Genomic DNA, 57,671 nt, shown 5'->3' on the forward strand with positions numbered 1-57,671 from the left:
TCGGGCGTTAATAGCGGTCTTTGACTACCGTTTCACCGCTGGCAGGGGGCGACCGGGCGTTATTAGCGGTCTTTGACTACCGTTTCACCGCTGGAAGGGGGCGATCGGGCGTTATTAGCGGTCTTTGACTACCGTTTCACCGCTGGAAGGGGGCGATCGGGCGTTATTAGCGGTCTTTGACTACCGTTTCACCGCTGGCAGGGGGCGACCGGGCGTTATTAGCGGTCTTTGACTACCGTTTCACCGTTGGCAGGGGGCGATCGGGCGTTATTAGCGGTCTTTGACTACCGTTTCACCGTTGGCAGGGGGCGATCGGGCGTTATTAGCGGTCTTTGACTACCGTTTCACCGCTGGCAACGCTCAAACGGTAGTCAAAAAGGTAACCCGAAGTGTTCCTTAGTGCCCACCCTAAGGCAAGCTTAAACAGAAAATCTATGTGTCGCTCTTTGACATAAAGATTTTCTGGCTTTAGTATTACTCGGACAGATTTGGCTTAAACAATTCGACTAACACTAGTGCCACTGCACCAAGGGATGTAGCATGTTCTCCTAGTCTAGAGAACACTACTTCTGTCTCTTTTGCCCTGTCCGTAAGCGCTCGTTTGCGAATGGTTTGTCTAATAGGTTCGAGTAAAAATGCTTCTGCATTAGCTACTCCTCCCCCGATAATTATTTTGCAAGGATTTATTATATGGATAAGGTTAGTTAAGCCAATACCGATAAACCCGCCTACTTCTTCAAAAATTGATAGGGCTAGTTGATCATGTTTTAAAGCAGCTTGATATACGAATTCCCCCGTCATTTCAGATAAATCTCCCTCAACCAATTCAAACAAGACACTTGAATCCCTGCTCTTTGCAGCTTGTCTAGCTCTTTCTGCGATAGCCGGCCCTGAAATGATTGTTTGCAGGCATCCGTAATTTCCACACTCACACTTTTGACCGTTAATATCAATCGTCATGTGGCCGACTTCACCAGCAATATCATATTCCCCGTGATAAAGCTTACCATCAATCACGAGGCCCGCACCAACACCGGTACCAATATTGATGACCATCATGTTCGCTTCTTCCTCATGACCCCCGAACCACGCTTCACCTAAAGCCATTGATCTTGCGTCATTTTCAACCTTCACGACATAGTCAAACGTATTTTCGAGCTCCTCTTTAATTGGCACATGTCTCAAATTTAAATTTGGCGCATACAACGACATACCCGCTTCCACATCGACCACACCATGCATCGCGACACCAATTCCAATGATTTTATCTTTTAGTTTTATAAATTGATTGATTAGTTCATTAATTCCTGCTTTTAATAGCTCTAGAAACTGCTGATTAGTTACATGATGTAACACAGGTTTTACTAGTACTTCCTTTATATCGCCAACCAAATCAGTGAGGATAAATTCAACAGTTTGTGGCCCAACATCTATTCCAATCACATAAAATTCGCTATGGTTAATCATCAGCATCGTTGGTTTACGCCCACCTTGTGATTGGCCTAGTTCACTTTCTTTTACGATTGTCTGTTCGATTAACTCTTTGACAATACTTCCCACAGTTGGAGGGGTTAATTTCGTTTCTTTCGCTATTTGCGCACGTGAAATTGGCCCCGATATCCTAATTTTATTTAAAATAATCGATTTATTTAATGATTTCATCCACTGAAAACTACCACGTTGCATGATACCCATCCTATCTGTTTTTATACAGGTTATTTAGTAAATTAATTTAATTAACTTACTTAATCATACATTAAAAGATAAAAAAAGTTTACCAAATAAGAACTATTCGGTAAACTTTTTTCTGGGTTTAATATGGTCCACGAATATGATCGTGGATTTCTGCTTGGTAAAAGTCTTCAAGTTTCTTCATTTCGGCTGCACTGAAATCTTTCACTTCTAATGCACCAAGATTATCCTCTACTTGCTTGACTGTTTTAAAGCCGGGAATAACAGTAGAAACGGCTTCATGCTCTAGAATCCACTTTAAGGCTGCACGCGTCATGTTGCCACGACCTTCAGCTACCCATTCCAACTGTTTGCTTAATTCGACACCTTTATTAAATTCAATACCACCAAACGTCTCACCGACATTAAATGCTGCACCGTCTTTGTTAAAATTACGGTGATCATCTTCTTCAAACTGATGATTGACTGAGAATTTCCCTGTTAATAGTCCACTTGCTAACGGAACACGCGCAAGGATACCCACCTGTTTTTCTAATGCTTTAGGGAATAGTTCTTCCGCTGGCTTCTGTCTCATCATGTTAAAAATCACTTGAAGCGTGCTAACATTTGGCTGTTCTAAACAAAACAAGCCCTCTTCGACTGTTTCGACACTGACACCGTAGTAACGAATTTTACCTTGCGCTTTAAGCTTATCGAGCACTTCAAACACTCGTCCGTCTTTTAAGATTTCAAACGGCGGACAGTGGATTTGATACAAATCGAGTGCTTCTCTATTTAAACGTTTAAGCGTTGCCTCTAAATACTTGGTTACAGATTCCTCGGAATACGTATGTGGATCCTCGATATCACCAGCCCGACAAAACTTTGATGCAATGTAAATTTCTGATTCCTTGCCCTTTGTTGCTTTTGCTAGTAACTCTTCAGCGTGTCCACCACCATAAACGTCAGCTGTGTCGAAAAAGTTAACACCTGCATCCATTGCTCTCGCTAAGCCATTTAATGATTCCTCATCATTCGTTTTCCCCCAAGAACCACCAATGGCCCACGTACCAAAACTTAGCTCACTTATTTCCATATCCGTGTTACCGAGCTTTCGATATTTCATTGTTTACTCACCATCCTATTACAGCTTTTTAACTTCATCTCTCCAGTTATATTTCGGCTCCCAGTCTAATAATTCCTTCGCCTTTTTATTACTTAATAATGATTCATATCCCTCTAGCGGCTCACGGAAATCCGTCACCTCTGGGAAACATTCTTTCATCAGATCACGACTCTTAATGTCCATGCTTGAGTTATCAGCAGCAACATTAAGAATTGCTGTACCTAGGCCATCTTTCTCAATCGATAGACGATAGACTATTGCTGCGTCTCTTGCATCAATATAACTCCATAAAATCGGCTTTCTTTCTTCCGGATTATGGATAAAACCAGGGAAATTTTTATACATATGTGGTGCGATGACATTACCGATTCGTAGTGAAACCACTTGCATACCAAAGCGATTATTCATCATTTCCGCAGTCTTTTCATTAACTATTTTAGATAAAGCATAAGGATCTTCTGGTACCTGTGGGTGATTCTCGTCCATCGGTACGTATTGTGGTCCTAAATCACTTTTCGCAAAACAGATACCATAGGAAGATTCACTAGACGTAATGACTGCCTTTTTTATTCCTAGAGTCCCAGCTGCCTCTAAGATGTTATAAGTAGTCATTGAATTTGTTCTAAATGTTTCATCGTTTGTAACTATGTATGGTCTTGGATAAGCTGCAAGGTGAACAACTGCATCAGCACCCGCAAGTACATCATAGGCTTGTCCTAATTGAGTTAAATCAGCGATTCTCGTTTCACAAAGCGGGTTTTCAGGTAATCTAGTATCAACGTTAAGGACAGCATAGCCATGGTCTAGAAATTCTTGAATGACAGATGGTCCTAACAATCCACTTCCACCGGTAACTACTACTTTTTTCATTACTAACACCCCATCAAATTTGTTTGCGTTTTCAAGTAGTATTATACTACTTTGTTCGTCGGATGGAAAAAGATACGCATGTGATTTGTTCCTATAGTCTTTCTAAAGTGTGATTACCTGACCGTATTCAGACTCGATGTGAATAAGAAAAGCGTAAGCGCCTTGCTAGACTTATGACCTCAGGCGGGCTAGGCGCTGAAGCTAGACAGCTCTTGGATTCTTTTATACTTTCTTATCTTGCAAAAAGGCTAGGTCACTTTTATCCCTAGCCCTAGATACAAATTTAATTTAAATCTGGTATTTTCTAGTTAAATAATCGGAAACCCCATCCTGATCGCATGTTTTTTCAGTTACTTCCTTAGCGAGGGCCTTAATTGTATCGGTCCCATTTTTCATTACTACCGGGTAACCAACAAACTTGAGCATGGGGATATCGTTATCACTGTCGCCAATCGCAAGAATATCCTCAGGCTCTAGTTGAAAATGATCTAGTAAATGCTCGATGCCGGTTGCTTTGTTTACATTGGCGACCATCAATTCAACATTATGATTCGTTGAGCTCGACGTGGTAAAGTCAACCTCTTTTTTCAGTTGGTCTAATCGAGTCATCCAACGATTTATTTTCTCTTCAGTTCGAGCAAAGAAATAGAACTTTGCATAGCTCTTATCAGGCAGCTCTTCCACCCAGTGAATATCTTTAGCAATTGCAGCCTTACGCGATAACCACTCATTAATGCCGACACTGTCAGGTTTTGGTTCTTCTATTTCTTGTTCCATAAACGCTCGGTCCCGAATGAAAGAGACACATGGACCATCGTTTGGATGCACTTCATAGTAGACCTGGTCGTCTCTTGCCATTTCAACAATCCTTTTAACTAATGATAAGTCTAGTGAATTTTCTTTAATCTTGTCTTCTGCGATATATACATCCATTCCATTTGCACTAATGATACCATCGACCTCTATATCCGGTGCTACTTGATTAATCTCATTATAAGACCTTCCCGTTGCAATGCAGACAAGAAAACCTTTGTCTCGGAGCTTCTTGATTGTTTCTCTCGTCTGGTCTGTCACTTGATTATGATGGTTAAGGATTGTCCCGTCCATATCCAATACAATCATTTTTGTATTCAAAATCTTTTATCCCCCTATTTTTTTGTCCATTATATCGCGTTGCCATTAATACGTGTGACTAACAACTTAAAGCAAGGTTTGACCACCATCAATATATACTTCTGTACCTGTAATGTGGCTAGCCGCATCTGACATCAAGAAGTGAACAAGGTCGGCAACTTGTTCCGGCTCACCTGGCTTATGCTCTAACGGCTGATTTCCTTCTGGATATTTTACCGGAATTTGAACTTTCTTTAGTTCCCCTTTTTCCTTAAAGGTGTTTTTTCCAATATTGGTGTTAATTGCTCCAGGACAAATGATATTGACACGAATCCCGTAGTTAGACAGCTCCAATGCCGCCATTTTCCCAAATGCCATTTGACCTGCTTTACTTGAACTATATGCAGACATACCGATATTTTTAAATTCCCTGTTACCATTAATAGAGCTAGTAATGACAATACTGCCACCGTTTTTCTTCATATGAGGAATCGCATATTTGGTTGTTAAAAATGTACTTTTTAAGTTCGTTGTCAGTGTTTGGTCCCATTCCTCTGGTGTCATTTCTTCAATCGAAGTTACTTTGCCATTAATTCCTGCATTTGCAAAAACATAATCCAGTCCACCAAATGCTTGGACAACTTGATTAATACTATCCTCGACGCGTTTTGGATCAGAAACATCGGTATCGGTAATAACTGCTTCCCCACCAATGTTCTCAATCACTTGTTTCGTCTTTTCTGCGTTCTCTTCTTTCAGGTCAACTAAACCTATCTTCACGCCCGCTTGCGCTAATTTAATAGCAGTTGCTTTTCCTATCCCAGAGCTTGCTCCGGTAATAATTGCCACTTTCCCTGTCATTGCTCCTATCATACAATCTCCTCCTTTAGTCGTTATTAATGTGAGTTTTTTGGAAGAGAGATATACGATATAAATGGAAAGTTTTTGAGTTATATGATTAGGATTGTTGGGTAGGCAACAGTTGGAAATGTTACTTTGATTAGGAATTGCTAATTACAATTTGTATCTAGTCGCGTTAAATTTGCCTCAATTTGCATACGTTTATCTTCCAAAAACGGTGGTAGCGCAAGTTTTTCACCTAAATGCTCCACATCTTCATCGGTTGCAAACCCTGGCCCATCGGTGGCAAGTTCAAACAAAATCCCATTCGGCTCACGAAAATAAAGGGATTGGAAATAATAGCGATCAACTAAGCCCGAGTTCGGCATTCGGGCTTTTTTAACCTTGTCGTGCCATGCTGCTAATTCTTCTTCATCGTTAACCCGAAATGCTACGTGGTGCACGCTCCCACGACCTGGGCGTTCCTTTGGGATATCGGTCCGATGTTCGATATGCACCTCAGCACCTGTTCCACCTTCCCCTGTCTCATAAACCTCCATTTCTGGTTGCCCAACAAGTGGCGATGGATAACTATCCACATATCTAAATCCCAACACATCTGTTATCACTTTTACCGTTGGTGATGGATCCGGAACAGTAAGCTTAACTGGTCCAAGTCCTGTAATTCCTTTGGCGGTTGGTACAGGACTTTTCGCCCAAGGTACTCCTGCCTTTACACCATTGTTTGTTTGATCAGACACTAAAGCAAGTCGTTGTCCCTCTGGGTCTCTAAAATGCAAAATGGACCTGCCGAATTGCTGCTTTATTTCATCATGGTCCACCCCATATTGCTCCAATCTTTTTTTCCAATAAACTAATGCATCATCATCACTGACCCGTAACGATGTTAACGAGATGCTATTGTTGCCCTCGTACGTATGTCCGGCCCGTACAATTTCAAAAAAAGTTAAATCGGTCCCAGGATTACCAATCTCATCGGCATAAAACAAGTGATACATACATGCATCATCTTGATTAACCGATTTTTTGACTAACCTCATACCGAGTATCTCCGTGTAGAACTGATAGTTATTTTTAGCATTGGCGGTAATCGCAGATACGTGGTGAATTCCTTTTAATTCCATTTAAAATCAACCCCTCTAGCTGGTTCTATTTTAGTTTACCCTCATTCTTACTCTTACTATAATCAACAATCTCCGCGAATCCAAATTATTTGTCATGTGCATTCTAAAAACGTGGGTCGAAAGAGTGTGTGCCCTTGGTTCACGTGTTTCGTGCCGATTTTAGAATGCAGTAGTCTATTTGGGGCTCGTAAATTCTTTTATCTTACCAACAAGATGGGGAAAGAACCTGTGAGGGTAACATAAGAATCTTTACGTAACCGAACAATGCCCTTTTCAGTTGGTAATGGTAAGATAAATTGATTTATATTACCATTTCTCGTTGCCAACTGTCTTTTCGGGTTACATAAAACTGTTTATGTTACCGCTTTTCAATTTCACAAATTGTTTTGGTTCCATAAAGCATTTATGTGACCAACTCTAAAACAAATGAACACTTATTGGGCACATAAGGACTTTTTGTTGCGTAGTACGTGTCCATCAACTGCTATGACAAAAGCACAAACGACAGAAAACGAGCCAACAAAAAATCCGCCAACGACGTGAATTACGTTGTTGACGGATAAGTTCATTCTTTATGCTTCTTGTTCTTTCTTACTAGCTTTTTTCGTACCCCTAGCCGGTACCTCGGAGGTAATCCCTTGTTCTACTGCCATTTTGCGAGCTACTTGAACAGCACCCCAAAGGGTTGGCAGCATGATGATTGATACTGGTACAGCCGTCACTACGATCGAGTTTTGAATAGCAGAAACACTGTTTTCACCAATAGCTAAAAGTATGGCAGATACAATACCAAACATAATTACCCAAAATACTCGAATAAATCGGTTTGGTTCATCATCACCCGTTAAGGATACAGCAACCGTATAGGAAATGGAATCAACTGTTGTGGATACAAATACTAGCGTTACTATTAGGAATCCAATCGCTAGTAAAAATCCTAACGGGAGTTGGTCCATGATCGACATAACCGCTGCCGGCATTCCATTCTCATTAAGCGGTCCTGAAATAGCACCAGGGTTATCTAATTCGATTTTAATACCCGTTCCACCAACTACAGTAAACCAAAAATTCGTAACTATTGGAGCAACAATCGAAACGGCAATGATAAGCTCACGTATTGTTCTTCCTCTTGATATTCTGGCGATGAAAATAGCCATCATTGGGGCATACCCTAAAAACCAACCCCAGAAAAAGACTGTCCACCAGCCTAGCCACGCTTGGTCACCTTGATAAAGCGCCATGGTAAACATGTTCTGTAGCTGAAAACCTGATGCGGACACAAACTTATTAATAATAAACATCGTCGGACCTAAAATTAATATGCTAATTGCTAAAAACACAGTCAGTCCAACGTTTACTCTACTTAAAAATTGAATCCCACGATCGACTCCTGTTGCAACAGAAATAGCTGCAATCACAACTAGGGCACCAACAATAATAATATTTGTTACTAGTGTGTTTGGAATACCAAACAGCCAGTTTAATCCATAGCCAAGCTGAAGACCTAAGAAACCAATAGGACCCATAGTTCCAGCAGCAACCGCCACAATCGAAACAATATCAGCAGTACTTCCAATCACACTTTTATGGAATATTTTTTCACCAAAAACTGGATACAAAAATGCTCTTGGTTTCATTGGTAATCCCTTATGATAGTGCGTGTACATTAACAAAATGGTTGCCAACGTTCCTAGAATAGCCCACGCTAGGAAACCCCAATCAAAAAAAGATTGAGCTAAAGCAGGTTCAACACCAGCTAATGTTGAGGAATTATCATCAAATAATGGGGGATTTGATATAAAATGCATCATCGGTTCTGAGGCAGCCCAGAAAACTCCACCACTAGCAAGTAGTGTACATAGAATCATCGCTATCCATCTGTAATACCCATTTTCTGGTTTTTCCTTTTTCCCTAAGCGAACCTTACCATACTTTGAAATTGCTAAGCCAATTCCGATGACAAAGTTTGCTAAAAGCAAAAGTTCCCAATATGCACCAAAATACTTTGCTGAAAAAGCAAATGAAGTATTAATCCATGTTTCAACCATGCCTAAATCAATGATGGAGAAGATAACAAACAGTGTTAATAATCCTCCACTAACCAATAAAACCGTCTTATCTGTCGTTGTCTTTGTTGTCATACTATCTTCTTTGCGCACTTTTTTCCTCCTAAGTTTTAGAAGCAAGTGCCTACAATAACTGTTCCCTCTCTATATCTGTCATTGCAGACCATTGGATGGGAAAATTATTCAGTTAATAACTATTAATTAGAACAAAACATAAAAAATTGAATAATTTACACTTGACTTGCACCTGAGTAGAAACCATCGGCTTGCTTACATTATTTTTAGCTGACACTTTCTTTTTTATGATTACTTTTATTTTATGCTAGCAAAAACCACTTCACCCCTTTTTGAAAACTACGCAGTATAACATAGTATTACATTATAGGTTTATGACACATTTTTGTCAATTATGATAGAGCAACCAAAGCTTAATCATAAGGGTTAATTCAGTTTCGATTGGAATAAGACAACTAACCATTACCTAGTAGATGATCGGGAACAATTATTAGTTTATCATAGTTAAATTTAATAACCCTTTACCCTAAATCGAATATTGTTAAACCACCTTTTTCAGATTCAACAACCCCCGCAAAAAGCAACTACCTAAGCAGTTCGGTCTTAGTTTGCTCAAACCCTATAGAAACGCGTCCAAAAAAGCAACAGAGTTACCTGTTGCTTTTTTGGATCGCATGGACCTTATAGTGTTTAAACTTATCTTTACTTATTTGTTCAATAAATGGACTTGGTTGACCGAGTGAGAACATAGAAAGATCATGCATCGCCCTTGTACAGGCAGTGTAAAATAAATTACGTTCCAACTCTTTGTTGTAGTGACTTTTTGATGCATTGTGAATGATGACTGCATCAAATTCAATCCCTTTCGCCAAGTAAGCAGGGATAATCAACAATCCCTTCTGAAAGGTATGTGCCGCTTCATCCATAATCTTGACCTCGAGCCGGTTACTTAACCACTGGTAGACAAACTTTGCTTCTTTCATCGTTTTCGTAATAATTGCAATTGTTTCGTAACCTGTTTCTTGATATTCATTGATTTGTTGGACAATTTTTTCATTTAATATTTCCGTACTTTCCACTTCAACGAGCTGAGGTTTTTCCCCCTCCCGGTTAAATGGCTCAATTAAATGTCCGTGCTCCATAAACGATTTCGTAAATTCCACAATTGGTTTCGTTGACCGATAACTTCTCGTTAAGGTAATCCGCTCATGTTTTTCCTTCATCTTATCAGACAAAAGCGTTTCCTCATGGATGGCGTGTGCATAAATCGCTTGATTGATATCACCGAGCAGCGTAACCCGGCTACTTGGAAACATTTTTCGTAAAAAAGCAAACTGCAACGGAGAATAGTCTTGTGCCTCATCAATGAATAAATGTTGAATTAACCGATTTGCGTTAAATCCCAGCATAAGTTTTTTGAAATATAAAAATGGAGTGGCATCTTCCCATGTTAAATATTTATCTTGCAAATTGATGACGGTTTGTTTACAAATGTTATCCCAATTACTCGGAACCTGATGGACTTTTTTAGGCGCAAACCTTTTTTCCACGTATAACTTCGTGTACGTTTTTTTAATATCAACAAAGAATAGCCGCTTTACTTTTTGTTTAAGTGGTTTAAGCTTTTTCGAAACCACTCGTTTTCTTAGCAAATATTCTTCCCTTAAAAAATCATCAAACGTATCCTCTGTAAACATATTTTCATCTTGTAATTGTTGATGGATATCAAGATATTCGTCTTTTCCGAGTAACTCTGTTTCTTCTAATACCCAATCCTTGTTTTGTTCAGCTTGTTCCATTTCTTTTAGCCTACCGAGCAACCATTTCGATACTAATTCCATTCGATTTGGTATCGAAAGATTGTCATCTAAACGATAAAAGTAATTCTCTATTTCAATTTTCGTAATGATCCGTTTCCCTCGAAAAGTTAAGTTACGAAACTGAATACCCTTTTCGCCGAGTTGGCTAACGAAATCCTCTAACAACCGTTTGAAATCTAAACCGGCTTTATAACCAATCCCTTGCACTCGGTCAGCATACGTGTCACCAGATCCATTTAAATAAAATTCCATTTGTTCAAACGGTGTTTCAATCGTAAACTGTTTACCAAGTTCGCTATCAAGATACTGATGAAATGTCGTTTGTTTCATGTTCTCTTCGCCGAGTTCTGGTAGTACAGTAGCAACATAGCTATTGAATAATGGATTCGGTGAAAACAGTACGATATTGTCAGCCGTTAGCATTTCACGATAACGATAAAGTAAGTATGCAACTCGCTGTAGGGCTGCAGACGTTTTTCCACTTCCAGCAACACCTTGGACAACTAACAAATCACTTTTTTCGTTACGAATGATTTGATTCTGCTCACGTTGAATCGTTGCAACGATGCTTTTCATTTGCGTGTTCGCGTTATTTCCTAAGACTGATTGAAGAAGGTGGTCACCGATTGTAAGTCCGGTATCAAACATCCCTTTGATTTTGGCATTACGGATTATGTATTGTCGCTTCACTTCAATTTCACCATGAATTGTTTGGTCAACCGCCTCAAATTGGGCTTTGCCTGGTGGATAATCATAGTAAAGGCTTGAAATAGGTGCACGCCAGTCGTAAATAAGGAAATCATCTTCGTTTTTGTCCATTAACGATGAAATCCCAATATAGATGGATTCGGTATCCTTTTCGCCTTCTTCTTTGAAGTCAATTCGACCAAAATACGGTGAATCTTCCAGTCGCTCAAGTGTTTTTAATTGTTCACTTAGTTGGCCATGGCTACGCTCTCTCTCCGATAAAAACTCTGCTTGTTGCTTTAAACTTGCCTGCGTCTCAATAATGTCATCAGGCTCGTCTAAGTTAACCGTGACGTCTTCCCAAAAGTTTTTCCTTATATCAATGACACGATCCTTTATTTTAGCAGTTCGTTCGCTTAACTTGACGATTTTATTTTTTACTTCTTCAACAACCTTATTAACACGGTCTTGCTCGCTAATCCATTCCTTGTCGTTTGGATCCATCAAGCACACCCCCAACTTATCTCTAACCTAACATTTGAATGAATCTTACCACTATGGCATCTATATTATCAAGTAATCCCCACTATGATAACTTTCTAAACGGTTAGCTTGCACCAAGTGACCCTTCCCCGTCGCGGGTAGTCAGTAAATCGTAGTAATACCCTTTCTTTTTCATTAATTCATGATGGGTACCATGCTCAATTAATTTACCCGTATCAAAAACTAAAATTAAATCGGCATTACGAATCGTATTTAAACGATGAGCAATGACAAAGCTCGTTCGTTTTCTCATTAAACGTTGAAATGCATCAATAATCTTTATTTCTGTAATCGTATCAATGCTACTCGTTGCTTCATCCAAAATAAGGATGGCTGGGTCTGCTAAAACAGCTCTTGCAATAGAAATAAGTTGACGTTGGCCATGACTAATCTCTTTTCCATTCGAGTCAAGAATTGTATCATAACCGTTTGGCAGCTGGGCGATAAATGAATGTGCGTTGGCTGCCTTGGCTGCTGCAATTACTTCTTCATCTTCAGCATCTAGTTTGCCGTACCGAATATTCTCTTTAATCGTCGTGTCAAACAAATAGGAATCTTGCAACACAATCCCCATTTGCTCGCGAATACTAGCTCGTGAATAGTGGGCTGTATCTTGGTGATCAATCATTATTTTTCCCTTATTAACATCGTAAAACCGAGCTAATAGAGAGATAATCGTTGTTTTACCAGCACCCGTTGGACCAACTAGTGCAACCGTATCCCCTGCCTTAGCACGGAAGGAGATATCCTTTAGCGTTTCCACACCAGCTTCATAGGAGAATGAAACCGATTGAAAAGTTACCTCTCCCCGTTTAATTGTTAAATCTGGTAACTTCTTAGTGGAATCTTCTTCTTCTGCCTCGTCAATAATCGCAAATACCCGCTCTGCACCAGCGACAGCGGACAGAATAACATTATACTGATTTGCTAGGTCATTTAACGGTCGGGTGAACTGCCTCGAATACGTAGTAAATGTGACAATCGTCCCAATTGTGATCATATCGTTTAACACGAAAAGTGCACCGATACCAACAATAATCGTAAAGCTTAAGTTATTTAAACTGTTCATTAATTTTGGGATAAAGCCGGAATACACTTGGGCCCAGTAGCCTTCGTGTTTTAGCTCTTTGTTTTTTTGGTCAAACACTTCAATGACTTCATTCTCTTTAGAAAACAACTTAATCATCTTATGACCTGACAATGTTTCCTCAATAAAGCCATTGATATCTCCAAGCTGTTGTTGCTGTTTCTTAAAGTGGACACTAGTTCGTTTCGTAATCCAATTCATTCCTAAAAACATTAAAGGAACAATCGTTAACGTAAGAAGCGTTAACAGCGGACTGAGCACAACCATCATCACCACTGTCCCAACTAATGTCAGAATACTCGTTATTAGTTGGATTACTGCTGTGTTTAATGTCCTGCTAACGTTTTCGACATCGTTCGTTAATCGACTCATCAAGTCCCCGCTTTGTCGTTTTTGAAAAAAGAGTAACGGTAATGTTAGGACGTGAGAAAATAAATGCTTTCGCATAGAAAAAATAGTATTTTGCGCAACCGTAATCATCCAGTAATTTTGCAACCAAGTGGTAATCGACTGTAAGACAAAAATGACTAGTAACAGAATAATCATCTGAACGAGGTATGTGCCATCTAAATTCTTAATTAAATCATCTACGGCAGCTCCAAGAAAGTACGGACCAAGCAAGGATAATACCGAGCTAATAATTACCATCAAAATAACAACGAAAAATAGTTTTTTATAATCGGACATGTATTGAACGACTCGGAATATTGTTCCGGATAAGTTCTGTATCGTTGGTCTCGTTTTGTTTACGGCTTGATGCCTAGCCATGACTGATCACATCCTCGTTCATCTGAGATTGATAGATTTGTCGGTACATTGTGTTGTCTGCTAGCAAATCGGCATGACTACCTATTCCAACAACCTTACCATGCTGTAAAATAACAATTTGGTCTGCATCAATAACCGAGCTAACCTTTTGGGCAACAATCACTGTTGTACACTTTCTATCCTTAATAGCTTGTAAGACTTTCCTTTCTGTCTTTGCATCAAGGGCACTGGTACTATCATCTAACAGAAGAATGCTCGGATTTTTAATTAATGCACGCGCAATCGAGACACGCTGCTTTTGACCACCAGATAAATTAACCCCGCGTTGACCAATTTTAGTTTCGTAGCCTTCTTCTAATTGATTGATAAAGTCATGAATGTTTGCATCCTTTGCCGCCTGAACAATTTCTTCCATTGTTGCGTGTTTATTTCCCCAAGCAATGTTTTCTTTGATTGTGCCGGAAAAAAGCTGTACTTCTTGAGGCACAAGTGATACATGATCACGGATAAGGCCTTGTTTCTCCCCGACCGATTTCCCATCAATCAATAGCCTGCCAGCCGTGACTGGATAAAGCAACGGGATCAACTGTAGTAGGGTTGATTTCCCTGACCCTGTCTCACCTAGCACACCAACCTTCTCCCAAGCTTTAATGTCGAGAGAAATGTTATCTAACGCTTTCTCCACCGAATTAGGGTAGGTGAAAGAGACATGTTGAAGCTGAATATCTCCTTTAATCGAGCCTTTTAACTGGTTTAATTCCGTAATTGGCTCTTCTTCTTTTTCCTGGAGTACTTCTGTAATTCTCGCACTTGATGCTCGACCTCTCGATAGATTCATAATAATAAAGGAAAAAACACCAAAGGATGCTAGCATTCTTGTTGCATAATTTAAAATAGCAACAATTTGCCCCGGTTGCGCTCCTCCTTGTGCAGTTTCTTTGTAGCCATACCATAAAATGACGACAATACTACCGTTAATAACAAGCATTAATATCGGCATGGTCACTTCCATTAACCATAATGCCTTTTTATTAAATTCGACGAGTACCTGATTGACTTTGAAGAAACGTTCCTTTTCATGATTGATACGATGATAGGCTTTCACTAAACGAATGCCGAGCAAGTTTTCGCGAAAAGCACGATTGACATCATCAAGTTTTGTTTGAACCGAGCTAAATAAAGTCAACCCTTGCGTCATGATCCAGTACATGACAACGACTAAAACTGGAATAACGAGCACGAGAATGAGTGCTAATTTGGCATGAATGGATAACGCGGCAACAAGGCCAAACAAAATGAACAACGGGGCACGTAAACCAATTCGCATAAACATAAATAATAGCCCTTGAATTTGTGTAATATCTGCTGTCATCCTCGTTATTAAGGATGGTGTAGAAAATCGTTGCATTTGTAACGCTGAAAACGATTGAACACGCCGAAATAAGTCTCTGCGGAGGTCATGCGAGACCCCTTGACTAGATTCTGACGCATAAAAAGAACTAACAATTCCAGCTACAAATGCTACCACTGTTAATCCTAATAACACACCACTCCATATCATCACTGTATCAAATTCTCGTTTTGCTATCCCTTCATCAATAATAGTTGCCATAATCATCGGCTGGACAAGCTCGACAATTAACTCGGTAACCATTAATGCCAAGGCAATAATGGTTGCCTTTTTATAAGTGCCTACGTATTTTAAAATCTGACTCATCACTTTTCCCCCGTAATTAATCGGATGTTTCCATTATATAGGAAAGCCTTTACATTATGTAGTCAAATTGTATGTGAAGATAGTTTTTTTCTTGCCGGTCATACGATAGTTGTCAACAGTCTACTATTTCTCCACCTTTAGACTGGGCCTCCACAATTGCTCAAGTAAAATAATTAAACCTGTTCCTACTAAAAGACCGTTACTTGCAAGGTTTTGAATAATTGAGGGCATATCACTAAATACCTGTGATGGTAAAAACATAATTCCTATACCAAAAAGGTAACTAACCCCAACCATTGTTCCCCTCCTTTGATCTAGCGGTTCAACTGTCACATTACGGATTGCAAGACCAACGAGTTGGACAAACGTTGCAAGTAAAGCTGCATTTGCAATCGGAGACGGTATTCCAGAAATTAATGTGACAATAGGAGGAAAAAAGGCAATTACAGTAAGTACGACAGAAGCATACACAAACGGCATTTTCATCTTCTGACCAGTTAAGCTAATAAACCCTGCCGACGTGGCAAGTGGTACATTGGCTACTGAGGCAAAGATTCCTGCTAAGCCATGGTTAATCCCTAAAAAAGCTGTCCCTTTATTCATTTGTTCACTTTTATACGTCGGTTTTCCGTAAATCGACTGGCTTGCTGCAACTACCGATGCTACGACATTAGATAACAGGATAACAGCTGTAATAAAGGCAATTGGTACAATGCTCCAGTCAAAAGTTGGCGGCCCAAATGCAAATACTTCCGGAATAGCAAAAGAGCTTACGTCTTCGTTCGTTTCTGTGCCCCCAACTACTACTAGGTAAGAAATCCATCCTATAATAATCCCTATTAATACCGCATAGCTACTTAACCAGCCTCGAGCAAAAGCAGATAAACCTAACACAATGAAAAAGGTAATTAAGGCAAGAATGGCTTGATCGCCTTGAATCGATTCTGCACCTTGTTGAAGGCCTAGCATCCCTTCTAAAAAAGTTCCACTTAGCTGAACGGTTAATAAAAAGAAGAACGTCCCTGTCACTAGTGGTGTGAAGACAGGTAATATTTTCTCTATGACTCGAAACACTCCAAATAACAATAAGAAAACACCTGTTAATATCATTGTCATTTCTAGTGACTGAAGCGAGCCTTCAAGACTTACGCCATTTTGTGTACCAGTTATCGCCATCACTGAAAAAATACTAATCCAAATGCCGGCTGGACCTTCCATAATTGGCAAGCGATGGCCGAATAAGCCTTGAAGCAACGAAGCAATCCCAACAACAAAAAAGGTACGTTGCATCAAGCCTGCAATTTCCCCAAAGTCCATTTGATATATCGCACCAATGACTATTGGCATTGCAACAGAGCTTGCTAGTAAAAATATAAACCATTGTGCAGTCTCCATTACAGTCTGTGTTCTATTTTTTTCCATAAAAAACTCTCCTTTAAGAAAAGCGCAAGTCGGGCCGGGGCTTGCCAATAAGAAAAAGCGACGATTCAGTCGCTTTTTCTTATTCTTTGGGAACGTATTTTAACCGTTATTACCTTTTAGCAATAACATCCATTTCCACACTAACATCTTTAGGCAAACGGCTAACTTCCACACATGCCCGTGCAGGATATGGTTCCTTTAGAAAAGTAGCATAGATTTCGTTCACTTTAGCAAAGTCTTCCATATTTGCTAAGTAAATAGTAAACTTAACAACATTAGCAAAGTCAAGATTTGCTTCTGTTAAAATAGCTTGTAAATTTTTCAATACTTGTGCTGTTTGATTTTCAATTCCTTCAACAATTTCACCAGTTTCAGGATTAATCGGAATTTGTCCAGATACAAAAACTAAGTCACCAAGGTCAATTGCTTGTGAATATGGACCAATTGCTTGTGGAGCATTGTTAGTATGAATTGCTTTTACCATTTTTTCTTCCCCCTAAATAGATATGTTAATTAGATACTACCACAATTAGCCCCATCAATGTCCAATTGTAGATGCTGATTTCGACCTAAGGGTTGCTTCCTGACACTTAATATAGTTGACTATAAGATAGAGACTAGTTGGAGGATGATTTGATGGAAAATACGTTCTATTTAAAAACAGACAGACGAGACCAAATGATTGAGGTCACCTCAGAAGTTCAGGCATGGATTGATGAAAATGGAATTCGGGATGGAATAATTATCGTTTCTTCGCTACATACAACAGCAGGGATTACTGTTAACGAAAATGCTGACCCAGATGTAAAAACAGATTTTTTAATGCGGCTTGATGAGGTCTATCCTTGGGAACATCCGAAAGATAGGCATATCGAAGGGAATACGGCTGCCCATCTAAAAACAAGTACAGTAGGACATGCCCAAACTTTAGTGATTACTGATGGTCGTCTCGTACTAGGTACATGGCAAGGAATTTATTTTTGTGAATTTGATGGGCCAAGACAGCGAAAGTTTCTCGTCAAGGTGGTTAATGGTTGATCGGTTTATGCTTTCTTATCTTTTAAAGTAAGAATTGGCACAGATGTTGCTGTAGCCAATTCTTATGTCAGTTATTGAAAACATCTCCTTAATTGGAATCGTTTAAGGGGCAACGATTTAAATTGGATATGGAATCTCTTCCTTTTTCAATTGATTAATGATATATAATCCCGTGCAACGCTCGCGCAATTTAAACGCTTCATTCAGACTCATTCTTACAAGCGCAACGTCAATATCCAACTCTTCTGGCGTTGTTGGTCCACCGACTAACTTGAGTAACCCGCGCAACTCCTCGACACTCGGCAATGCATCTATCTCTTGTTTTATTTCCTCAAAATGCGTACGGAAAAGTTTAACCAATTCAGAGCCATTACTAGTATCGACAGCAAGACTTGGCAGCATTTTACGATATAAATCCGAAATGATAGTAGTAGTTACGCCTACCTTAGCCCCGTGTAGCAGTTGATGAGCATCTTTATCTAGCAAATCCATTTCCCAATAGTGTGATAGATGGTGCTCTCCACCGGAAGCTGGTCTTGAGAAATCTAGCACTAGCATGACTAAGCCAGATTCAATTAAGGAATGAATTAGAATTTCAATTCCCTCGTCATCTGCATTGGCGATTTTTTCAGCATTGTTGACGCACTTTTCTAATGAAGCTCTTGTCATATCTGCTGCAAGTTGATAGTATGGTTCTTTCCCTATCAAATCCGAAATTTTCCAATCTAGTAAAGACGTATATTTGCCTAATATATCGCCAAAGCCTGCAGCAGTCATTTCTTTTGGTGCCGCCTTCAAAATATCAATATCGGCAAAAAGCGCCATTGGTGAGGCTGTCTGAATTGTTTGTTTAACTCCTCTGAGGATTAACGGAGCGCCTTTTGAAGTGAATCCATCCACAGATGCAGCTGTCGGTATGGAAATAAACGGAATATCCATTTTATATCCAGCAAACCTTACGATATCATGGATCGTACCCGAACCAACAGCCAAAAATACATCTGTATCATGAGGCGTTTCGATCATTAATTGGACCATCGCTTGTTCATCAGCAATGACTTGCCCATGATTATTTGGTTGTAAGTTAACAATCGTCGTTTCAAAAACATCCGTTAACAAACTAGCTAAATGATCCCCTGCCACTTTTTTCGTATGATAGTCAACGACTAAGACAATACGCTCATAACCTTGCTTTGTTAAATAAGGAGGAACTAGTTCAATCGCTTTGTTCTGCACGGTTATTTCAGGAAAATTTACATCTGTCACATTTAATTCTTTACAAAGCTGCTCTAACTGTTTCCTAACATCCATTCTAAACAGATCCTTTCCAATCCATTATTTTAAACCGTTCTATTCGATAAAAATTGTCGGGAGGACCGTCCCCCCGACAATTTTCAAATTATTACTCTGCGATAGAAATAACAACAACAGACTTCGCTGGTAATTCGACTTTAAGCGTGTTTCCGTCAGCTTTGAAGCCAGTAAAATCAACTGGTTTTACGTTTTCTGGATTTTCAAACGTGTTATGCGCATTCATTTCTTGAGCTGTTATCATTCGTCCAGTTACATCTTTTAAATCTGCTCCACGTAAATCTAGATCAAGCGTAGCACTCTTTTCTTTATCCATATTACACAAAGAAACATTGATTCGGCCGTTTTTCTTAGAAGCAGATCCATTAACTTGTTCGTATGAAATATCTCCGTAAGTTACTTCTTCTACTTCAAGGTCTAACGCAACTCTCTCGGCATCTTGGTGTACTTTGTACATCTCAAACACATGATACGTTGGAGTTAAAATCATTTTTTCATTTTCTGTTAAAATCATTGCTTGAATAACGTTGATCATTTGAGCAATATTCGCCATCCGTACTCGGTCGTTGTGGTTATTAAAAATGTTTAGGGAAGCACCGGCAACTAGTGCATCACGAACCGTATTTTGCTGGTAAAGGAAGCCTGGGTTTGTACCAGGTTCCACATCGTACCAAGCACCCCACTCATCAATGATCATGTCAATACGCTTTTCAGGATCGTATTTGTCCATAATCGTACCATGGCGTTCAATTAACTCCTCAATATATAACGTCTTTTTCATCGTGATATCCCAGTCGGCTTCAGAAAAGTTAGTTGCGGAACCTTTGTTTTCAAATCCACCCGGGTGGACATAATAGTGGACACTTAATCCATCCATGAAGCGCGCAGCTTCACGCATTAATACTTCTGTCCAGTTGTAGTCGGCCACGTTCGGTCCACCAGCAATTTTGAAAATTTTATTATCGCCATAGTTACGTACATATGTTTGGAAACGACGATATAGATCAGAGTAGTATTGCGGTCTCATGTTACCACCACAACCCCAGTTTTCATTTCCCACACCAAAATACTTTAATTTCCATGGCTCTTCTTGACCATTTTCTTGGCGCCAGTTAGCCATTGGTGACTCCCCGTCAAATGTCATGTATTCGACCCATTCTGACATTTCTTGAACTGTACCACTACCAACATTACCGTTAATGTATGGCTCTGCACCTAACATATCACAAAGCATCATGAATTCATGTGTCCCGAAGTGGTTGTTTTCGATAACGCCGCCCCAGTGCGTATTAACCATCCGCTTACGACTTTCACGTGGGCCAATCCCATCTTTCCAGTGGTATTCATCAGCAAAACAGCCCCCAGGCCAACGAAGAACCGGAACTTCGATGTTCTTTAAAGCTTCTAATACATCGTTACGGATACCGTTTGTGTTCGGAATCGAAGAATCTTCCCCAACCCAGATACCTTCATAAATACATCTTCCTAAGTGTTCTGCAAAGTGACCATAAATATTTTTGTTGATTATACCTCTATTTACATCTGCATTTAAAACAGCTTTATTTGCCATTAGTATTCCTCCTATTAATCATTTGTTATATTAAAATAATTGTTATATGAAAAGAGTTAGGACAGCTGTAGTAGCATGGATGCATGCGGTTCTAATGTGTAACTTATTTTGCCTTCAACCTCACCTAACTGTTGTTTCTTCCATAGGTCTCTTGCTAGTTTAGTAGATTCTAATTGAAGTTCCTCCCATGTCACGCTAACTTCTGCTTGCTCTTCACTTGCATTAAACAACGCTACATAAGTGTTACCTTCATCATCTTTTGAACACCAAACAATTCGGTCATCTTCTCGGTACACTTGTCTAGCACCATAAGACTCTCGGTGCACCTTTAGTACTTCTTCATTCGTAATTAATTCCAGTGTCCATTCGTCATTATCACGGAGTTCTCCACCAAACATTAACGGAGATCTAAAAATCGACCAAAGCGTCATCATCGTCACTTGCTCATCCTTAGTGAACCTTGACAAGCGGTCAGCACCGCCACCGTCCACTGACCGAATACCGATATGACCTAACGGAAGCATATCTGCATCAGGCCAGTGCCCAAGACCTACATTCTTGCTCCATTTATAACACCTTGTAAACATATCATGCAGTAAGTGCCAGTGATCCCAATAATCATCTGTCATTCGCCACATGTTAGCATTTTCTTCAAATAAACTAGCGTGCTCAAGTGGTGCAGGACCCGGTGATAAGCTCAAGACCATATCTCTGCCACAGTGATCAATTGCCTTGCGAATTGCTTTTATCTCTTCTGTATGCGCGCTATACAATTTCGAATCAGCAATATCGTCAACCTTAACGAAATCCACTTCCCACTCTGCATATAGTTGGAACAAGGAGTTATAATAGTCTTGAGCCCCTTCTTTGTTCATATCCACACCATACATATCTGTGTTCCACGGACATATGGAATTTGGCTTTGCAATGTCACGTGCGCGTTTATCCGTTCCTAACAATTTCGTGTTTTGATGGACTGCTTGCCTAGGTATTCCGCGCATAATATGAATCCCGAATTTTAAACCGAGGCTATGTACAAAATCAGCTAACGGTTTGAAGCCGTTTCCACCTTTTGCGGATGGAAAACGATTTTCTGCCGGAATTAACCGAGAATATTCATCCATTTTCAGTGGTACGAACGGGCGGTAAACAGAGGATGTTGCCCCCGGCTCAGACCACTGTATATCAACAACCACATATTCCCAGCCATATTGTTTCATGTGTTCGGCCATATATTCAGCATTGCCTCTTACTTCCTCTTCTCTAACCGTTGCACCGTAACAATCCCAACTATTCCACCCCATCGGTGGTGTTTGTGCAAATTTATGATGGTTCATTAAAACCCTCCTTAGATGAAGCATCACCTAATAATTAAAACGCTTACAACAGAGGTTCATTTAGTAATTTTTCTTTAAAACGTACTACCTCTAAGTAGAACTTTAAAACTTGAACGTACATGATATTTATTTTTAACTAACAACAAATAATTTGTACGTATGTTAAGATTATGAAAAATCAGCATATTTGTCAAGAAATTATGTGTTAGATTCACACTTTTTTCCTAACATCAAAAGGAAGGGAACGCCCTTTTCTTTGCGACGCACCCTTATCTTATTAATTTCTGTCATTTACTATTTTCACTTCATATACAGCACCAGCAGCGTTACCTTCTTCTGACTTAAACTTAACGGTCACTTTATCCTTACCTTCTGTTAATAATCTCGGAATCTCATAATACTCGTCAAAAAGTTCACCTGGCTTATTAAAGTGAAGCTTCTCTTTTCCAATAACTTGGCCATCAACAAGTATTTCAAAATACCGTTCATACATCTTTCCATCTACATGTAAATTAGCGTCACTGCCATAATAAGTAACCACTATATACATCTGTTTGTCACTTTCAACGGCCATATCATAACTGAAATAACCATCTCCTCTACTATCGCGCCAACCTGAGTGTACAACGTTTAGATAACCAGAGAATGAGTTTTCCGCCTGCATATTGTGATCAACTTCTGGTTGTTGTTCATTCGGATTCACAATATCAACTGTTATTCTCCGTCTTCTATCCGCTTCCTCTTTTTCCGTATCTTTATAGGTTGCAAATTCCGTAGTATTCATCATTTTCCAGTATAAGGAATACCTCTGATGGTGCAGCTGATAGAAAGGAACTAGTGTTATCGAAACATTTCCTGGCTTTCCGACTGCTTCCGTTTTGAATACTAATTGCAATGGATCTTTACTAATCCATTCATTCGGATCTTCTTTATCCGTGACTAATACCGGAACATCAATTAATGGATGATTGTTTAATTCTTGATGGTCGTCAAGGATATCTGTCTCAGGATAATTTTCCCGCCCTAGTGCCCCAGCCAATACAACCGGACCATACATAATAGACTTTTTCAATCTATCATCTTTTGCTTGATAAATGTGAAGGTTAATTGGTAATTCTACTTCGACATGGTCACCTACTACCCAATCTTTAGTTACAGTTAGATAGCCATTTTCCACTTTTCCATTGACACTCTCTCCATTTACCGTAACCAAAACCTCTCCTGCAGCCCAGTAAGGTACTCGAATTTTTAACGATAGAGAGCTATTATCCGTATCTTTAAATACTAGTGAAATTCTATTCGTTTCAGGGAACGTAGTCTTCTGTTCAATGGTTATGTCTCTATCTTCAAGATCAATTCTTGATGCAATAAACAGGTTAACAAAAAGATCATCCCCATTACGATAATAAATACTTCTCGTATATCTTGCTGGGTTTTCCATTCCTGTCCCTGTACAGCACCAAAATGAGTTATCCGCTGAGCAGTACACTTTGAAGTGCCCAGGTTGTGTTGATACAAAGTATGTCTTCATACCTGAGTCCGGATCTTGTGAAGCTAAGATGTGATTATACAAAGCTCGTTCATAAAAGTCGATATAGTTTGAATCATGCGACCAATCAAACAAGTGCTCGGTAAGCTTTAACATATTATATGTGTTACAAGTTTCGGTTGTAAGAATCCCAAGCTCTTCAGCATTTTCCGGGCCAAAGTGTTCTCTTATACTATTCCCACCGATAACATAGGACCTGAAGTTTGTCACTTGATCCCAGAAAAATGTTGCAATTCTCTTGTACTTTTCCTTACCAGTAATATCGTAAAGCTTGGCACAACCGATAACTTTTGGTATTTGTGTGTTGGCATGCTTTCCTTCTAAATCATCTTCACCTTTTGCCAATGGCTCTAGTACTAATTCATGATAGAATCTTTCCGCTAGCTTTAAATAATCTTTATTTTCCGTAATGAGATAGAGGTCTGCGAATGCCTCGTTCATACCACCATGTTCACACGTCAACATCCGTTGAAATTGTTCATCCGTGATTTTATCTAAACCTTGTTTCGCCCAATCTGCCAGCTTGATTACAACTTCTAAAGCTTTTTCATTGCCTGTATAGTTGTACGCATCGATTAATCCCGCATAGATTTTATGAATACTATACCAAGGAACCCATGATCCACCTAGATTAAAGTGACCAACCTCAAACTCTCCACTAAAGACGTTATCAAAGCATTGCCTCGGGAAACCGCTAACATAACCTTGATCATCTAAGCTTTGAATATATGCTAACTCATCAATTGCATAATCTAATTTTTGCTTTAGTAATGGACTATTTGATACAGAAACCATTACAGCTGCAGCTGACAACCAGTGTCCGATAGAGTGTCCAGCAATACCAGTTGATTCCCAACCACCATAACGAGGCTTTTTCGCTTCACGACCAACCGCCTCATAACACGGCGCAACTAGTCTGTCGACATCTAAATATAATAAATATTCTTTTCCCTTTTCTTGTGAATCTTGGAATAATCCAGGTAAGAGATTGACGTTTCCCATAAAACTTCTCCTCTATTTACAAAATTTAAACCAATCTTTAATTTTTATTATGCAACTACTTCAACCACCTGTGAATTCACGATTATTATAAAAACCTATCTTTTTTTTGGATTACCTTTGGTACAATTAAGAAAAGCGCAGGCGTCTGGAGCGGAAATCAACTAATAGCAGTTACCTGCGAATTGTATAAAGTAACAATATTTTTTTAAAAACGCCCACTAAAGGGGGAAAAATGATGCATGAGGTTGTAATAAAATCGAGCCAGCTTCCTCTTGTTCGAGAAATAGGCTTTATGAAAGATGAACAGGGTGTATTACGTCACCCCAATCGGTTAATGAAACATATTAACGTCTTTGTCTTTGTGAAAAAAGGACGCCTTCAAGTGTGTGAAGAAGGGAAAGAATACATACTAACCGCTGGTGACTATCTGTTTCTAAAACAAGATGTACGTCATTGGGGCGAAGAATTATACATGCCCGGTTCTGAGTGGTATTACATTCATTTTTATCAGCGATTAAACGATAGCGATCAAGAAAGATACCCGGAATTTTCTCCATTCCAACAATCAAAGATTATGATTGAAGAAGTATATGACACCATACTCACCCTACCAAAACAAGGGAAGTGTCTAAATCCCGATTTAATAGAATTACAGCTTGCTAAAATTGTGAAAGATTCAGAATTAAATTTTCCGATTAAACCATTACATGTTTCAACGTTAACTTATCAATTTTTTCTAGATCTCTATACGGAAAAAATAAATGCCTCACAAAATTCAAGAACGAACCATGTCGTCAATCAAATGATTACTATGTTTAAAAAGACGGAGAACAAAAGGCTAAAGAGTACTGACATCGCTAAGGAACTTGGTATGAATTATACCTATTTATCTACACTATTTAAGCAGCAAACAGGAAAAACTATCACCCAATTCCAAAATGAACTATTAATGGAAAAAGCAATTGACCTTTTCAAAAAAAGCGATAGAAATGTATCAGAAGTAAGTGAGGCGTTAGGCTTCTCAAACCCTTATTACTTTAGTAGAGTATTTAAAAAAGTAACAGGTGTATCTCCATCTAATTATTTAAGTCACCATTATTTAAATTAATGACCATTTATACCAAAAATCGGGTTGAATTTTACTAGTTTTTAAGTTACTATTTATTTCCCTGACAAGAAATAAAAGATAAGGCGGTGGTATATTGGTAATTCGCGTTAATGGGTTAGCTAAATCATTTAAAGTAGCAAAACGTTCTAGTGGATTGACTGAAGCATTAAAAGCACTGTTCTATCGAAAGCATACAATTGTCCAAGCACTTCAAGATATTTCATTTTCAATTGAGCCTGGTGAAATCGTTGGTTATATTGGTCCAAATGGAGCAGGCAAATCCACAACCATTAAAGTAATGAGTGGTATCCTTGTCCCCGACCAAGGAACGTGTGAAATTATGGGGTTCACCCCGTGGAAGAACCGGGCTAATTACGTGAAGAACATCGGCGTTGTTTTTGGCCAAAGATCCCAGCTATGGTGGGATGTTCCTGTTATCGATTCTTTTGAACTATTAAAAGATATCTATAAGGTATCGTATCATGATTATCAAGAAAACCTAACGATGCTCATCGATTTATTAAATCTAAAAGATATCATACATACACCAGTTAGACAGCTTAGTTTAGGACAGCGAATGCGTTGTGAAATAGCTGCATCCCTCATCCATAATCCAAAGATACTATTTCTAGACGAACCAACGATTGGTCTAGATGCGGTCTCCAAAATTGCTGTTAGAAAATTCATCCAAGACTATGCAAAAGAAAAGAAGGTCACAGTTGTCTTAACGACACATGACATGAGTGACATCGAAGCATTAGCAACCCGTATTATTTTGATTGGCAAAGGACAACTATTTTATGACGGTAGCGTTACCACATTGCGCGAATCATATGGCTCACAAAAAATTCTGACGATAGACTATCAAAAAAGCAATGTGGAGCTAGATACATCCCTACAATCATTGATTTTATCTAAGACTGAAGAAAGAATAATCCTTCGTGTTGATACAAAAACAGCAAATGTTTCTAAGATTATCGGTCAACTTTCCAGCCAAGTGGAATTAATCGATGTGTCAATTGAAGCAGAACCGATTGAGGACATTATTATAAAATTGTATAAGGAATATCAGATATGAAACCTTATTATTCCGTTCTAAGACTACGACTTGTCCACGGAATGCAATATCGTTCAGCAGCTTTTGCTGGGATGGCAACCCAGTTTTTCTGGGGATTTATGTACATTATGATTTTTGAAGCTTTTTTTAGCCATACAAATAGTAACCCACCAATGACTTTGGAACAAGTGGTGGCCTACATTTGGCTCCAACAGGCGTTTCTTGCGTTAATTGCCTTGTGGTTTAGAGATAATGAAATTTTTGACTTGATTACGAAAGGTAATATTGCTTATGAGTTATGTAGACCATGTGACCTATATGGCTTTTGGTATGCTAAATTACTCGCACAACGAATCTCTGCTGCGCTTTTAAGATCAATTCCTATATTACTTGTTGTTTTTATACTACCAGAGCCATATCGATTAACGATACCCGAAAATATCGAAACCTTGCTATTGTTCGTCATGACGATGTTTGTTGGTTTATTTATCCTTGTAGCAATTTCCATGTTCATTTACATTAGTGTTTTTTTAACGATGTCACCAACCGGCTCTCTCCTTATGCTTGGAGTTGTTGGTGAATTTTTTGCCGGGTTAATTATCCCAATCCCATTTATGCCAGACTGGCTACAAGCAATCGCCTATGCCCTACCTTTTCGGTGGACAATGGACTTTCCTTTCCGCATTTATTCCAGTAACATTTCTGAAACGGACGCTTGGGTTGGCTTAGGCATACAACTAGTTTGGCTATTTGTGCTAGTTAGTCTCGGACGAATTGCACTAAAAGGTGCACTAAACAAAGTAGTAGTTCAGGGGGGCTAGCGCAATGTTTATTTTCGGAAAATACTTAAGCATTTTATTAAAAGCTCAAATGCAATATCGCGTGTCCTTTTTACTATTATCGTTTGGACAATTCTTCGTTCCGTTTTCTGTTTTCGCAGGTTTGTATTTCTTATTCGAACAGTTTGGCCAGATTAAAGGATGGAGCTTTTATGAGGTTGGGCTTTGCTTTGCCATTATTCACATGGCATTTGCGATTAGTGAATGCTTTGGGAGAGGCTTTGATTCCTTCTCTCAGCTTGTCGCAAGTGGAGATTTTGATCGTTTACTTGTCCGTCCACGAAGTACGGTGTTACAAGTATTAGGCTCTAAATTTGAATTTACTCGAATCGGAAGGTTATTGCAAAGCTTGACCGTTCTTATTATTGTTCTCGTCCATATCGAGATTGACTGGACTATTGCCAAAGTAATTACGATGATGCTGATGGTTGTAAGTGGGGTATTTATTTTTGTTGGAATTTTCATTCTTGCCGCAACCCTTTGCTTTTGGACGATCCAAGCAATCGAAGTCGCAAATATTTTTACCGATGGAGGTAGGGAAATCGCACAGTATCCATTAGATATTTATAAAAAATGGGTGACGCGGTTCTTCACATTCGTTATCCCATTTGCGACAACAAACTATATACCACTAAACTATTTGCTAGGTAAAACTGATAGCTCGGACCTTTTCTATGTATTTATCCCACTTGCCGGCATTTTGTTTATCCTTCCATGTTTACTAATTTGGCATTATGGTGTAAAGCATTACCGATCAACAGGATCATAATTTATTATACAGCCCCGGACACTAAAGGGAATAATTTGACGTGCTAAATCAGTAGATAAGTTTAACTATTTGAGTGTACAAATGAGAGACAGTCACATAAACTAGTTTATGTGACTGAAATTAAACAACAACAACAGCAAAAACCATAAAATTTATAGAGCATATATCAGCCCATAAAATAAATCAATTAAATAATAACTCTACAATTAACTCAAACTATTTATTTCCGTTTGCTAAACCCTCAATCTCCGAAGTTGAAAGAACACCTTGATAAATCTTTAACTCATCAATCATGCCCTTAAATGGCGGATCCCACCAGTTTACACCTAATCCAAAGGTTAGACCATCCGATGTGAATACATTAGGAAAATTATCTCCCGTAAATTTCTTGTTTCCATCAATATATACAGATACTTTTCCACTATCAACAGTCATTGCCAGATGAGTCCATTTATTTTTTCCAACAGTTAATCCAGTTGAAGCGTCATACCAGCTTGAGCTCCCTGACCAAACCATTGTATTGTCATCAACAGGACCATTTAGGACAAAGCTTATCCAATTTTCAGAATTTCTAGCACCAAAGAACGTCGTTGTAAAAGGTGTTATCTGTTCCGGATTTACCCAGTAGGATACAGAATAAGAGTTACTTGATATTAAACCACTAGGTAAGCGCACACCAGACTGACCATTAAAAACGGCAGCTTTTCCAGATTCACCAGGAGAATAGGATATGGACCCACCTGTATTGTTAATTCGATCACCGGTTACGTTACCCTCACCAAAGTCACCTGCTGTATCACTTAAATTATCCTCAAATGCAAAGTAAGCAACTAATTCTGTCTTTTTGTTAGGTAAAATAGTTACTTCAAAACTCTTTGTTTTGGATTCATCACCCTTGGTAACTGTTGCTGTAAGAGTCGCAGTTACATTCTCTGAACTTGCATCTGGACGGTTAACCTCACCGGTTGAGGATATTATATTCTCATCTGAACTTTCCCAAGTAATAGTTGTACCTTGAATTGCTTCTGTCGGAAGTTCTAAATCCTCGGTAACATTATTGGTTCCCTTGAGCTTTAAATCGTCAACTATTCTACTTACCACATCCTCATCGGAAAAAATCGGCATTTTACTTCCCCAGACAGTAACACCTTCATTCGATACCGCTGTAAATGTCATAACATACTGTTCGGAAGCAGGGTCCCATTGTTTAACAAACACCCCTTCATAAGTGAATTTATTTATTTTTAATTCCACGTAATAATCATCAACTTTTTTCCATGTTCCATCAAAAGCACCAGAAATAGTACTATTATCGTTCAATACAACTAATTCTGACTTTTTAATTCGATCAGTTGTATCTTTTCCGTGATTAATGAATTTATAGGAACCGGTAATTTCATCATTAGTTACTTTTGATAATTCATCCCTTGTTGTATAGCTATAAGGTGCAACTACTGGCCAATCACTTTTATTCATGAACAATGGATGAACACGAGTACCAAATGCTTCACCTCTGTTAGGAAAACGAGTATGGAAGGCAATAAACTTTTTATCTAGTTGTTCGTCATAAAGAACAGAATTATGCCCCGGTGAAACGTAACCGACACCGATTCCTTTTCCTGGTTCACCTAACTTACGATCAAACAAGAAGTTACCCATTAGCTTGTTGCCGTATAGTACATTGCTTGCACCTCTTGATAACACTGCATTTTGACCCTTGGCATCTAAATATGGGCCAATTGGACTTTTAGATCGGAATACTCTCATATTATAACCACCATCAGCACCTAACCACCCGTATGTTACATATAGATAGAAGTATTTTGTTTCTTCATCATAAATAACATAGGGTCCTTCACCTGATTCACCGTATCCACCAGAAATTTTCGTTCCAAAATAGCTATCAATTAATCTTCCGTCCTCTGTCTCACCATCTACCCCTGGATAAATGCCTTGCCCTGTTTCCTCATCAATCTCTAAGGCAAAAATCCCGCCTGACCAAGAGCCATAAACCATCCACAGTTTACCCTTTGTGTCATAAAACAAATTTGCGTCGATTGCGTTTGGATAGATTTGATTGTTATAAGAATCGTCTCTGTTAAACCAATCATCATTAGCCCCTGTTAGAGATCCTTGATCAATCAAGCTTTGAATATTTGTATTCGTCCACTTTTTGTCCACTTTACTATTTTTATCGTATGCCTCATCTTGTGTAAATCCAGAGTAAACAACTGTATCTACGTATTGATAAGGCCCTTCAATATTTTTAGATACAGCATACCCAATTGCTGAACGAATATAGGTGGAAGATACACTGTAATAAATCATGTATGCACCTTTCGTTCCATCCCCATTTACATAATTATCATTCCAAAAAATGTCTGCTGCCCATACAGCAAATCCACCTTTACTATCTGCATCATCTTGTCCTGCCCATTGAAATGATTCCGCTAAATTTTCAGGTAAGTTACCGTACAGTTTATTATTAGTCGTTGCATAACCATTTGTAAATCTAGTCCAGTTCATCAGGTCTTTTGATTTTGCTGCCTCGATATGGGTTCCAAATACATAATACATATCATCCGCTTTAATAATTGATGGATCATGGACCGAGACAGGCTTAAATTGTGGAGTATCAACTTGTTCATTGGATAGTAAAGTATCATTCTCTGATTTTTCTTTTTTTATCGGATTATTATCGTTCATAACTAGACTGACTATGGTTGTTAAGACAACGATTGAAATGACTAGGATTGTTGTTTTTATAAATTTATTACTCATATCCCTAACTCCTTTCTATTCTAGTTTGTTATTCTACTATATCTTTTGCTTTCTTCTTCTAATCTTCCAATTTACCACAATAAAAATAATAACCGTTATACCTACTACTAAAGAAAAAATTAAATAGACTGATTGTCTTTGTTCCCCCGATTGGTCAATAGGGGATGTATTTGGTGACTTTGCAAGTCTAAAAGTACTATTTATTTTTAATTCTTCACTGTTTACTTTGCTTAATGCTAAGTTTCCATCTCCAGAATTAGTAAGGTATAATTCTGGTTCTCTATAGGATTGATAGGATAACCAATTTTCATTAGCTAAACCCTCTATTATCTTAAATGTGGCCTCATCGTTAAACCTCATCGAACCATCATGTTTTGCTAAAACAACTTCATCACCTTGAATCTTTAAATAGTATCCCGGTTGTGTCTCTGCTTGGAATGATACATAACCTTCCCCATCTGACGCTAAACCAGGAACGATATACCACATAAAATTATTTCTGTTCTTTAACAATTCATTTATTTTAATCGAATCATTTAAATAGGCAACAAATCGGTTATCTTCGCTGTATGATTGGATGAATTGACTTTCACCTGTAATACCTGATGCAGTTGGAATAATTGGATTTATTGTACCATCATTGTTAAACACCACTTTTTCGAGCGATACCGATCTCCGATACTGACCACCTGTTGGTAAGGCACTAGTATGGTAAAAAATATACCATTCATCTTTATACTCAATAATTGCTGGATGGCTTGTGTTACTTCCACTTCGATCATTTATACCTTTTGTTAACGACCTCATTAATGGACCTTCGTACTTCCATGGCCCTGTAGGACTATTACTCACAGCATATCCAAGTAATTCAGGGTAGTTCATCGCAAAAGCTAGATAGTACTTATCACTTTTCTTAAATATCCAAGGCCCCTCCGTAAATGCACCTGGAATACCTTTGATTTCGACACGCTTAATTTCTCCATCAATCTCTATCATACTTTCTTTTAATTTCACATAATACAAATTCGTATTTCCCCAATATAAATACGCTTGTCCATCATCATCTACAAAGACAGTTGGATCAATATCATCCCAAGCTTGCTTCCCCATAAACTCAGGGCTTGCCGTCATACTATTGCTAATCAATGGCTTCCCAATAGCGTCAGTAAATCCTTTGGCAGGACTGTCAGAAACTGCGACGCCAATTGCATAACCAGGGTCATCTGGATCACCATTTAATACAGTCGTGTACCAATAAAACTTTCCATTTCTTTCAATTGCCTGCGAAGCCCATGCCGAATCATTTATTGCCCAATTAAAGACTTGTCGAGACATAGAACTTTCTAACGTCCAGTCTTGTAAATTTGATGAAGAATAAATATTCCACTCTTTAAGTACAAAAAAGTTATCGTTCTTATTGGCTTGATCATGACCTACGTACAGGTAAACTTTGTCACCATAAACTAATACGGCCGGATCTGCAGTAAATTCCGTTTTTATAATTGGATTATCAGCAAATGAAGCAGATGGAAATATAAATACAGTAAATACAACGACTAGTAATAAAAAGACTAGTCTTTTCCCAATAAAATTATAGTTCTTCCTATCAATGTGGTTGTTGAGATCCATATGTTAAGATCACCTTTCAATTCTATTTATTCCATCTCTTTATTGTAATGAATACGCATTGAAGACGTAGATAGTTCAAAACCACCAAATCTAATTTTGGTGGTTTTGAATCTTTTAAATATTAGTAGTTTAGCTCCTCAATCGCTGCTTGTCTGTATTCATTTATTTTATCCGTTAAATCTTGTGCTATATCATAAGCATTTACTTCACCATTAACAACTGCCAGCTCTACGTCCCCATATTCTCCACCAAAGTAAACTTCATCTAGGAATGTTTGGAAACCAGGTTGAGCCGCACCACCTAATGGCACTGGTTCTTTCGCTCTTGCTAAGAAATCATCATAGTATTTTTCTTCTGGTAGAAGCGCTCTTAATCCACTCCAAATGTCTTCATCTTCGATTAAAGGAAGTCCATCTGGATGTTCGAAAACTAATGTTCCATCATCATTTTTCAAAGTTTGGAATGCTTCTAATTTAGCTTCCCAACCTTCTTTTCCCCAACCCATGAACTTAAGCAACTCATAGGCTTCTCTTGGGTATTCTGTTGCAGAAGAGATTGTACCGAAATCAACAAAGGCTGGTTTACGATTTGTTTCTGCATTATCACCTTTTGGTACAGTATAAGGTACCCATTTAATACCTTTATCGATAAACTCAGGTTGTTTAAACAAACCTACTGTCCACCATGCATCTAACTGCATCGCCACACGACCAGTACTTGCTGCCCATAGTAAACGGTCACCAAATGCTGCTTCTGCCTCATCTGTGTCAAAGAAAGGAGCATGTACTCCACTTCGTACAAATTCTGCACGTTGGGTTACGGCATCTGCCCAGTCTCCTGTCAAGTCGTATTTTTCACCATCAAAGCCAAATTCCGTAAGTGCATCTAGATTTACAATTGGAGCGATTGTAAGCAATTTAGTAAATGTGTTGTATCCGAAAATACCCTCTTCCGGAACAGTCATTTGTTGAATTAAGTCAATCATCTCGCTGTAAGTCCAGTCAGGTGATGGCATTTCTACGTTTTGTTTTTTGAATAAGTTTTCATCCAGGAACACTGTGTAAGGTAAATTGGTAACTGGTGCTGCAAGTTTTCTTTCCCCGTCAAAATAACCTTGTACTTTTAATGAACTTAAAATATTCTCTGATTCAGGATCCGCTTCAAAATATTGTGTCATGTCACCAAGCCAGCCATTTCTAATAGCGACGTCTACGTTACCTAGATACCAGAATACATCTGGGAGTTGACCAGTACTTGCTAAGTTCGTTAAGTTATCATTCCACCCTTGAAACTCGACTGGAACAATTTCTACTGTAATGTTCGGATATTTTTCCATAAACTTTTCAGCTAGGAAGTTGTTCAAATCTGCATTTGCCCAGCTAGCATATGTTAAAGTAATCTCTTCACCTGTCATCGGAGCAAGTCCTGCTTCTCCATCTGCTTGACTTTCGGTTGTTTCTGTTTGTTCACTGCCACTACCGCTATCCTGTGTTTCATCGCCACCATCATCTTTGGAACAACCAGCAAATATTAACACGAGAAAAACCGCAAGCAATAAGCCTAAAAACCTTTTCATTTTCACATACCCCCAGTTTATTTTATATTACGGTGTGTTTATTCACCGGTAATACCTGTACGATCGACACTTTCAACAAAGTATCTTTGCAAGAAAAAGTAAACAATAAGTAACGGCAGAATGCTAATAACTGTTCCCGCCATTTTAATACCTTCATTAATTTTGTTCGGACTATTTTCCGTAACTGGATACATCGTTTGGTAATTTTGTTCAAACTGTTGAAGCTGCAACAATATAGTTGTTAATTCATTTTTTGAACTAGTCAAATATAGCGTTGTTAAATAAGTTTCATTCCAATACCAAACAAACGAGAATAGAAAGGAGACGATAAAAGCCGGAACAGCCATTGGAATAGCAATTTTTATAAAACTAGTTAATTGGCTAGCTCCATCAACCTCAGCTGCTTCATATAAAGACTTTGGCGTCTGCATGAAGAACTGGTAAAAAATTAGGATGAAGATCGCACTATTAAACCCTTGGCCTAAAGCAGCAGGTATAATAAAAGCATTCAATGACCCTGTCAACTCTAGTGTGCTAAGCAACCGATATGTCGGCATCATCAATATTTGCGGTGGTATAATAAAGCTAAAAATCATCAATCCAAATAATAACTTCTTTAATGGAAATTCAAATCTAGCAAAACCATATCCTACCAATGACGCAACAATCACTTGAAATATAGTAGGAACTAACGCAATTAACATACTACCAGTAAACGACTCTCGCATATTCATGACCGAGAAGGCTTGTTTATAGTTTTTCGTATACAAGTCTGTTGGTATCCACTTCACGGACATATCCAACAAGTCTGATAGCGACTTCATACTAGTAATAAACATATAGAGCATTGGGTACAAGTAAACAAAACCAATACTAACTAACAACGTGTAGATAACGAATTTCATGATAAAGCCTTTTCGATCATTGAAACCAAATAGAAATCTCGCTAATCTTGCTTTACCTAATCGCCATTTTTCCTTGTAGCTAAGATCACTGTTTGTTAAGACCGTATAAAAGGATCTTGCTTTTGACATTGCCATTCACTTCCCCCCCTTTCTAGGCCCTGTGTTAAACATATCTCTTCGGTTTCCTTTCTCGGAAAACGAAAGCAATAACCAATAATAGAATTGCGATAACCACTGCATACATCCACGCCATCGCGGATGCAAACCCATAACCTCTTGTCGCAGCAAACATATTGGTATAAATGAGGTTAATGATTGGGTTTTGATTACTATTGGCTAGCGATACTAGCGTGTAAATAAAATTAACAAGGACAATTGGTTTTATTGTTGGTAATGTGATTTTCCAAAAACATTCCCAAGAAGAACCCCCATCAATCTTTGCCGCTTCATAAAGACTTGGATCAATCTTTTGTAAAACTGCTAGAAAGATTAGTATTTGAACTCCGGAATACCAGAGGATAATAATGATTTGTCCAAATAATTCACCAATTTGTGTAGCGAACCATATTGGGAACAATCCAGCCAAAATACCAATAATCACGTCCTGGTTAACCAATGGTATTGTTGTAGCATCTTGACTAGTTAGCTGATTGATAACAGGACCACTAGCCACAATAACTGGCAGAAAAAAGATTGTTCGGAATGAGCCTTTAAATTTCACATTCTGATTCAGTAGCATTGCGATAATTAAAGCAAAGACTACAATAACCGGCACCCTAAGAATCGTATCAAGTACAAATCCTAATAACTCTTGAATAAAGAACATATCTTTAAGCCATACATCTAAATAATTGTTAAAACCAACATATTTAAATTTCAGTCCCACTGGTGTGATCCTCATATCATTCATACTATAATAGAAGGATTGAATGAGCGGCAACAACACTAATGCTAAAAATCCAAGTAGCCAAGGTAAGATAAATAAATAACCATATATGGTTGTTCTTTTCATTTTAAATTTCATTAATCTTGCACCACCTTATATGAGAGTGCTTTAATCGTTTGTCCATCGACTATCACATCATTCTCTTGGTAGTTGACATAAATGGTTGCTCCATTACTGTAACTTACTTTCGTAACACCATTTGTACGCACATAGTCTTCGATAACTGAATCTTCTGTTACCTCATTTACTTGTTTTAATTTTCCGTAATAATCTTGAATCATTTTCTTATACCGTTCATATTTTGAACTATAAATATCAGATGAATTGGTATTTAGTAAGTCTGCCGGGTCCTCATTGGTAATATAGAAGGACGGATTCAACCCTTGCTCTACCATCTTCAGGAAGAACTCCACTTGGTTTGCCTGGAAATTAATATATTCTGCATACATTGGGACAATTCCCTTCAATGTAAGAGCTATGAATGGAATATCCTCATCGGTAAAGATATAGTCAGAAGATTGAGTTGGCAGATCAATAATGGCATTTGAATATTTCCAAAGATAAGAGAAAGGCTGCTCTAACATTAAATTAAAGTTTTGATCATATTCAGAAATTATTGACTCATATCGTTCTTTAGTCGCAATTCGGTCGAATTCTTTACTCCTTTCACTATAGGAGAACAACTTATTTGAAATCCCACTAATCATTACATTTTCTGTCCCATTGTTTTTGTAAGTGTCTTCTACTTCTTTTAGTATTTCGACAGTCGATTCGGGATTTAAATAATTTAAATATTGATAAGCTTTCCCGTAGACCCCCTCTTCATATGTCCGTTTATTAAATTTTTTCATAACCTTATACCTTGTGTTACCAAGCTCTTCCATATTAATTCTTAATGCATCATGATAGAGGAATAAGTCAATATTTCTTTCCTTACTTTCGTTTAATAACTCCTTTAGTTCCATTTCATCGTCCAACGATGACTCCGGATCAAAAGATTGTATAGGCAATCCCGCATAATATCCTCCGTTTTGCCATCCTTTATAGATTGACAAAATTTGGTCAACACCATTTTCTTGTAAATCGCCATAAATTGAGCTTGCTTGAGCAAAAGTGGTCATCGGCACGTCTTTCTTAAAAATCAATCCATTTTCCACATCTGCACCAAATAAATCTACACGAGCTTTAAATTGATCTTCTTGCTCAACTATTTGATCTGTTTCTAGAAGGTAGTCACGATAAACTTGAGCTAAACCAACATAATCAGCTTCATCTTTGGATACGAACTGGTACCTAACTTTAATATTAAAGTCATTTTTACTTTTTTGTCGCACAACCATTGTTCCGGAATCCTTACTTGTTGGTTGATTATAAACTTGTCTATAAATAAATTTTGAAGTTATCCAATTATATGGCAAAATCGCTCCATTTGGATAAGCCTCAATTTTCGCGCTGTATTGACCTTCTTCAATAATGCCAAGATAGCCCATTTGCGTATCAGTCTGCACCATACCGAATACAGGAGCCAATATTTTCTCTGTTTCATTAAATGGATTCATTCGATGAAATAAGGAGAGAACGTAAGATTCATCAACACCAGGATTATTACCATAAACCATTTCGGAATATGGTTGCTTATATTTTCCATCATTATCTTCCAAATAGATTAATGCTCCAGAACCATCTGGAATAAACATATAACCATCTCGATTATCCAATTTAGAATAACCTAAGAACGGATACACATAAAAACCAGAAACTTTAAACTTGTCACTATTTTCTACAATCTTGTCTTGTGGTATTTCAACAACTATTCCTGAGTCAGTTAACGTAACTTCCAATTGATATGAGATTTCAAGTCCTGGATAAGTTACTTTTGCAACAAACCCATCATTCTTGTAGACCACTTCTTTTGTAGGATTTTCCGAATACATATCTGCACGATAAGTTACAATATTTGTTCCTACTAAATACTCCATTACAACTGCCGACTTCATAAAGTTTTTCCATTCTTGGTTACTCTCGACCGGATTTTCCACTGTTGAATACATAACTGCACCGGTTGTTTTATCCCGCATGATGATTGACAAGTTTTCTTCCTTAAAATACATTTCATACTTATCGTTTTCTAATAAATATTTATGTCCATCAATTTCTTCTTGGGTAGTATCGACTTGTTTTGCTCGAACTTCAGGAATGTTATCCATTTCTTCTGTTTCATTCGACATTGACTGCGGAGTAAGTTCCTCCTTACTAGTATTGCTTTTTTGCTGGGTAGTTGCTGATCCATTCCCGTACTGCGATTCATCATTTTCCGAATCATCATCTTTGGTGAAAATAAAAAATACTAAACTTGCAATGATGATAAACATGATGCTTTTAGTTAGTGTTTTTTTATTAACCATTTTCAATTCGATACACCCCCTCGTTAAATAGAGACATTACAAACGACAGCATTTGTGATATTAAGACATAAACTATGAAAATCAGCAGTACACCAATTAAAATTGTAAACGCCGTTAAGAATATGATTTTAAACGTTTCTCCAATTGTGTAATTATTAATTTCCTTAATCATCACAATTAATAGAATAGCCACCCACGAATACGTGAAAAAGTTGGTGAACTCTAGTAAATAAGATTCGTTAAGTGTAAATACATTACTAGCTAAAATAACAAACGGCTTAATCATGAAGTACGGTGCAAAAGAATATATAAATGCACTGTAAATATGCTTAAACTTCCCTTCACCATCGTTAATCGTACAAACTAAATAGTTAGATATAATAACTAACAAAAATGCGCTTACTACAAAAACAAAATCTGAGCCAATTGCATAACTTCCATCTTCTACACTTCTGAAAATAAACCCTGAATAATATTTTTCCATTACGTAAATAACAAAGAACAAAATCAACAGAATATTTGCAGAAAGATAATTAGTTTTGTTTTCATACTTTATGCTATAAAAACTATCGATTGGATGGCGAATAAGGCTTTTCAAGAAATATAGATTCTTGACTAGTTGTAAGTTATATTTCTTATCCAACTTTTCGGCAAATTTCGCATAAATTTGATATTTTTTTTCTAATCGACTAATGATTTTCTTCAGGATCACTAAACCAATGATAATTCCGATTAACTGGATAATATTGTTTCGCATCCACTCATTACGAATTTCCCAAAAAGAATCAGAATAACCCGGTTTATATTTAGCCTTACGGAAGGAAGTCAACGCCTCTTGATAGTTTTCTTCCTTAAAATAAGCTTCACCAAGACCAAGATTGGCAAAATCAAACAAACTATTTAATTTGGTAACTTCCAGCCAAGGTCCCTTACTAGCTTCGTAATCACCATTTTGATAAAGTGATAACGCATTATGAACTAGATTGGCAAATTCAGTCGGTTGAAAAATCTGTATCTTATTCTTTTCCGGATCTAGCGCATAGATATTATCTTTCTGATCTAAAGCAATTGCAGAAATCTTGTTAAATAAACCAACTCGTTGTCTCCCATCATCGCTACCACCAAAAACAAATAACAAGTTCCCCTCTTTTGTGTATTCATAAATAAACCCATTTTCACCTGCAACAAAAACATTCTCTAAAGACCCAATGTCCACAGACACCGAAAAGGGATCATTCGCTGTTGTATCTATGATGTTTTTCCCTGCCATGTTTAATTTCTTTACGGGTACTACTCTTTCCCCTTGTGAAACTGTATAGACTAAACCTTTATCATCAATATTTAAATTTTCAGCTGTTGGTGGTACCATATCAATCATTTTACTTAATTGTTCTTCTGTAAATATCGCTTTTCTAAATTCGGTTAACGGTGTAACCATTGTATTATTAGGAGCAAAATATCCAATAAAATCGCCACTTCGTTCATTAATTTGAATTATTCCGTTAGAATTACCACGAGATATGATAAAGATATTACCTCGTTTGTCGACAGCAAGTTTTTTAGGTACAAACGTTGACGTTTTGCCAAAAAGAATACTGTCTGGCTTACTATATTCATTTAACAGTTCCCCTTTCAGGGAGAAAACATATACCTTCGCTGCTGCCTCATCAGCAACATATAACTTATTCTCTTCAGTAATAAAAATTCCATTTGGCTTTTTTAAAAGATCTTCTCCGATAATATTAACCAAATTGCCTTGTCGGTCGCCTACTAAAATTCGGTGATTATTTGTATCGGATATATATAGTAATCCTCGTTTATCAATTTTCAAGTCAGAAGCTTGGCTAAACAATTCATCCCCAAACTTAACAATTGTATCCTTTACCGTATAAGCAGTCTGGGTTTGGACATAATCACCGTAACCATCCTCGGTAAATGTTTTATAAGCTGTGTTAGCGAAAACCTGAACATGACCTGTGAAGAATAACATAAAAGATAGAACCAGGATCGCTTTATACTTCTTTGTTTTATTCATTTTCACACCTACTTTAACCCAGAATGTGACATTGTGTTCATCACCTTACTTTGTAAAATGATAAATAAAACTAAGTTAGGAACAAACATGATTAGTGAAGCTACCGCTGCCATTCCTTGGCCGACTACAACATTTGTTTCAATTGCGAGCGTATTCATAAAGAATGCCAGTGTTCTCATATTCTCGCTTGTAGTATAAAGTGTCGAAGTCTCTAAATCGTTCCAAACTAATTGAAATGCTAGAATTGCAGCAGTTGCAATAGCTGGTTTAATTAGTGGTAAGATTATCTTCCAATAAATTTTGAAATCACTTGCCCCATCAATGATTGCCGCCTCGATTAACGAATCTGGTATTTGATCAATGAACTGTTTTATTAAGAATAGACCAACGGGCATAGCCAGTAACGGTAAGATGTGAGCGAAAAATGTATTATCAATTCCTAAAAACGATACTGTTAAAAACCTTGGAATAATTACTGCGATTGGAACGAACATTAACGCGGCATTGTTTATCTCAAAGAGAGTAAATTTACCTTTGAAATTCTTCTTGGATAGAACAAATCCAGCCATGGAAGAGATAATAACGGATAAAAATACAACCGCTGACGTTACAATTAAACTATTTAATAAATACCTACTTAATGGTATGCCCGACGTATTTGCTAATTCAAATAGGTTCTGAAAGTTCTCAAATGTCGGTTTGTAAACAAAGAATCTAGGAGGAAAGGCATACAATTCATCTAATGGTTTAAACGCATGATTTACGATAAACAAAATGGGCAGCATCATAAAGACTGCAAATGGTATTAAAAAAATGTAAAACTTTATTTGGCTCCTGTGAAATTTTTTCGGGTTAATGCCACTACCTTTCAATGCCATAAAAATCTTTCCTTTCTTTAGGTGGTATAAGCTACAATTAAGCTTTCATACTTTTGTCACCTAACAAATCGAATAAAACTGTTATGTTTCACTAAATAATTTTTTGGAAATGTAGGAAAACATGTAAATAATTAATAATAAAACAACTGATAACGCTGCAGCATAACCCATTTCAAAACGGATAAAACCATAATCCTCGATATGATTGACAATTAATTGTCCTGCGTAACCAGGGGTTGGATTTGCCCCAGTTAACTGAACCCCAATAATCCCTGTTGAAAATGTTCCTACAATAGCCATCACCGCACCAAATAGCATTTGTGGTTTCATTGATGGAATAGTAATGTAAAATAATTCTTGAAAACGATTTTTTATACCGTCAATTGCTCCTGCTTCATAAAGTGTTTGATCAATATTCAATACCCCAGCTAACATCGCTAGGAAACCGACCCCCATACTGCTCCACAATGCCACAATAATCATGATAGGTAAGATGAACCTTGTATCTTGCAAAAAGATTATCGGTTCTGTTATGATTCCCCAGCGCATCAAAATACTGTTGACATATCCTGATTGATTTCCACTAAACATTATTTTCCAGACAACGGCCATCGCAACCCCTTGGGTCATTGAAGGTGAATAAAAGATTAGTGCTAAAATCATCCGTGGTAAAGTTGTTAATTGTGCCAAACACCAAGCAAGAAGGAAGGATAGTATATACCCTCCCGGCCCAACTATAACTGCAAATAACACCGTATTCGGCAATACATATTGCATGAATATTTCATCTTGTGTTAGTAAGTTTATATAGTTTAAAAATCCTATTAGGTCTGGCCTTTCAATAGTATTAAAGTTTGTGAAGGATAGGTAGATTGCCATAATAATAGGTATAATGATAAACGTTAAAAACAAAAGAATATATGGGAGTAAAAACAGATATGGTGTTTTTTTGTCCGTGTGCATCTTTTAACCCCCTACTCGTTGTTCGACGCTGGATTCAGATAAGGTTTAATCATATTCCCATCTTTGTAATATCCAAATTCTTCTAATTTTCGTAATGTTTCTCGTTTTACTCGCTTACTCGCTAAGTCAACTGCATTTCTTAAGTTTTCTCCATCTAGTACAATTGAGTTATAAGCATTACTCAGTTCTCTCTCTAACATGTAACTACCCGGAACTCTAGGAACTTCGGTTACCCACTCCGTTTGCTCTAGAATGACATTTTTGTGATTCGTTACCCATGGCAACTCGTCAAACGCTTCAATGTTTGCCGTATTCCAAATGTATTCTTTTCCATAAGTAGTTTGTAGAATGTTTCCAAAAGCTACTTGGACTTCTTTATCAGACCACCACTTCAAGAATTCCCATGCGTCTTCTTTCTTGTCTGATTCTTTAAAAATGATATTACTTTCTGCACCACCTGCAGACCATCTTTGAATTTCACCATTTTCATTTTCTACACCCGGCATTAGCGCAATGTCCCACAAATTAGCAATTTCAGGTGCTGCGTTTAAAATCAAGTTGTACATGAAATAATCAGAAATGCCTATTGGTAATGAGCCATCGCGGAATTGTTGATAAAAGCTGGGCACATCATAAGGGGCATTGTAAATTGTAAACAATTCCGTTAATTGTCTCATGCCCTCTATCGTTTCATTATCATTTAATTGAGTCTGACCAATTGTCTCCCCATAAAATTTACCACCATTTTGATAGATAACCGGCATTGTTCCTGCAAATATTTTCAATCCTGGCATACCAGCTGTTGGATAAAAGAAGTTCATCCCTTTTCGTTGCAATTCTGGTAGATATGTTCTCACTTGGTCCAAAGTATCTGGTACCGGCAATTGAAGTTTTTCTAGAATATCCTTTCGATAGAATAAAACCCAGAAGTTCATGGTGTCCGGAATAGAATATGTTCCACCTTCCACTGTTCCGGGTATTAACAACCCTTGCGGAAATCTATTTTTCACTTCACCAAAATCTTTATATTCTTCTAAATTTTGCAACGCACCACGAATAGCAATTTCAAAAGGAAGTGCATAGTTAACGCCAACGGCAACATCTGGTGCATCACCTGCTGCATTCGCTAAAATTAACTTGTTTTGATCGGGCATTAAAGACAAATCCACTTCAATTCCTGTTTCAGGTGTGAATTCTTCATCAATGAGTTGCTGAATTATTTCAACATATTGTCTCGGTCGATTAATCCAGACTTGTAAGTGATTAGGGTCTGTACTGTCTACTGAGTAATCTTGATTACCAAATGACTTGACTAACCTTTCAAGTTTCGAATACTGTTTGTACAGAAACCCTTTGCCTTTAGGAATATCCTTTTCATCTTGATAAAAGTAAATTTGATCGATTGCAAAGCCATTATCATTGATTTGTTGTAACAATGTCCCTAAATATGCGGTTATCGAATTTGTACCTGTTGACAACTCATTTTTCCTAACAATCAACTTATCAACTTCTTCTGCCAAACTCTTTAATTGTTCTTCTGCTATATTCAGCTGTGAAAATGCCCCGATTTCAGTTACATTCGGACTGAAAGCTTTCAAACCTTGATATAATTGATTTATTTCATCTGCCCAGTTTATTAATTGGTTCTCAACACCCGGCAAAAACTCTTCAATATCAATGTCGCGGTTACGATCCAAGTTAGGTCCTGCTAAATTTGTTAATTCAAGAGACAAAGCTTGAATTTCACTTGATAATTGTTCAACTTTTTCAATCGTTGGCTTTAAAGGAGCTATACTAATCATAAAACTAACCTTATGTGTTCCCCTTTTCAAATAAACCGGTATCTTTTCATTAGTTTCTTTATTGATTAGTGTCGTATTTTCAAACCCTCGTGTATACTCAAATGGGTAGTCTTTAAATTTCTTAAATGGGATTTTGCCATCTAACTTTATCTGCATAAATACCGGGAAATCGGCTTTTGAACCTTGTTGATAATTTAGTCCAAGATAATAATAGCCGTCTTCTCTAACTTCAAACTCATATTGAACTTCATGACCAGGTTTTTTAAAAGAATCATCTGCTAAATAATTTAATACTCGGTTTTCTGCACTATACGGAGTTAAATCAACATTGTATAAAGAACCGGCTCGAATTGATGAATCATTACGTAGAGCTATATCTTCTCCTTGAACGGAAATAAAGTTACTTCCTGTCACACTTTTTTGCTCATTACTTTCAAGTTTAGTTGGAGATGATAATTCTAACGACTTAACTAGTATTTCTCCTTCTAACACATTAAAGGTTAACTCGTTCTCTCCCTTTTCAAGTTCAATAAGAAACGGATCGTTCGTTCGATAACTGGAGTCCATAATAAACTTCTTCTGCCAGTTATGGCCTTTTACAGGTTGAGGAACAATTTCATTTCCATACTTGTCCTTACGTATTTCTTCAGGTGACATCCATTCACTTTCAAACACTAGATTTCTAAGTTCATAAAATAATCGGTCATCATTTACTTTCAAGTCCATTCGGACAGGTAGGACATAATCATTTTCAGTTTTGAAATTCAAAGCAATTTGATAAAGTGCATTTTTGGGAGCGTCAATGACTAATGTCACTTCATCGTTCTGTTTTAAAGCAGCAACCATGCTACCATCAACACTTTTTAAAAACTCTTGTTCTACCAATATTGTTTCCATAGAATCAAAGGTGAGTTTTTCTCCTTGATAAATCGCCTGATCTTGATTAGCTGTCAAATAACTACTATATCTTTCATCAATAAATGAAATATCGTTGGTTAACAATTTTGAATTTGTTACCGCACCCTCTTTTTCATTTTCACCGGCAATTACGGATGAACTTTGAATTTGGGTAAGAATTAAAATGAATACAATAAAGGACACAATTATCTTTTTATTATTTAGAGAAAACAAAATATCACCCCAAACTTAATTAATTTGTTAACAACCATCAACATCTACCACTTATACGGATAACTATATCCAAGTATGATAGCGTTGTCAATAATTAATAGGTAAATTATATGTATAATATTATTATTAACATAACAAAAATGTTATGTAAGTAGATGTACTACATTTAAATGTAGACGATTGTTAAGTTTTGTGTTAATTTATATTTAATTTTATATGCATTTTAGTTAATGATTGGAAAGGTGGATAAATTAGTGCAGTTACAAATTGACGATTCTTCTCTAATCGTTTATCAAGCATTGGCTAGTGAGGTTAGATTAAAAATTATTCAACTGCTATCTAAAAATAAAATGAACATTAAAGAATTATCAGAAGAATTAGGAATTAGTAGTCCGATTGTTATAAAACATGTTAAAAAGCTAGAAGATGCCGGAATTATAATAACTGAAAGAATACCCGGCAAATCAGGTATGCAAAAGATTTCCATCCTTAAAGTGGACCATATTGAGATTAACTTCCCAAAAAAGATTTACCATTCCTTTGCAACTCACGAAATATCGGTGCCAGTAGGTCATTATACTGATATTGATGTAGTACCAACTTGTGGAATAGCTTCGGAAAAAGATTTCCTCGGGCCGGTTGATGAAACAAAAATCTTCATGGACCCTAGTCGAATAGATGCAAAAATTCTCTGGTTTACACAAGGTTTTGTTGAATACAAGGCCCCAAACTTGCTTACCAATGATGAATCATTACAACAGTTTGACATAACTATGGAGTTGTGTTCGGAATTCCCATTTTCTAATGACGTTTGGCCCTCGGACATAACCTTTTCATTAAATGGTCTTGAGTTAGGCACTTGGATTAGTCCTGGTGACTTTGCAGATACTAGAGGAAAGTACACTCCTGCTTGGTGGCCCGACAATATAAATCAATATGGATTACTAAAAACAATTCGAATTACGAACCACGGGACATACATTGACGGAGATCCTTTGTCTGATGTGAATATTGATGACTTAGACCAAACTTGTGATAGTTGGACACTGCGTGTGGAAGTAAAAGAGGATGCAAAACATGTCGGTGGAGTTACTATTTTTGGAAGAAAATTTGGAAATCACGACCAAGATATTAATTTTAAAATATACTATATATAAACAAACACACCAATTACCAGAGGTATATTGGTGTGTTTGTTTATCTTTGATAGACTCTTACATACAAACTATTTTTCGATGAGATTTCCTGGTTTAATGGAAACAAAAGATTCTTGAAAAGGGTTCACCCATTGATTTTTAAAAAAACCCTCATCGTTACCCACATCCAACCTAAAGCTGACAAGCTTATCGTAAAAAAGGGAATAAATCCTGGGTATTCTAATGAAAAGTAGAAAACGGCAAAGACATATATTCCAGCAAAAAAGGTGTACTGGATTTTTGTTAAGCCAATAATAATAGCATTTTTCATATGCTGAGACCATTTTGCTTGAAAATGTACCAATAATGGAAATGCCCAAATTACAACAATTAAATAAAAAAAGACGAGTAGGTAAAAAGCAAATGGAATATAAAACGGTAACTTATCCTGGGTTTGTAGAATCACTCGATAATTGAAATACAGCAATCCACCAAAAAACGCTAAAATCCAGCCAATGATATTAGCACTTACTAACTCTTGACGATATATCTGGTTAAATGTTTTCCAAACCTTTAACTCGTGGTCACCTTTTAACCACTTCCGTGCGACTCCTAACGTGGCTACCGTAGCTGGAAAAACTCCAGCCACGAACAAGCCAAAGATAGAAAACATAAACCACAATATATTGAGCCATGCTAACCGTGTAATCCATTGAAGTACTAAATCAAGTGTTGTAACAATCTGCTTTCCATCCATGTTGCCGTCCACCTTTTAATTCTAATACTCCTATTTTAACCTTTAACCCCTCCAACTGTAAGTCCAGATACGAAATATTTTTGGAAGAAGATAAACAAAATAATAATTGGAACAATCGTCATCACAGACCCAGCAATTAACACATCGTAGTTATTTCCGTATGGTGTCAATAGCGTTGCAAGACCGATCGGCAAGGTAAACATATCATTGGAACGTAGAACAATCAAAGGCCATAAAAAGTTGTTCCAGCTACCTAAACCTTGTAATATTGCCATCGCAGCTAATGAAGGTAACATTAGAGGTAACATAATTTTGAAAAAGATACCGTATTCATTTGACCCGTCAATACGAGCTGCATCCATTAATTCCTTAGGCAATCCCAGTGCATACTGTCTAAAAAAGAACACTGCAATTGGCGCAACAATAGCGGGTAGCAATACAGCTGCATACGTGTTAATTAACTGAAAGCTAATCATCATTTTATAAAGCGGTAACATTAAGATTTCAAACGGAATCATTAAAATAAACAAAACCAGGACGAAGAAAAAGTTTCTACCCTTAAAATCATAACAAGCAAGCGCATAACCAACCATGGAAGAAAAGAATAAAGATAGAACAATGGTTAATGCAGATATCGTTATACTATTACCATACCATGCCCAATATTGATATGCTTGTGTGAAAATATACGTATAGTTATCAAAATTTAATGTTGATGGATCAAAAGTTAAACTAATACCATTACGCATTAACTCAGATGAAGGCCTTAGCGATGAAAGTAAAAGACTTAGAATCGGGAACAAGGCAATAAACGAGACAATAATAAAGCTAACGTTAATTAACACTTTTAACCCTTTATTTTTAGATTCTTGTTTATTCATCTTACTCATCTCCCCTCTTGAATGCTCCAGTTAGGAACAACTGAATTAGACTAATGACAAAGATAATTATCATTAATATTACACCTATAGCGGCACCAAAGCCCATGTCATTTTGTTGAATACCTTGTTGGTAAATGTATCCTACCACAGTTAAACCAATGTTCCCGGGAGAACCGGCTGACCAGAATACAAAACTTTCTTCGAACATTCTAAAACCATTAATAATAGAAATAGTTACGACAAAAATTGTAACCGGCTTCAAAAATGGCAACGTAACATACCATAACTTTTGAATTCTACTTGCCCCATCAATGTCAGCGGCTTCATATAATTCGTTAGGAATATTTTGAAGACCTGCTAGGAAATAAAGAATATTAACCCCCATCCACTTCCAAGAAGCAAGGATGACCATTAGGAACATACCCGACCACGCGTTGTACTTCCACTGGATAGGGTCTACACCAAACCAACCTACAATTTGGTTTGCCGCCGCGGTGTCAGTTTCACCAAACAATAAGCGGAAAACCATACCAGCTACAATTGTAGATGCTAATGCAGGCATAAACAATGCTGCACGATAAACCGTTTTACCTTTTACTAATTTAGAATCCAAAAGAATTGAAAATAGTATTGGTAAAATGGTTAATATTGTAACAGTTAAAACGACGTAAACAGTCGTATTCCCAAGTGCTTTATAGAAAGTAGGATTAAAGATTCTTTCGTAGTTTCTTATACCGATAAATTCTACTTGCCCAGGTAATACACTTTGGAAACTCATAATTATACCTTTTATTGCTGGATAAAGTGTAAAAATAAGAAAAGATAGTAAAAATGGTGATACGAAAACATAAGGTACTACCTTTTTGGAATTTAGAAATTTTGCAACTTTATTAGGCTGTTTTGTTTGAGACAATTGCACACTCGTACTTTTATCAGTTGACAACATCCGGAACCCCCTCCTCGGCTATAAATACTTCCACTTAACGAGAAGAAGTAAGGCCAGCTCATTAAGTGGATATATTATTGTTTTAGTTAGATTTTTTTAGACGAATAACGTTCCATGACGTTTTTGGTAACCTCGCTTCAAGGATACCGTCTCCCAACTTTGACTCACTGTTTGTGTGTGGTGCAACAGCTTGATGGTCAACTGTATTTACTGCCTTTAAATCATCATTTTCGAGAATAATATGCTCAACCAAGCTATATCCCTCAAAGCTACGAACATCTGTAGTAACTGTAATTGCATCTTCTAAGTGTTTATTTACTAAGAAAATGGTAACTTCATCTTTTTCTTCATTATAAACAGCAGCGCTGTCGATGTAAGGTACATCTGTAAAATCTTTACTGTCATACTTTGGTGAAGAAAGAATTGGCTTTAATGAAACACCTCTACCAAAGATTGATGCATGCATATAAGGATAGAAAATGGTTTGTTTCCAAGAACGTCCATTGTTTTCCGTCATAATTGGTGCAATAACATTAACTAATTGTGCAAGACATGCCATTTTTACACGATCAGCGTGTTGCAAGAATGTAATTAGCATACTTCCTACTAGTAACGCATCTTCAAAATTATAATGGTCTTCAAGCTGTGGTGGTGCTATTGTCCAAGGTTCAATTTTCTTATCAGCATCATTTGAGTGATACCAAACATTCCACTCGTCAAAGCTAAGGTTAATTGTCTTTTTGCTGCGGTGCTTCGCTTTAATATAATCACAAGTAGCACGAACTGTTTTGATGAAGTGATCCATGTCCATATTCTTTGCTAAATAGTTCGCGGCATCATTGTTACGATTTCCATAATATTGGTGTAGAGAAATATAATCAACTTGTTCGTAAGCAATATCTAAAGTTGTCGCTTCATATTCCGGGAATGTTGGCATTCCAGTATTTGAACTTCCACAAGCAACTAATTCAATCGTAGGGTCAACCAGCTTCATTGCTTTACCAGTCTCTTGAGCAATTCTTCCATATTCATAAGCTGTTTTGTGACCAACTTGCCATGGCCCGTCCATTTCATTGCCTAAACACCACGTTTTAATATTGTGCGGTTGTTCGTAACCGTGCGACCTTCTTAAGTCACTCCAATAGGTACCACTTGGATGGTTCGTATATTCGATTAAATTTCGAGCAGCATCAATACCTCTTGTACCAAGATTAACCGCCATCATGACGTCGGAGTTAACTTTTTTTGCCCAATCGACAAATTCGTTTGTACCAACTTCATTCGTTTCAATCACACGCCACGCTAACTCTAAACGACGAGGCCGGTCTTCTTTTGGCCCTACGCCGTCTTCCCAGTTATAAGCAGAAACCATATTACCGCCAGGGTATCTTACAATCGGTACTTGCAATTCTTTTACTAGTTCTATTACATCCTTACGAAAACCTTGTTCATCTGCCTCTGGATGTCCTGGTTCATAAATCCCTCCATACACAGCTCTACCTAGATGCTCAATAAAAGAACCATAGATTCTTTCGTCAATTTTAGCAATCTCGTAATTCTTATCTAGTATCATTTTTGCTTGTAATTGATCTGCCATTTGTAATTCACTCCTTAATTAATATAAACACGATAACTTATTCCACTGCTTACATGTACGAATTTGATGTAATTTATACAGAAAATTTCTATAGCGAAAATATACCATGTTATCACCGTCTTTGTATACGCTTCCAAATAGAACGAAACAGGAAAAACTTTAAAACTAAATCTAGGGATACCCTTGTTTGAATACTCCTCATTGTACGAACATATATTAGATAATTAGGACCTTCCGCAAAATCGTACGTATAAGTGGTGTTACTAAGATTATATATAACTATTTACAATTTATCAACAGGTTTTAGTGAATTTATTAAAATGTCAACTTATTTTCATGTTGTTGATTAATGTTGAAAATTAATTAAGTAACAGTCTTTATTAATTCTTAAATTAGTTTTTCCCTTATATAAACTACGTAACTAAAATTAGATTGACAGACAAACATGTACCAATAAGTATCTCACGATTTTTGAGAACACTCTAATACAGCAAGATGAAAAACAAAATCATTCTGAAACGTGACCTAACAGAAGGCGTAGGTATTATTCGTGAGGAGCAGTAAACGATTTGATGCTCTTTTATTTTCATAAGTTTGTTGGCTTGTCAAATCACCCTTTACCTGACCCAATTAGATCATGATTAACACGCTCTTGTGCCGCACCAATTTGCCTTGTCGAAGTTCTTTCAATTAATTTTGGTTCAAACACAATCGACTGGTGCTGCTTATTCAAACTACCACTCTTATCTTTTATAATGTTCAGTAGAAGCTTGGCTGCCTCCACACCCAATTCCGTTTTTGGATGGCAAACCGATGTCAATTTTACTTCAGAAGCTTCTGCGAGGTTGGAATCATCGTAACCAACAATTGACAGGTCTCTAGGTACCTGTATCCCTTTTTCTCTTACAATATCTAGTAATTGTAAAACCAGTTCGTCATTATAACAAACTAGTCCAGTTGGAAGTTGTTGGCTATTTGATAATAATGCTTCAAGCTGCTCTTTAGGTTTTTCCTCTTGGTTACATGTTTTAAATAGAATAATATTTTGCGGGTTAAGTGGGATTCCATACGCACGGTGAGCTTTTATATATCCCTTTAACCGTTTTAACCCTTGCATATCATCGGTTTTATAAATCCCAATCATGTCTCTGTGACCTAGCTTGATTAAATGCTCCGTTTGAATGTAACCACCTTGCTCATCATTAACAACAACAGCCGGAGGTTCTAACTCCTCATAGTAGGCGTTAATCATTATAAAAGGGATATTTTCCTTCTCCAAAGTTAAGTATAGATGAAGATTAGGGCTGGCTGATGCACTCCTCGTTGGCTCGACAATAACACCATCATAATTTCCCATTAAAATGGTCTCTAGCACCCTTTTTTCTTGGTCATAGTCATTTTTTGTATTAAAAATACTAACATTGTAACTTTCTTGACTAAGAAAGCTTTCTGCCCCTCTAATGATCGTAGGAAAAATATAATCTGAAATAAACGTGGTAACGATAGCGATATTTTTCTGCGAAGGATTTAACTTCATCACCTTGGACCTGTCTGCACAGAAGGTTCCTGACCCTTGTATTTTATATAACCAGCCTTCATTTGCAAGTTCGCCGATCGCTAACCGAACGGTATGCCGGCTTACACCAAATTCTTTAATCATTTCACTTTCTGAATGTAGTTTTTGATTGGGAGCATACGTCCCGTCTAAAATTTTTGATTTGATTGCTTGCTTAATAGCTTTATATTTTGTCGTCATAGTAGCCACCTCACCTCTCCCAATCCATCAATCAATCCTTTATGTTAATGCCCACTTATTTCCGATAACGCTTTCACTTTTCGCCAACTGGTACGTACTAACTATTATAAGTTATCGATATTGGTAACACAATACCGACTATGTATTTGTCCATTTCAACAGCCTAACTAAACAAAATGGTTATCCAATTTGTGATAGGATAACCATTTTGTAAATCAAGACTTAATCTCTCTTGTTGAGTTTCTAATAATTAATTTTGGCTCATATACGACTGAGCTGATTGATTCACTAGCTTTCTTTTTGTTCGTATTTTTTTCCTTAATTAAGTCTAAGATAACCTTTGCAGCAGTTTTTCCCATTTCACTTTGCGGATGTTCAATAGTCGTTAACTTCACTTCCGACACCTTCGCTAGGAAAGAATCATCAAACCCTACAACCGAAATGTCTTCAGGTACCTGTAGTTGTTGTTCTCTTAACACATCCAATAACTTAATCGCAAGTTCATCATTGTAACAAACAAGCCCGGTAGGAGCGTCAACAGCGGCAGAGCGCGTTAAGATATTACTTAATTCCGCTACTGGTTTTGTGCCTTTTTCCAAGGAATTATAAGTGACGATATTGTTTGGATTGATTGGCAATCCATTTGCACGGTGAGCTTTAAAATACCCTTTCATCCGCTTCGTACCTTGAATATCATCCACTTTAAAAAAGCCAACAATATTTTTATGACCTAATTTTATCAGATGCTCTGTTTGGGTATATCCGCCCTTTTCATCATCGATCGTGATGCTAAGCGGCTCAAGTTCATCGTAATAGGCATTGATCATAATATACGGGATATCTTGTCTTTCCAAATTTAAATAATAATTAATATTTGGATTAGTTAGGGCACTTTTCGTTGGTTCGATAATGACGCCATCAAAGTGCTGTGTCAGAATTTTTTCTAAAAATCTTTTTTCATTTTCGTGATCATTATTTGTACTGAACAGGCTTACCTGGTAACCTTGTTCACTTAAATAGGATTCAGCGCCACGAATAATCGATGGGAAAATATAGTCAGAAATATATGTGGTTATAATTGCTATGTTTTTTTGGTTTAGTGGTCCGTTCGCGATTTCATCTTTAGATCTATCAGCACAAAATGTTCCTGCACCTTGCTCTCTATACAACCAACCTTGATTTACTAAGTCACCGATTGCGAGGCGAACGGTATGCCTGCTCACATCAAATTGTTTCATTAATTCACTTTCAGAACTAATCTTTTGATGTGGTTGAAACGTTCCATCTAATATTTTTGATTTAATTGCTTGCTTAACGATATTGTATTTGGTCTGCATCCTTACACCTCAATTCCGATTCCGATACTTATTCGTATATTTTACCACATGCATTATATCATTATCGTTTCACTTCTGCTAATTCAGAAAAATAAATTTAAGTCCCTTTGGAAATCGCCCTGCACTAGACAGCTCTTGTTTTTTTATACTTTCAAAAAACCGCAGAGATTCACCAACCGGTAAATCTCTGCAGCATAAGTAGATAAATGCTCTGAAATTAGCTCCAAATACGTTCGTTCCACCTTAATTCATTTCGGAATTGTCTAACGTTTAAGTCCTTATCTATCACTACACACTCGATTTGCGCCATATCTGCAAAGTCATATAATTGTTCCGTTGTCACATTAAAGGTAAACACTGTATGGTGTGCTCCACCAGCATAGATCCACGCTTCTGTTGCCTCACTTAATGAAGGCTCAGGCTTCCATAACACTTTAGCAACTGGAAGATTTGGTGTTTCAATTGTTGGTTGCTCGGCCTTTACTTCGTTGATTACAAGACGGAATCTTCCACCCATTTCAACTAAGGATGCGTTTAGTGCATCGCCGCCTCTACCATCAAATACTAGTCGGGCAGGGTCTTCTTTTCCACCAATTCCTAAAGGATTAACAACAATCTTTGGCTTTGTTGCTGACACAGTCGGACAGATTTCTAACATGTGTGACCCCAACACCATTTCATTTCCTTGTTCTAAATGGTACGTGTAATCTTCCATGAAAGATGTACCTTCATTTCCAGCGATTACTTTCATAACTCGAAGTAATGCAGCAGTACGCCAGTCACCCTCACCGGCAAAACCATATCCTTCTGTCATTAAACGTTGTGCAGCTAGACCAGGCAATTGCTTCATACCATGTAGATCTTCAAAGTTTGTTGTAAATGCGTTATAATTTCTTGCAGATAAAAACGCCTTAAGTCCTAGCTCAATTTTACCTTGTTCTAAAATCGCATCTCTAGTCGGACCAGGTTGACTCGCTTCAGCTGGTAGTTCATATAACTCACTATACTCTTTAAATAGTTGTTCTAGTTGTTCATCTGTAACCTTATTCATTTCTTCAACTAAGTCACCGATACCGTAGTAATCTACTGTCCAACCAAATTTGATTTGCGCTTCTACTTTGTCTCCATCAGTAACAGCAACATTACGCATGTTATCACCAAACCGCGCCACACGGATGTTCGGACCTTCTGTAAATGCTACAGCTGTCTTCATCCAGTTACCTACTTTTGTTTGAACATCACCGTTTTGCCAGTGGCCAACAACTACTTTGCGCGGAATGTTCATACGCGTTCCAATGAAGCCATATTCCCGGTCACCATGGGCCGCTTGATTTAAATTCATGAAATCCATATCGATCTCGCCCCAAGGGATATCACGATTAAATTGCGTATGCAAATGGAGCAAAGGCTTTTGTAATGTCTTTAACCCAGCAATCCACATTTTCGCTGGTGAGAACGTGTGCATCCATGTAATTAAACCCGCACAATTTTCATTGCTATTAACTTCAAGTGCTAGTTTGTGTATTTCGTCTGCTGTTTTTACAACTGATTTAAAAACAACTTTAAATGGAAGATCTCCTTCTGCATTAATTCCTTCTACAACCTTTTTTGAATTATCGGCAACTTGCCGTAATGGCTCTTCCCCATATAAGTTTTGACTTCCTGTTACAAACCAAAATTCGTAAGGCTTAACTGTTAGCATTCTATTTCCCCCTAAGTCCTAATAAATATTGCTTGCTTATTATTTCTGATTGCATTTTATTTATGGATCACATTATTTTTGACCGTAGTAGGCATTGGCACCATGTTTTCTTAGATAATGCTTATCGAGCAATTCTTGGTCCATCGGTGGTACATCTGGATTTAGTTGATACGTATGCAGGGCCATTTTTGCACATTCTTCTAATACAACAGCGTTATGCACAGCTTCATTAGCATCTTTGCCCCAGTTAAACGGTGCATGACTATGAACAAGCACACTCGGAATTTCTAATGGATTAACATTATTAAATGTTTCAACAATGACATTGCCTGTTTCTAACTCGTATTGTCCTTGAATTTCTTCCGCAGTCATTTTCCTTGTGCAAGGCACAGTTCCATAAAAATAATCAGCTTGGGTTGTTCCTAAGGCAGGGATAGGTTTACCAGCCTGCGCCCAACTTGTCGCCCAAGGTGAATGTGTATGAACAATTCCACCTATTCCTGTGAATTTTTTATATAGAACTAGGTGTGTTGGTGTATCAGAAGATGGCTTTAACTTCCCCTCCACAATGTTTCCATCTAAATCTAATACGACTAAATCCTCTACTTTTAATTGATCATAAGGTACACCACTAGGCTTAATGACTACCAATCCTGACTCTTTATCGAAACCGCTTACATTTCCCCAAGTGAAGGTGACTAATCCGTGCTTAGGGAGGGCTAAATTAGCCTCTAATACTTGCTGTTTTAACTTTTCTAACATGAAAGCATTCAGCACCTTTCCTTTTACATATATATCGCACCATTTCTTGTACGTATATTTTTTCTGGTTAATTTTATATTAATACAATTCGTACGTACAATCAATAAGTAAGTACCATTTTTTTGAAAAAATTAGTTTAAACCCTGTACTTATATCGAATTCGTACTTCTTACAATGTGTTATCCCACTCCACAAACAACCGAGTTAGTTTTGTTACATTACATTTTCCGTACAACTATTAGCCAATTATAGAAACAATAAATAACAACTTTGCAAATCGCCACACGATGCATGTGACGATCTATTTTCTTTGGAATTTATCTTGTTAAATTAACGATTGTTCTACCAATGACTTTTCCATTAATAATGGCACTTAAAGCACCTGGTAGTTGTTCAATTGTTATTTCCCGGGCAACTTTTACTAGATTATTAGGTTTCAAATCAGTGGCCATTCTTTGCCATAGTATTTTTCTCACTTCCATTGGGCAATAAACAGAATCAATACCAATTAGCGATACGCCTCGTAGAATAAAAGGGAATACCGTTGTCGGCACACTTGTTCCACCAGTCAGACCACTGACGGCTACCGCACCTTGGTATTTGATCTTACTTAGTGTTGCAGCAAGGGTGTTACCACCGACCGGGTCAACCGCAGCTTGCCATAATTGTTTATCTAACGGCTTAATTTTTTCATCGTATACATCTGAACGAGAAATAACTTGTTTTGCGCCTAACTCTACCAAATAATCCTTCGCATCATTCTTGCCACTACTAGCTACAACATGATAGCCCCGCTTATGTAACATTGCTATCGCCATACTACCGACGCCACCAGTTGCACCTGTAACAAGAACCTCTCCCTTGTCTTTACTAATCCCTATCTGCTCAAGTCTCTCGATTGACAATGCTGCCGTAAGCCCTGCTGTACCGTAAATCATTGCTTCTCTTAACGAAAGTCCGTCTGGTAGCGGAACAATCCAGTCTCCCGGAATACTGGCATATTCGCTGTACCCACCAAAATGGCTAACACCAATTTCATAGCTTGTTGCAATAACTTGGTCGCCGGGCTTAAACCGCTTGTCTTTTGATTCGACAACTTCTCCCGCTAAATCAATACCAGGAACAAATGGATATGTTTGAACTATTTTACCATCAGGGCTATTCGCTAACCCATCCTTGAAATTGACACTAGAGTAATGAACCTTGATTAGCACATCCGCGCTCGGCAAATCATCAAAGGAAAGCCTGTCCACCTTTGCAAAAAATTGATCCTGTT

Annotated in this window: 42 protein-coding genes (1 of these 42 running past the window's edge); 6 read left to right on the forward strand and 36 right to left on the reverse strand. The window is 37.5% G+C overall.

Annotated elements, in window-relative coordinates; genetic code table 11:
- Positions 1-474: 474 nt before the first annotated feature.
- From NC799_RS07895 to NC799_RS07955, 13 genes are all read right to left on the reverse strand, one after another.
- Complete coding sequence (locus NC799_RS07895) at positions 475-1,686, reverse strand: ROK family transcriptional regulator (protein WP_272445879.1); 1,212 nt, start codon at positions 1,684-1,686, stop codon at positions 475-477.
- Between the two features lie 127 nt (positions 1,687-1,813).
- Positions 1,814-2,797 carry an aldo/keto reductase gene (locus NC799_RS07900; protein ID WP_272445880.1) on the reverse strand — a complete coding sequence of 328 codons (984 nt, stop codon included), beginning with the start codon at positions 2,795-2,797 and terminating at the stop codon, positions 1,814-1,816.
- Positions 2,798-2,815: 18 nt separating this feature from the next.
- A complete protein-coding gene (locus tag NC799_RS07905; protein ID WP_272445881.1) occupies positions 2,816-3,667 on the reverse strand; it encodes an NAD-dependent epimerase/dehydratase family protein in 852 nt (283 codons plus the stop codon).
- A 288-nt stretch (positions 3,668-3,955) separates the two neighbouring features.
- The gene (locus tag NC799_RS07910) at positions 3,956-4,801 is read right to left on the reverse strand and encodes an HAD family hydrolase (RefSeq protein ID WP_334313853.1); all 846 of its coding nucleotides are present in this window, start codon (positions 4,799-4,801) and stop codon (positions 3,956-3,958) included.
- 66 nt (positions 4,802-4,867) lie between these two features.
- Positions 4,868-5,653 (reverse strand): SDR family oxidoreductase, encoded by a 786-nt coding sequence (locus tag NC799_RS07915; RefSeq protein WP_272445882.1) that lies wholly within the window; start codon positions 5,651-5,653, stop codon positions 4,868-4,870.
- A 137-nt stretch (positions 5,654-5,790) separates the two neighbouring features.
- Positions 5,791-6,765, reverse strand: coding sequence for a ring-cleaving dioxygenase (locus tag NC799_RS07920; protein ID WP_272445883.1), 975 nt, complete (start codon positions 6,763-6,765; stop codon positions 5,791-5,793).
- Positions 6,766-7,199: 434 nt separating this feature from the next.
- The gene (locus NC799_RS07925) at positions 7,200-7,334 is read right to left on the reverse strand and encodes a hypothetical protein (protein WP_272445884.1); all 135 of its coding nucleotides are present in this window, start codon (positions 7,332-7,334) and stop codon (positions 7,200-7,202) included.
- Between the two features lie 3 nt (positions 7,335-7,337).
- Entirely contained in the window at positions 7,338-8,906 is a 1,569-nt protein-coding gene (locus NC799_RS07930; protein WP_272446079.1) for a BCCT family transporter, read from the reverse strand.
- Positions 8,907-9,496: 590 nt separating this feature from the next.
- Positions 9,497-11,857, reverse strand: coding sequence for an RNA polymerase recycling motor HelD (gene helD, locus NC799_RS07935; protein ID WP_272445885.1), 2,361 nt, complete (start codon positions 11,855-11,857; stop codon positions 9,497-9,499).
- A gap of 103 nt (positions 11,858-11,960) precedes the next feature.
- A complete protein-coding gene (locus tag NC799_RS07940; protein ID WP_272445886.1) occupies positions 11,961-13,751 on the reverse strand; it encodes an ABC transporter ATP-binding protein in 1,791 nt (596 codons plus the stop codon).
- The gene (locus tag NC799_RS07945) at positions 13,744-15,468 is read right to left on the reverse strand and encodes an ABC transporter ATP-binding protein (protein ID WP_272445887.1); all 1,725 of its coding nucleotides are present in this window, start codon (positions 15,466-15,468) and stop codon (positions 13,744-13,746) included. The genes NC799_RS07940 and NC799_RS07945 overlap by 8 nt, the downstream gene beginning before the upstream one ends.
- A 123-nt stretch (positions 15,469-15,591) precedes the next feature.
- Positions 15,592-16,890: a purine/pyrimidine permease gene (locus tag NC799_RS07950; RefSeq protein WP_272445888.1), complete on the reverse strand. Its 1,299-nt coding sequence runs from the start codon at positions 16,888-16,890 to the stop codon at positions 15,592-15,594.
- A gap of 109 nt (positions 16,891-16,999) precedes the next feature.
- Positions 17,000-17,374, reverse strand: a complete 375-nt coding sequence (locus tag NC799_RS07955; protein WP_272445889.1) for a RidA family protein — start codon at positions 17,372-17,374, stop codon at positions 17,000-17,002.
- A 152-nt stretch (positions 17,375-17,526) separates the two neighbouring features.
- Between NC799_RS07955 and NC799_RS07960 the strand changes: the two genes are divergently transcribed.
- Entirely contained in the window at positions 17,527-17,928 is a 402-nt protein-coding gene (locus tag NC799_RS07960) for a secondary thiamine-phosphate synthase enzyme YjbQ (protein WP_272445890.1), read from the forward strand.
- Between the two features lie 117 nt (positions 17,929-18,045).
- Here the strand turns inward: NC799_RS07960 and NC799_RS07965 are convergent, their stop codons facing one another.
- The 4 genes from NC799_RS07965 to NC799_RS07980 all read right to left on the reverse strand — a co-directional run bounded on the left by NC799_RS07965 (position 18,046) and on the right by NC799_RS07980 (position 24,697).
- The gene (locus tag NC799_RS07965; protein WP_272445891.1) at positions 18,046-19,239 is read right to left on the reverse strand and encodes a sn-glycerol-1-phosphate dehydrogenase; all 1,194 of its coding nucleotides are present in this window, start codon (positions 19,237-19,239) and stop codon (positions 18,046-18,048) included.
- A 91-nt stretch (positions 19,240-19,330) separates the two neighbouring features.
- Positions 19,331-20,809 (reverse strand): alpha-N-arabinofuranosidase, encoded by a 1,479-nt coding sequence (locus NC799_RS07970; RefSeq protein WP_272445892.1) that lies wholly within the window; start codon positions 20,807-20,809, stop codon positions 19,331-19,333.
- Between the two features lie 56 nt (positions 20,810-20,865).
- Positions 20,866-22,146, reverse strand: coding sequence for a glycoside hydrolase family 27 protein (locus tag NC799_RS07975; RefSeq protein WP_272445893.1), 1,281 nt, complete (start codon positions 22,144-22,146; stop codon positions 20,866-20,868).
- A 277-nt stretch (positions 22,147-22,423) separates the two neighbouring features.
- Positions 22,424-24,697 (reverse strand): glycoside hydrolase family 127 protein, encoded by a 2,274-nt coding sequence (locus NC799_RS07980; RefSeq protein WP_272445894.1) that lies wholly within the window; start codon positions 24,695-24,697, stop codon positions 22,424-22,426.
- A 235-nt stretch (positions 24,698-24,932) separates the two neighbouring features.
- Here NC799_RS07980 and NC799_RS07985 point away from each other — a divergent pair, with 235 nt between their 5' ends.
- The 4 genes from NC799_RS07985 to NC799_RS08000 all read left to right on the forward strand — a co-directional run bounded on the left by NC799_RS07985 (position 24,933) and on the right by NC799_RS08000 (position 28,470).
- Positions 24,933-25,805: an AraC family transcriptional regulator gene (locus NC799_RS07985; protein WP_272445895.1), complete on the forward strand. Its 873-nt coding sequence runs from the start codon at positions 24,933-24,935 to the stop codon at positions 25,803-25,805.
- 91 nt (positions 25,806-25,896) lie between these two features.
- Positions 25,897-26,883 (forward strand): ABC transporter ATP-binding protein, encoded by a 987-nt coding sequence (locus tag NC799_RS07990; protein ID WP_272446080.1) that lies wholly within the window; start codon positions 25,897-25,899, stop codon positions 26,881-26,883.
- Positions 26,880-27,683, forward strand: a complete 804-nt coding sequence (locus NC799_RS07995) for an ABC transporter permease (protein ID WP_272445896.1) — start codon at positions 26,880-26,882, stop codon at positions 27,681-27,683. The genes NC799_RS07990 and NC799_RS07995 overlap by 4 nt, the downstream gene beginning before the upstream one ends.
- Positions 27,684-27,687: 4 nt before the next feature.
- Positions 27,688-28,470, forward strand: a complete 783-nt coding sequence (locus NC799_RS08000; protein ID WP_272445897.1) for an ABC transporter permease — start codon at positions 27,688-27,690, stop codon at positions 28,468-28,470.
- Positions 28,471-28,686: 216 nt separating this feature from the next.
- Here NC799_RS08000 and NC799_RS08005 read toward each other — a convergent pair whose 3' ends face one another.
- The 10 genes from NC799_RS08005 to NC799_RS08050 form a co-directional block, all read right to left on the reverse strand.
- Positions 28,687-31,251, reverse strand: coding sequence for a LamG-like jellyroll fold domain-containing protein (locus tag NC799_RS08005; protein WP_272445898.1), 2,565 nt, complete (start codon positions 31,249-31,251; stop codon positions 28,687-28,689).
- 36 nt (positions 31,252-31,287) lie between these two features.
- Entirely contained in the window at positions 31,288-32,880 is a 1,593-nt protein-coding gene (locus NC799_RS08010; RefSeq protein WP_272445899.1) for a family 43 glycosylhydrolase, read from the reverse strand.
- Between the two features lie 121 nt (positions 32,881-33,001).
- Positions 33,002-34,456: an ABC transporter substrate-binding protein gene (locus NC799_RS08015; protein WP_272445900.1), complete on the reverse strand. Its 1,455-nt coding sequence runs from the start codon at positions 34,454-34,456 to the stop codon at positions 33,002-33,004.
- Between the two features lie 38 nt (positions 34,457-34,494).
- Positions 34,495-35,496 (reverse strand): carbohydrate ABC transporter permease, encoded by a 1,002-nt coding sequence (locus tag NC799_RS08020; protein WP_272445901.1) that lies wholly within the window; start codon positions 35,494-35,496, stop codon positions 34,495-34,497.
- A 28-nt stretch (positions 35,497-35,524) separates the two neighbouring features.
- Positions 35,525-36,385 carry a carbohydrate ABC transporter permease gene (locus NC799_RS08025; protein WP_272445902.1) on the reverse strand — a complete coding sequence of 287 codons (861 nt, stop codon included), beginning with the start codon at positions 36,383-36,385 and terminating at the stop codon, positions 35,525-35,527.
- Positions 36,385-38,712 (reverse strand): DUF5696 domain-containing protein, encoded by a 2,328-nt coding sequence (locus NC799_RS08030; protein WP_272446081.1) that lies wholly within the window; start codon positions 38,710-38,712, stop codon positions 36,385-36,387. The genes NC799_RS08025 and NC799_RS08030 overlap by 1 nt, the downstream gene beginning before the upstream one ends.
- Positions 38,705-40,747 carry a YIP1 family protein gene (locus NC799_RS08035; protein WP_272445903.1) on the reverse strand — a complete coding sequence of 681 codons (2,043 nt, stop codon included), beginning with the start codon at positions 40,745-40,747 and terminating at the stop codon, positions 38,705-38,707. Before NC799_RS08035 ends, NC799_RS08030 begins: the two co-directional genes overlap by 8 nt.
- 8 nt (positions 40,748-40,755) lie before the next feature.
- Positions 40,756-41,625 carry a carbohydrate ABC transporter permease gene (locus NC799_RS08040; RefSeq protein ID WP_272445904.1) on the reverse strand — a complete coding sequence of 290 codons (870 nt, stop codon included), beginning with the start codon at positions 41,623-41,625 and terminating at the stop codon, positions 40,756-40,758.
- An 81-nt stretch (positions 41,626-41,706) separates the two neighbouring features.
- A complete protein-coding gene (locus tag NC799_RS08045) occupies positions 41,707-42,588 on the reverse strand; it encodes a carbohydrate ABC transporter permease (protein ID WP_272445905.1) in 882 nt (293 codons plus the stop codon).
- An 11-nt stretch (positions 42,589-42,599) separates the two neighbouring features.
- On the reverse strand, positions 42,600-45,521 hold the full coding sequence (locus NC799_RS08050; RefSeq protein WP_272445906.1) for an extracellular solute-binding protein: 2,922 nt from the start codon (positions 45,519-45,521) through the stop codon (positions 42,600-42,602).
- 254 nt (positions 45,522-45,775) lie between these two features.
- On the opposite strand from NC799_RS08050, the gene NC799_RS08055 reads away from it, so the two are divergent.
- Positions 45,776-46,678 (forward strand): ArsR/SmtB family transcription factor, encoded by a 903-nt coding sequence (locus tag NC799_RS08055; RefSeq protein ID WP_272445907.1) that lies wholly within the window; start codon positions 45,776-45,778, stop codon positions 46,676-46,678.
- Between the two features lie 124 nt (positions 46,679-46,802).
- On the opposite strand, the gene NC799_RS08060 is transcribed toward NC799_RS08055, so the two are convergent.
- The 9 genes from NC799_RS08060 to NC799_RS08100 form a co-directional block, all read right to left on the reverse strand.
- Positions 46,803-47,414 (reverse strand): YesL family protein, encoded by a 612-nt coding sequence (locus tag NC799_RS08060; protein ID WP_272445908.1) that lies wholly within the window; start codon positions 47,412-47,414, stop codon positions 46,803-46,805.
- Between the two features lie 35 nt (positions 47,415-47,449).
- Entirely contained in the window at positions 47,450-48,295 is an 846-nt protein-coding gene (locus tag NC799_RS08065) for a carbohydrate ABC transporter permease (RefSeq protein ID WP_272445909.1), read from the reverse strand.
- A 1-nt stretch (position 48,296) separates the two neighbouring features.
- Positions 48,297-49,241: a carbohydrate ABC transporter permease gene (locus NC799_RS08070; RefSeq protein WP_272445910.1), complete on the reverse strand. Its 945-nt coding sequence runs from the start codon at positions 49,239-49,241 to the stop codon at positions 48,297-48,299.
- Positions 49,242-49,323: 82 nt separating this feature from the next.
- Positions 49,324-50,838, reverse strand: coding sequence for an arabinosylfuranosidase ArfA (gene arfA / locus NC799_RS08075; RefSeq protein ID WP_272445911.1), 1,515 nt, complete (start codon positions 50,836-50,838; stop codon positions 49,324-49,326).
- A gap of 610 nt (positions 50,839-51,448) precedes the next feature.
- The gene (locus tag NC799_RS08080; RefSeq protein WP_272445912.1) at positions 51,449-52,594 is read right to left on the reverse strand and encodes a GntR family transcriptional regulator; all 1,146 of its coding nucleotides are present in this window, start codon (positions 52,592-52,594) and stop codon (positions 51,449-51,451) included.
- Positions 52,595-52,809: 215 nt separating this feature from the next.
- Entirely contained in the window at positions 52,810-53,931 is a 1,122-nt protein-coding gene (locus NC799_RS08085; RefSeq protein WP_272445913.1) for a GntR family transcriptional regulator, read from the reverse strand.
- Positions 53,932-54,148: 217 nt separating this feature from the next.
- Positions 54,149-55,633, reverse strand: a complete 1,485-nt coding sequence (gene araA, locus NC799_RS08090) for an L-arabinose isomerase (RefSeq protein ID WP_272445914.1) — start codon at positions 55,631-55,633, stop codon at positions 54,149-54,151.
- A gap of 72 nt (positions 55,634-55,705) precedes the next feature.
- On the reverse strand, positions 55,706-56,395 hold the full coding sequence (araD, locus tag NC799_RS08095; protein WP_272445915.1) for an L-ribulose-5-phosphate 4-epimerase: 690 nt from the start codon (positions 56,393-56,395) through the stop codon (positions 55,706-55,708).
- A 317-nt stretch (positions 56,396-56,712) separates the two neighbouring features.
- On the reverse strand, positions 56,713-57,671 hold the 3' portion of the coding sequence (locus NC799_RS08100) for an NADPH:quinone oxidoreductase family protein (RefSeq protein ID WP_272446082.1). Its footprint extends 34 nt past the window's final position; the window shows 959 of its 993 coding nt (coding positions 35-993); the start codon falls outside the window, past its right edge — the gene reads right to left on this strand; the stop codon is at positions 56,713-56,715.

Origin of the sequence: Aquibacillus salsiterrae (assembly GCF_028416595.1) — a bacterium.
Taxonomy (GTDB): Bacteria; Bacillota; Bacilli; order Bacillales; family Amphibacillaceae; genus Aquibacillus_A; species Aquibacillus_A salsiterrae.

Bases quoted from the DNA above. Each gene is read 5' to 3' on its own strand.
- NC799_RS07895 (WP_272445879.1), bottom strand. From the start codon at position 1,686: ATGCAACGTGGTAGTTTTCAGTGGATGAAATCATTAAATAAATCGATT.
- NC799_RS07900 (WP_272445880.1), bottom strand. From the start codon at position 2,797: ATGAAATATCGAAAGCTCGGTAACACGGATATGGAAATAAGTGAGCTA.
- NC799_RS07905 (WP_272445881.1), bottom strand. From the start codon at position 3,667: ATGAAAAAAGTAGTAGTTACCGGTGGAAGTGGATTGTTAGGACCATCT.
- NC799_RS07915 (WP_272445882.1), bottom strand. From the start codon at position 5,653: ATGATAGGAGCAATGACAGGGAAAGTGGCAATTATTACCGGAGCAAGC.
- NC799_RS07920 (WP_272445883.1), bottom strand. From the start codon at position 6,765: ATGGAATTAAAAGGAATTCACCACGTATCTGCGATTACCGCCAATGCT.
- NC799_RS07925 (WP_272445884.1), bottom strand. From the start codon at position 7,334: ATGAACTTATCCGTCAACAACGTAATTCACGTCGTTGGCGGATTTTTT.
- NC799_RS07930 (WP_272446079.1), bottom strand. From the start codon at position 8,906: ATGACAACAAAGACAACGACAGATAAGACGGTTTTATTGGTTAGTGGA.
- helD (WP_272445885.1), bottom strand. From the start codon at position 11,857: ATGGATCCAAACGACAAGGAATGGATTAGCGAGCAAGACCGTGTTAAT.
- NC799_RS07940 (WP_272445886.1), bottom strand. From the start codon at position 13,751: ATGGCTAGGCATCAAGCCGTAAACAAAACGAGACCAACGATACAGAAC.
- NC799_RS07945 (WP_272445887.1), bottom strand. From the start codon at position 15,468: ATGAGTCAGATTTTAAAATACGTAGGCACTTATAAAAAGGCAACCATT.
- NC799_RS07950 (WP_272445888.1), bottom strand. From the start codon at position 16,890: ATGGAAAAAAATAGAACACAGACTGTAATGGAGACTGCACAATGGTTT.
- NC799_RS07955 (WP_272445889.1), bottom strand. From the start codon at position 17,374: ATGGTAAAAGCAATTCATACTAACAATGCTCCACAAGCAATTGGTCCA.
- NC799_RS07960 (WP_272445890.1), top strand. From the start codon at position 17,527: ATGGAAAATACGTTCTATTTAAAAACAGACAGACGAGACCAAATGATT.
- NC799_RS07965 (WP_272445891.1), bottom strand. From the start codon at position 19,239: ATGGATGTTAGGAAACAGTTAGAGCAGCTTTGTAAAGAATTAAATGTG.
- NC799_RS07970 (WP_272445892.1), bottom strand. From the start codon at position 20,809: ATGGCAAATAAAGCTGTTTTAAATGCAGATGTAAATAGAGGTATAATC.
- NC799_RS07975 (WP_272445893.1), bottom strand. From the start codon at position 22,146: ATGAACCATCATAAATTTGCACAAACACCACCGATGGGGTGGAATAGT.
- NC799_RS07980 (WP_272445894.1), bottom strand. From the start codon at position 24,697: ATGGGAAACGTCAATCTCTTACCTGGATTATTCCAAGATTCACAAGAA.
- NC799_RS07985 (WP_272445895.1), top strand. From the start codon at position 24,933: ATGCATGAGGTTGTAATAAAATCGAGCCAGCTTCCTCTTGTTCGAGAA.
- NC799_RS07995 (WP_272445896.1), top strand. From the start codon at position 26,880: ATGAAACCTTATTATTCCGTTCTAAGACTACGACTTGTCCACGGAATG.
- NC799_RS08000 (WP_272445897.1), top strand. From the start codon at position 27,688: ATGTTTATTTTCGGAAAATACTTAAGCATTTTATTAAAAGCTCAAATG.
- NC799_RS08005 (WP_272445898.1), bottom strand. From the start codon at position 31,251: ATGAGTAATAAATTTATAAAAACAACAATCCTAGTCATTTCAATCGTT.
- NC799_RS08010 (WP_272445899.1), bottom strand. From the start codon at position 32,880: ATGGATCTCAACAACCACATTGATAGGAAGAACTATAATTTTATTGGG.
- NC799_RS08015 (WP_272445900.1), bottom strand. From the start codon at position 34,456: ATGAAAAGGTTTTTAGGCTTATTGCTTGCGGTTTTTCTCGTGTTAATA.
- NC799_RS08020 (WP_272445901.1), bottom strand. From the start codon at position 35,496: ATGGCAATGTCAAAAGCAAGATCCTTTTATACGGTCTTAACAAACAGT.
- NC799_RS08025 (WP_272445902.1), bottom strand. From the start codon at position 36,385: ATGAAATTTAAAATGAAAAGAACAACCATATATGGTTATTTATTTATC.
- NC799_RS08030 (WP_272446081.1), bottom strand. From the start codon at position 38,712: ATGGTTAATAAAAAAACACTAACTAAAAGCATCATGTTTATCATCATT.
- NC799_RS08035 (WP_272445903.1), bottom strand. From the start codon at position 40,747: ATGAATAAAACAAAGAAGTATAAAGCGATCCTGGTTCTATCTTTTATG.
- NC799_RS08040 (WP_272445904.1), bottom strand. From the start codon at position 41,625: ATGGCATTGAAAGGTAGTGGCATTAACCCGAAAAAATTTCACAGGAGC.
- NC799_RS08045 (WP_272445905.1), bottom strand. From the start codon at position 42,588: ATGCACACGGACAAAAAAACACCATATCTGTTTTTACTCCCATATATT.
- NC799_RS08060 (WP_272445908.1), bottom strand. From the start codon at position 47,414: ATGGATGGAAAGCAGATTGTTACAACACTTGATTTAGTACTTCAATGG.
- NC799_RS08065 (WP_272445909.1), bottom strand. From the start codon at position 48,295: ATGAATAAACAAGAATCTAAAAATAAAGGGTTAAAAGTGTTAATTAAC.
- NC799_RS08070 (WP_272445910.1), bottom strand. From the start codon at position 49,241: ATGTTGTCAACTGATAAAAGTACGAGTGTGCAATTGTCTCAAACAAAA.
- arfA (WP_272445911.1), bottom strand. From the start codon at position 50,838: ATGGCAGATCAATTACAAGCAAAAATGATACTAGATAAGAATTACGAG.
- NC799_RS08080 (WP_272445912.1), bottom strand. From the start codon at position 52,594: ATGACGACAAAATATAAAGCTATTAAGCAAGCAATCAAATCAAAAATT.
- NC799_RS08085 (WP_272445913.1), bottom strand. From the start codon at position 53,931: ATGCAGACCAAATACAATATCGTTAAGCAAGCAATTAAATCAAAAATA.
- araA (WP_272445914.1), bottom strand. From the start codon at position 55,633: ATGCTAACAGTTAAGCCTTACGAATTTTGGTTTGTAACAGGAAGTCAA.
- araD (WP_272445915.1), bottom strand. From the start codon at position 56,395: ATGTTAGAAAAGTTAAAACAGCAAGTATTAGAGGCTAATTTAGCCCTC.